Origin of the sequence: Pseudomonas silesiensis (assembly GCF_001661075.1) — a bacterium.
GTDB lineage: Bacteria > Pseudomonadota > Gammaproteobacteria > Pseudomonadales > Pseudomonadaceae > Aquipseudomonas > Aquipseudomonas silesiensis.
In genome coordinates, this window is sequence record NZ_CP014870.1 from 2,659,538 (window position 1) to 2,717,208 (window position 57,671).

Below are 57,671 nucleotides of genomic sequence, written 5' to 3' on the forward strand. Positions count from 1 at the left end.
GCGCCTTCGCCGGCAAGCCGGGCTCCTACAGGGGAGCGACGTTGTATGAAGATATTGAGTTCACCAACGATCAACTGTGGGAGCGGGCTTGCCCGCGAATGCGGTCTGGCATTCAACATTGATGCCGGCTGGTCCGACGCCTTCGCCGGCAAGCCGGGCTCCTACAGGGACCAGGGTTGAGAGGAATAATTGTGTACCGATCTTATGCACGCTGGATCCCCAGATCAGCCTCGCTGTTGCTCTGCCTCCTGTTCTGGCAACTCGCCGCCAGTGGCCACTGGAACCTTGGCCTGGTGACCTTCGCCAACGTTCCGACGCCGCTGGCGGTGGTCGAAGCCGCCTTCGGTCTCGGCGATTCCGGCAAGCTCGGCCAGCACCTGAGCAGCAGTCTCGGCCGGGTGTTCGCCGGTTACCTTGCGGCGCTGGTCATCGGCGTCGCCCTCGGCCTGGCCATCGGTCGCTCGAAATGGGCGGAAGACTTGCTGCTGCCCCCCCTGGAAGTCCTGCGCCCGATTCCGGCGGTGGCCTGGATTCCACTGGCGATCCTGATGTTCCCGTCGTCAGAGCTGTCGATGGTGTTCATCACCTTCACCGGCGCGCTGTTCCCGATCCTGCTCAATACCGTGCACGGCGTCGAAGGCGTCGACCCGCGGCTGATCGCCTCGGCGAAAAGCCTCGGGGCAGGGCGGCGGGCGATTCTTTTGGAAGTGATCCTGCCGGGCGCCGCACCGAGCATCATCACTGGCCTCGCCATCGGCATGGGCACTTCGTGGTTCTGCCTGGTGACCGCGGAAATGATCTCCGGCCAGTACGGCATCGGTTATTACACCTGGGAGTCCTACACCATCCAGAACTACGCCGACATCGTGGTCGGCATGTTGCTGATCGGTGTACTCGGGATGGGCAGCAGTCTGCTGATCAAACGGCTGGGCGGGTTGTTCACGCCCTGGCACCGACCACGAGGAAAAGCCTGATGAGCGCGGTGCAAACCCCTGAAGGGCGGATCGACATCCGCCAGTTGTCCATTGTCCTCGGCGAAGACAAACACGCCTTCGAAGCCGTGCAAGGTCTGGACTGCCAGATCGAGCCGGGGCAGTTCGTGTGCATTCTCGGACCGTCCGGTTGCGGCAAATCCACCTTGCTCGGCGCGCTGGCCGGGCATCTGCAAAGCCATACCGGCACCCTGAACGTCGACGGCGCGCCAGTCTCGGGCCCATCGCCCCAGCGCGGCATGGTCTTTCAGCACCACACGCTGTTCCCCTGGCGCACGGTGCGCGACAACGTCGCCTTCGGCCTGAAAATGCGTGGCATCGGCAAAGCCGAACGACACCGGGCCGCCGACGAAATCCTCGCTCTGGTGGGCCTCGAAGGTTTTGCCGAACGCTGGCCCGATCAGCTGTCCGGCGGCATGCAGCAGCGGGTGGAAATCGCCCGGGTGCTGATCAATCGTCCTCGGCTGTTGCTGATGGACGAGCCGTTCGGCGCCCTCGATGCCCTGACCCGGTTGAACATGCAGGAACTGCTGCTGGACATCTGGACGCGCATCCGCACCACGGTGGTGTTCGTCACCCATGACATCGACGAAGCGCTGTTCCTCGCCGATCGGCTGCTGGTGATGAGTTCGCGCCCTGGCCGGATCATCGAAGACCTGCGCCTCGACTTCCCCCGGCCACGCACCACCGAACGGGTGACGAGCCACGCGTTCTCCCGCTTGAAGCGTCATTGCCTCGAGTTGCTGCGTCACGAAGACGGTCGGCAGCTGCCGCGCCTGAACCCTCTCGGACTTCCCCCTGAAAATAAACTGCCGCGGTTTGCCCTATGACCTCTCTATTCGATGTAACCGATAACGATGACATTCTCGCCCTGCAACCGCGCCTGACCGATGAAGATCCCGGCGTGCGGCGGATAGCCCTGATCGAACTGGCGGATCTCGAGGAACCGGATGGCTTGCTGTGGCTGGTCGACCGGTTGACGCAAGACCCGACCGAAGAGGTCCGCGCCGAAGCGGCACGGCTGCTGGAAGCCTGGGAGGACGAGCCCGTGGTCGAAGCACTGTGCCAGGCATTGACCGATCCCGCTCAGGCGGTGCAGGCCGCTGCCGCGCAAAGCCTCAGCCTGCTCAAGAGCGAAGCGGCGGGCCGGGTGATTCTGCCGTGGACCGGGCATGCCGACATCAGCGTACGCATTGCCGCGTTCAGGGCCTTGCGCGAGTTGCGGTTTCCCGCTGCTGCCCAAGCGGCTGTGGAAGCGCTGAATGATGAAGACGCCAGCGTTCGCCGCGAAGCCGTCGGCGTACTCGGCTGGCTCAAGCAGCTCGATGCCTTGCCGGCGCTGGCCCGATTGGCCAGTGACGATCCGGACACCGAAGTGCGCCGCGCCGCCACCGGGGCCTTGGGCCTGGCCTGCGATGCACTGGTGCTGCCGGCCCTGCGCCAGGCCCTGCAGGACCAGGCCTGGCAAGTGCGCGAAGAGGCCGCCACCACCCTGGGCAAGGTCGGACATGCCGACGCCGCGCCGGCACTGGTCGACGCCCTGGGCGACGATTACTGGCAAGTGCGTCTGCGCGCCACCCGCAGCCTCGGCCGCTTGCGCTACGTCCCGGCTCTGGACGCGCTGATCGAAACCCTTGGCCACCGCATCAGCAACCTGCGCAAGGAAGCCGCGCTGGCCCTCGGCGAGTTGAACGACAAAGGCGCCATCGCGCCCTTGCAGGCGGCACAGGACGACGGCGATCCGGAAGTGCGCAAGGCCGTGCGCATTGCGTTGAGTCAACTGCAATGAACCCGGTTGCGATTGGCAATTCCCGAAGCCGGCAGCAACTGCGCCTGAACTGGCCGGATGGTCGTGAGCAAGTGTTGGATCATGCCGAGTTGCGCCGGCAATGCCCGTGTTCGCAGTGCCGGGCGTTTCGGTTGCAAGGGCTGGCAGTGAAAGTCGACGGGCGCATCCGTGTGATTGAGCTCAATCAACAGGGCTACGGCCTGCAACTGATCTTCAGTGACGGCCACGAACGCGGCATTTACCCCTGGCCCTACCTCTCAGGACTCACCTGAAACCCGTAGGAGCGAGGCTTGCCCGCGAAGGCGGTGTGTCAGGTGCGCAGCCTTCGCGGGCAAGCCTCGCTCCTACGGGGGGCAGATTCGCGGACTGATGGTTCTTGTCAGGGAAGCCTGGAAAGAGTACAAATGTACTCCATGACGACTCTCACTCCCCGCCGTACCGCCATCCTGACCTTTATCCGCGAGCGAATCGCCGAGCACGGCCAGTCCCCGAGCCTCGCTGAAATCAGCGAGGCGTTCGGCTTCGCCTCCCGCAGCGTGGCGCGCAAGCATGTGCTGGCGCTGACCGAAGCCGGTTTCATCGAGGTCAATGCGCATCAGGCCCGGGGCATTCGTTTGCCCGGACAACCGGCCCGGCCCGAGCTGCTGGACATTGCGGTGCTCGGTCGGGTGGCGGCGGGTGCGCCGATCGGTGCCGATGCCGAGGTGCACAGCCGCTTGCTGCTCGACCCGTCGATGTTCTCCCGGGTGCCGGACTACATGCTGCGGGTCCGGGGCGACTCGATGATCGAGGACGGCATTCTCGACGGTGACCTGGTGGGTGTGCATCGCAATCCGGAGGCCGTCAACGGCCAGATCGTCGTGGCCCGGCTGGACGGGGAAGTCACCATCAAGCGTTTCGAGCGGGTCGGCGATGCCGTGCGCCTGTTGCCGCGCAACCCGGCGTATCAGCCGATCATCGTTCGCGCGGACCAGGACCTGGCCATCGAAGGGGTGTTCTGCGGTCTGGTGAGGCAAGGGTGATGGGCGCCGTCGTTGCGTTGGATACGCTGTTCAATGGCGGCCAGGTCTGGCGCGGGCGACCTGCGCCACCGGCCGCCAGCCCGCAACCCACCGGGCATGCCGCGCTGGATGCGGCGTTGCCCACGGGCGGCTGGCCGGAAGCGGCGTTGACGGAGATCCTGCTGGCCGGGCAGGGCGTCGGCGAGTTGCGACTGGTGTGGCCAGCGCTGGCGCGGTTGTCGGCGGCGGGTGAACGCATCGTGCTGGTGGCGCCGCCCTACGTGCCGTATCCCCAGGCGTGGCAGAACGCCGGGGTCGATCTGCGCCAGTTGTCGATCATCCAGGCCAGCGAGCGCGATGCCCTGTGGGCGGCGGAACAATGTTTGCGTTCGGGCAGTTGCGGCGCGGTGTTGTGCTGGCCGCACAAGGCCGATGACCGCACCTTGCGCCGCTTGCAGGTGGCGGCGGAAACCGGCTCGACCCTGGCATTCGCCTACCGCTCGATCCATGAAGCCATCAACCCTTCGCCCGCGGCCCTGCGCATCGCCATCGACGCCAGGCCCGCGCAGTTGCGTGTGCTCAAGTGCCGGGGCGGGTTGGCGCGTTCGGCACCGATTGCCTTCCCGGTGGGGCATTGAGGTTGCCATGCGCTGGGTGTGCATTCTCTTCCCGCAATTGGCGCTGGACGCGGTCCTGCGTCAGCGCGCCGATCCCGACGAGCCGCTGGCGCTGCTGACCGGCCCGGCCCAGCGTCGGGTGTTGCAGGCGGTCAACGCTTCGGCGCGGGCACTGGGCTTGCGTCCGGGGCAGTCGATGACGGCTGCGCAGGCCCTGAGCAAGGGCTTCGTCACGGCGGAATATGACGCTGCCGAGATCGAGCACTGGCAGCAGTTTCTCGCCGCCTGGGCCTATCGGTTCAGCTCCCAGGTCAGCGTGCATTACCCGCGGGCGGTGGTGTTTGAAATCGAATCCAGCCTGGGCCTGTTCGGACCCTGGCCGCACTTCGAAGCACGCTTGCGGACCGAACTCGGCGAGCTGGGGTTTCGCCACCGCATCGTTGCCGCGCCCAACCCGGTGGCGGCGCGGGTATTGGCCAATGCCTATGACGGTCTGGTGGTGCCCGACGATCAAGCCTTGCAGTATCACCTGGGGCAGTTGCCCATTGACCGCATCGGGTTGGAGGCGGGTGTCGCCACGGCGTTATCGCGCATGGGGTTGCGCACCCTGAGCCAGGTGCAGGCGTTGCCCCGGCAGAGTCTGGCCCGGCGTTTCGAGGCCCAGGTGCTCAAGCACCTGGATGCCTTGCTGGGTACCCGTCGGCTGGCGCTGGCGTTCTACTTGCCGCCGGACCGCTTCGATGTGCGCATCGAGCTCAATTTCGATGTGCAGTCCCATCAGGCGCTGCTGTTTCCGTTACGCCGCCTGACCGGCGATCTTGCTGCTTTCCTGTGTGGCCGGGACAGCGGCGTGCAGCGCTTTGACCTGCACCTGGAGCACGCCGGGTTGCCGGACAGCGTGATCAAGGTCGGCCTGCTCAGCGCCGAGCGCGATCCGGCCATGCTCTTCGAACTGGCCCGGGGCCGGCTGGAACAGGTCCAGGTCGAGGCCCCGGTGCGCGGTTTTCGCTTGCGCGCCGAAGACTTGCCGGCCTTCGTTCCCCAGTACCAGGAACTGTTCGACGACCGCCCGCAGCAGTCCTTGCCCTGGGAGCAACTGCGCGAACGCCTGCGCGCCCGGCTCGGGGATGACGCGGTGCAAGGCTTGCGATTCCAGGCCGATCACCGGCCGGAGTGCGCGTGGCAGGCCAGTGTCGACAGCCAGCCCTGTGCGGCGTTGTCGGACGTGCAGCGCCCGGGCTGGTTGCTGACCGACCCCATGGCAGTCCACGAAAGCTCGACGCGCATCCTCATGGGGCCGGAACGCATCGAGTCCGGTTGGTGGGACGGCGCCGACGTGCGCCGGGATTACTACCTGATCGAAACCCGTTCCGGCCAGCAGGGCTGGGCCTGGCGGGCGGTGGGTGAGGACGGCCCGTTGTGGCTGCAGGGCTGGTTCGCATGACCATCGAATATGCAGAGCTGCACTGCCTGTCGAACTTCAGTTTCCAGCGCGGAGCCTCCAGTGCCCTTGAGCTCTTTCAGCGGGCGAAAAAGCAGGGCTATCAAGCCCTGGCAATCACCGACGAGTGCACCCTGTCAGGCATTGTCCGCGCCTGGCAAGCAGCCAGATCCGTGGAACTGCCGCTGATCATCGGCAACGAAATCCGCATTGAGAACGGTCCGAAACTGGTTCTGCTGGTCGAAAACCTCGAGGGCTACCAGACCCTGTGCCGACTGATTACCCGAGCCCGACGCCGCACGCAAAAAGGCCAGTATCGGGTGCTGCGGGAAGACTTCAGCGAACCGCTGCCGGGACTGCTGGTGTTGTGGGTGCCGGACGCGGTCGATGACGTTGAGCCCGGTCGCTGGCTGAAACAGACCTTCGCCGAACGGCTGTGGCTGGCGGTCCAGTTGCATCGCGGTCAGGACGATAGCCGCCGGCTGAACCGGCTGCTGACGCTGGCAAGTGAGCTGGGCATCCCGGCTGTGGCCAGCGGCGATGTACATATGCACGCGCGCGGGCGGCGCGCCTTGCAGGACACCATGACCGCGATCCGCCATCACCTGCCGGTGGCCGAGGCCGGCTTGCGCCTGCACCCCAATGGCGAGCGCCATTTGCGCAGCCTCGAGGCCTTGGGCGATCTGTATCCGCAAGCATTGCTCGACGAAACGCTGAACATCGCCCGGCGCTGCACGTTCGACCTCGGCCAGTTGCGTTATCAGTACCCTCGGGAGCTGGTGCCCGAGGGGCACACGGCCACCTCCTGGCTGCGGGTGCTGACGGAACAGGGCATCGCGTGGCGCTGGCCACAAGGCCAGGCCAAGGTGCTGCTGCAGATCGACAAGGAACTGCAGCTGATCGCCGAGCTGGGTTACGAAAGCTATTTCCTCACGGTTCACGACATTGTGCGTTTCGCCCGCGAGCAGAAGATTCTTTGCCAGGGCCGTGGGTCGGCCGCCAACTCGGCGGTGTGCTTTGCCCTGGGGATCACCGAAATCGATCCGGATCGCACCACGCTGTTGTTTGAACGCTTTCTCTCCAGGGAGCGCAACGAACCACCGGACATCGACGTCGATTTCGAACACGAGCGGCGTGAAGAAGTCCTGCAGTACGTGTTCCGGCGCTATGGCCGAGCCCGCGCGGCGCTGACCGCGGTGGTCAGCACCTATCACTCGGCCGGCGCGGTGCGCGACGTGGCCAAGGCCTTGGGGTTGCCGCCGGACCAGGTCAATGCCCTGGCCGATTGCTACGGTCACTGGAGCGATGACACACCTCCCGTGGAGCGCCTGCGCGAAGGCGGTTTCGACCCCGACAGCCCGGTGTTGCGCCGGGTGCTGAGCCTGACCGGGCAGTTGATCGGCTTTCCCCGGCACCTGTCCCAGCACCCCGGCGGCTTCGTGATTTCCGAGCAGCCCCTGGACAGCCTGGTGCCGGTGGAAAACGCCGCCATGGCCGATCGCACCATCATCCAGTGGGACAAGGACGACCTGGACGCGGTCGGGCTGCTCAAAGTCGACATTCTGGCCCTCGGCATGCTCAGCGCGATTCGCCGCTGCTTTGATCTTTTGCGTCGGCACCGCCACCTTGACCTGAGCCTGGCGACGATCCCGGCCGAGGATTCGCAGACCTACGACATGATCGGCCATGCGGACACCGTCGGCGTGTTCCAGATCGAGTCCCGGGCGCAGATGTCGATGCTGCCGAGGCTCAAGCCCCGGACCTTCTATGACCTGGTGATCGAGGTAGCGATCGTGCGGCCGGGGCCGATTCAGGGCGGCATGGTTCACCCTTATCTGCGGCGGCGAAACAAGGAAGAGCCCGAGACCTATCCCTCCCCGGAACTGGAAGCCGTGCTCAAACGCACCCTGGGCGTGCCACTGTTCCAGGAACAGGTAATGCAGATCGCTATCGTCGCCGCCGACTACAGCCCCGGCGAAGCCGATCAATTGCGCCGTTCCATGGCCGCCTGGAAGCGCCACGGCGGACTGGAGCCGCACAAGGATCGCCTGGCCGCCGGGATGAAGAAAAATGGCTATACGCCCGAGTTCGCGGCACTGATCTTCGAACAGATCAAAGGCTTTGGCAGCTACGGTTTCCCCGAGTCCCATGCCGCCAGTTTTGCCTTGCTGACCTACGCCAGTTGCTGGTTGAAATGCCACGAACCGGCGGCCTTCGCCTGTGCGCTGATCAACAGTTGGCCCATGGGTTTCTACAGCCCGGATCAGATTCTGCAGGACGCGCGCCGGCACCACTTGCAGATCCGCCCGGTGGACGTGCGGGCCAGCGACTGGGATTGCAGCCTGGAACCGATCACCGGTGCGCAGCCGGCGATTCGCATGGGATTGCGGATGATCAAGGGGTTTCGCGAGGAAGATGCCCGGCGTATCGAAGCGGCACGGTCAAAGGGGGTGTTCATCGATATCGCCGACCTTGGCGAACGGGCGCGACTCGATGCCCGTGCCCAGGAACAACTGGCCGATGCCGGGGCGCTGCGCGGGCTGGCCGGCGACCGGCATCGGGCGCGCTGGGAGGTGGCGGGGGTGCAGAAACAGCTCGGTTTGTTTGCCGGGCTGCCGCGCCAGGAGGAAGAGGCGGTGTCGTTGCCCAAACCCACCGTGGGCGAGGACCTGCTGGCCGATTACAGCAGTGTCGGCACCACCCTCGGGCCGCATCCGCTGGCGTTGCTGCGGGGTGAATTGAAAGCCCGGCGTTGTCGCAGTTCGAAAGAGCTCATGGATGTCGAGCACGGCCGACCGGTCAGCGTCGCCGGACTGGTAACCGGCCGACAACGCCCGGGCACCGCCAGTGGCGTGACCTTCGTCACCCTGGAAGACGAGTTCGGCAACGTCAATGTGGTGGTCTGGCGCGACCTGGCCGACCGGCAGCGACAGGTGCTGGTCGGCTCGCAGTTGCTCAAGGTCGACGGGCGCTGGGAAAAGGAAGGCGAGGTGCGCCACCTGATTGCCGGACGCTTGAGCGACCTGAGCCCGTTGCTCGACGGCATCAGCGTGCGCAGCCGGGATTTCCGTTGATCCCGCACATCCCCTGTAGGAGCGAGCTTGCTCGCGAAGGACTCAAGAGCGCCGCGTTTATCCTGCAACCCCGCGTTATCGTTAACGACCATCGTCGGAACGCCGCCCGGAGCAAGCTCGCTCCTACAAGGTACGTCCGAAGCTTCTTATCTGCCCTCAGGCCAGAACCGCTGCCCACCTCCCGGCGCATCCGTCCATGCCTGCAACGACCGGGTAGGCAAATCGAAATAATCCCGGGTGCGTGCATACCCATGCCCACCCATCCGGCCAATCGCATCGAGCCCCAACTGGTCGATGTACAAGGTTTTCGGATCGATCAATTCATCCCGCACATGGGCCATCAGCACTTCGCCAAAGATGATCTCCCGCGACTGCCCGATGGACAGCGCCATCATCCTGCGGCATTCCAGCGCCACGGGTGCTTCGCCGATCCTCGGGCATTTGACCGTGGTGCCCGGGATAGCGGTAAGGCCCGCGGCCGTCAGTTCGTCGAAACCCGGGGCGAAGGGCACGGCGCAGACGTTCATGGCTTCCACCAGGGCATCGCTGACGATGTTCACGGTGAATTCCTGATTGAGCTGGATGTTGCGGGTGGTGTCCTTGGGGCTCTGGTCGCCGTAGTTTTCCACGCCCAGCGCGAGGATCGGCGGGTCGGCGGAGAGGGCATTGAAGAAACTGAACGGCGCGGCGTTGATCCGGCCTTCGCCGTCGATGGTGGTGACCAGGGCAATCGGCCGTGGCACCACGCTGCCGATCAGGATCTTGTATTTGTCCCGCGCACTCAATGTGCTGAAGTCGAAGCTTTGCATGGGCAGCAATCTCTAGGGAAGTGGATCGATGGTGCTCAACGGCACCTGTGCGCTGTAGTCGTCGGCAAACGGGATGGCCGGCTGGAACAGGCTTTTCCAGTCCGGTTGGGCAAAAGCCCTTTCACTGTGGCTGCGCATCAGTTTTTCGAATTGGCGTTGCGCCTGGCGTTGCAGCGCGGGGTAGTCGACCCCTTGCACCTGGCCGTCCTGCATGACGCAGCGGCCGTCGATGTAGCTGGCGATGCAGTCGTCACCGCGCCCCGCGAGCACCAGGTTTTTCAGCGGATCGAACAGCGGTCCCAGGTGCAGGCCGCGCAGGCTGAACACCGTGATATCGGCCTTGGCGCCCGGTGCCAGCCGCCCGAGATCGTCGCGGCCCAAGGCCTTGGCACCGCCGAGGGTCGCGGCGTTGTACAGGTCCAGCGTGCCGGTCAGCGAGTTGCCGCCCTCCATCAGGCGGGCGATGTTCAGGCCCTGGCGTATGTTCTCCAGCAGGTCCGCCGGCCAGGTGTCGGTGCCCAGCGCGAAATTGATACCCTTGGCCCGATAGCGCCCGAAGGAATTCAGCGCCTCGCCATCCCGGGCAAACACCACAGGGCAATGCACCAGGCTCGCGCCGCCATCCACCACCCGCTGCAGGTCGTCGTCGCCCTGGGTGTAGAGGCCGTGGGGCAGCAGGCTGCGCGGGGTCAACAGATCCAGTTGCTGCAGCCAAGCCAGAGGCGAGACGCCGCGCAGTTGCTCGACCATCGCCACCTCGCCGAGCCCCTGGCAGCAATGCAGGCGCATCGGTGCATTGAGTTCCCGGCTCAGCGCGGCAGTGCGTTGCAGCAGCGCCGGGGTGCAGGTCTGGATGCGATCCGGCAGCAGCGCGCCGCGAATCAGGCCTCCCTGTGCGCCGTCGAAGTCATAAAAGAACCGTGCGGCGGCCTCAAGTCCGGCCATCCCCCGAGCCTCGTCCCAGTGATGCCCGAGACTGCCATCGGCGCGCCAGTAACCCATGCCGCTCATATAGCAGGGACCGAGGTATGTGCGCAGCCCGAGTTCACCGGCGATACCGGCCACCGCGGCAAATTCGTCGTAGGTCTCGGCCCACTCGCGGTAATACATCGAGGTAATCGGCATGGCGGTAGTGATGCCGTTGCGGATCAGCTGCGTGAAGGCGTAGCGGTATTTGAAAACCTCTTCATCCGCCGTGTAGCTCTCCCGCGGACCGGCCGCCAGGTAGTCCTCGGACCACATCCGGCCCATGGCCCGCTCATCGCCGTTGTCGAGTGTCAGCACCGTGGAGTCCAGGTCCCCGAGCGCATCGAGATCGATGAAGCCGGGCCCGATCAAGGCATTGCCGTAATCAATCCACTGATCCACCGGCCCCGGATAATCACGCCCGACAAACAGGATGCGCGAGCCTTCAAACACCACTTCGCCGTCGCGCCACAGTACATGTCGCTGGCCATCGAAGCCGACGACACAGCTCGCTTTCAGGCCGATGCGCTTCACAGGCGACTGTCCAATAAAGCCCCATTGGCGGCGATCAGCCTGCCTGCCCGATACACCTGGCGCACCGGTCGCGAGACCACGGCCTCGCCCAAGGTCTGCACCGGCATCAGCAGGAAGTCCGCCGCCTGGCCGATCTCCAGCCCATAACCCTTGCAGCCCAACGCCCGAGCGCCATTGACCGTGGCCGCTTCGAATGCCGCCGCCAGTTCCTCGTCCTTGTTCAAGTCGAAACGAAACGCCAGCAGCATCGCCCGTTCCAGCATGTCGCCGTTGCCCATGGGCGACCAGGCGTCGCGAATGCCGTCCGAACCCAGGCAGACATTGACCCCTGCTTCGCGCAGGGCGAGGAAGGGTGGCACCGCGCAGTCGGCGGGGGCCGAACTCATCAGCGAAATGTCCAGCACCGCCAGCCGCTCCGCCAAGGGTTTGACCTGACCCCAGGGCAACATCCCCAGGCAATACGCATGGCTGATCATCACCCGACCCTGACGCGCGAAACGCTCGGTGTAGTCGGCGATCAGCGCGATCTGCCACAGGCCCAGTTCGCCTTTGTCATGCAGGTGAATGTCCACACCGCGATCGAACTCGCTGGCCAGCTTGAAGACGAAATCGAGTTGGGCGATCGGGTCGTTGTCGATGCCGCAGGGGTCGAGGCCACCGACGTTCTCCACGCCCAGGGCCATGGCTTCACGCATCAGTTCGGCGGTGCCCGGGCGGGAGATCAGGCCGGTTTGCGGGAACACCACCAGTTGCAGGTCGATCAGGTCGCGGTAGTTGTCGCGCAGTTGCTGCATGGCTTCGACATGGCGCAGGCCGAAGTCGGGGTCGATATCGACGTGGCAGCGCAGGGTCAGCGAACCGCGGGCAATGCAGTTTTCCAGCAGGGCGCCGGCTCGTTGGGCGATGGGGGCGTCGATTTCCCGCAGTACACGGCGTTCGTTGGCGATGTAGTCCTTGAGGGTCGGGCCGGCGCTGTTCGGGCGCCAGGGTTGGCCCCAGAGGGTTTTGTCGAGGTGGACGTGGCTTTCCACCAGGGCGGGGGTGAGGAGCTGGTGTTGGCCGTCGATGTCGGTGGCGGTCAGCGGTGCATTGGTGGCCGGGCGCCGGGCTTTGAACTGGCCGTTTTCCAGAAGCAGGTCTTCGGCGGGGGCGCCGTAGGGGTGCACGTTGCGTAGCCAGCGGGGTTGGGTCATTTCATACCTCAGTTTTATGTTGTTCAGGCGGGCCTCATCGCGGGCAAGCCCGCTCACACAGGGATCTGGGTTGGCACTCCATTTTTGTTCCAACACAAAACCCTGTGGGAGCGGGCTTGCCCGCGATGGCCGCGACTCAGTTTCAAGCCAGGCCGTTAACCCACCCACCGGGTTTTGAGTTGGCACACCATTTTTGTTTCAACACAAAATCCTGTGGGAGCCGGGCTTGCCCGCGATGGACGCGCCACGGTCTCGAGCCAGGCACTTAACCCTTGAGCTTCGCCCAAATCCGGTCCTGCAGCTCCCGCGCCTTGTTGCTGCACTCTTTCTCCGGGCGCAGGCGCGAGGCGAATTCATCCGGCATGTTGATGGCGTCCATCACCCGCCATTTGGCGTCGATCAAGGTGTCGCTCTGGATGCCGTTGGCGTAGGCGATGGCATTGGACACGGCGGCGGCGTTTTCCGGTTTCATCATCCAGTCGATGAAGACCTTGGCGTTGCCAGGGTGCGGTGCGCTTTTGGGCACGGCGAAGTTATCCTGGAACATCGCCAGGCCTTCACGGGGATACACGTACTTGATCGTGCTCTTCTGCAACGTGGCCCGGGCCGTGGAGCCGTTCCAGTTCTGCATCATGATCACTTCACCGGAGGCCATGCGGTCGACGGTGTTGTCGGAGCTGTACATCTTCAGGAAGGGTTTCTGTTTTTGCAGCAGCTCCAGGATGCGCTTGGCGTCCTGCGGGTTTTCGCTGCATTCATCGACGTTCAGGTAATGGCTGGCGGCGTTGATCACACTGCTCGAGGTGTCGAGGGCGGCTAGTTGGCCTTGCAGTTCCTTGCGCGGTTCGAAGAACTCTTTCCACGAGTCGTCCAGCTTGCCACCGGGCACCCGCGCGCTGTCATAGGAAAACCCGGTGGTGCCCCACAGGTACGGCGCCGAGTACTTGCGGCCGGGGTCGAAGCTCGGGTTGCGGAACGGTGGTTTGACGTACTGGAAATTGGGCAGGCTCGAGGCGTCGAACGCCAGCAGCAAGTCCTGCTTGATCAGGGTTTGCATGATCGACTGCGACGGCACGATCACGTCATACGCCGCGCCGCCGGCCTGCAACTTGGCCAGCAGGGTTTCGTTGCTGTCGTAGCCATCCATGGTGACCTTGATCCCGGTCTCCTTTTCGAACTTGGCCAGCAATTCGACCGGGTAGTAGTCGGTCCAGTTGTAGAAGAACAATTGCTTGGGCTCGGCGGCCTGTGCGTTGAACGCGGTAAAGCAACTCAGGGCAAGACCGGCGACAGCGAAACGCATGCTTTTTGTTTTCATCGGCTTTCTTTTCATGACTGCAGGCTCCAGGCTTATTGTTGTTTGCCGCGCTGTCCCAGCCAGAAGGCCAGCACCACCAGCACGATGGAAATCACCAGCATCAGGGTCGAGATCGCGTTGATCTCCGGGGTCACACCGGCCTTGATCGCCGAGAAGATGTACACCGGCAAGGTCGTGGAACCCGGGCCGGCGACGAAGAAGGTCATGATGAAATCATCGAGACTGACCACGAACGCCAGCACCGAACCCGACAGCACCGCCGGCCACAGCAGCGGCAAGGTCACCCGGCGAAACACCTGCCACGGATTGGCGTACAGATCGTTCGCGGCCTCCAGCAGACTCTTGTCCAGGTCGTTCAGTCGTGCGCGAATCGGCAGGTAGGCGAAGGGAATGCAGAAGCCGATGTGCGCGACGATCACCGTCAGCAAACCCAGCTTGATCCCCAGCGCCATGAACAGCAGCAGGGTCGCCACGGCGGTGACGATCTCCGGCAGGATCAGGGGCAGGTTGATGCCGCCCTCGACCATTTTCTGTCCGTAGAACGGCCGGTAGGTGGCCAACGCCGCCAGCAAGGCAATGGTCGTGGCGCAGACCGTGGCGATGCTGGCGACGATGATCGAGTTCAGCGCTGCGGTCTGGATCGACGGGTTTGCCAGAATCCGCCCGTACCAGGCGAACGAGAACTCGGTCCACACCGTCGCCGAGCGGTTGGCGTTGAAGCTATAGGCAATCAACACCAGGATCGGCAGGTACAGATAGGCCAGGATCAGCAGGCTGACTTCCCGGGTCAGGGGCAGTTTTTTCAAGTGCAGGGCGATCATGCGGTGGCTCCCCGGCGAAGTGTTTTGGCGGCGCTGCGGCTATAGAGGGCGTACAACACCAGCGACAGCAGCAGAATCCCCAGCAGCAGGAACGACAGCGAACTGCCCAGCGGCCAGTTGCGCGCGGTGCCGAACTGCTGCTGGATCAGGTTGCCGATCATCAGGGTCTTGCCGCCGCCGAGAATCGCCGGGGTGATGAAGGCGCCAAGACTCGGCACGAACACCAGCAGCGCGCCAGCAATTACCCCGGGCATCGACAGCGGCAGGATGATCCGCTTCAGTGCATGCCAGCGATTGGCGCCCAGGTCGTAGGCGGCTTCCACCAGGCGCCAGTCGAGTTTTTCCAGGGTCGAGTAGATCGGCAAAATCATGAACGGCAAAAAGCTGTAGACCAGCCCGACGCTGACCGCGAAGTCGTTGTAGAGCAGGGTGATGCCACCGGCTTGAGGGAACAGCGCATTGAGACTCTGGGCGACCCAGCCATGCTCGCGCAGGATGATCAGCCAGGCGTAGTTGCGGATCAGCAGGTTGGTCCAGAACGGGATGGTGATCAGCAACACCATGAGGTTGCGCCGACGCGGGGTCAGGCTCGACATCCACAGGGCCACCGGGAAGCCGAACAGGAAGCACAACACCGTGGTGCCGCCGGCCTGGAACACCGAGCGCAACAGCGCCTGGGCATACACCCAGTTCAGCTCCAGTTCACCGTCGAAACCTTCCTGGAAAAACAGTTGCACGTAGCTGTGCAATTGCCAGTCGGCCTGCCAGTCGACACCGCCATAGACGTTGCGCGGCAGCAGGCTGATGTAGCCCATGATGCCCAGCGGAATGGCAATCAGGGCCAGCAGGGTCAAAACCACCGGGCTGAGCAACAGCGCGCGGTTGAGGGCGGGAGAAGTGCTGCTGACGCTCATCTCAGGCCTCCATCAACAGGCAGGCGTGGGGCGGCAGGTTGACCGCGACGCGATCGCCGACCACCCGGCCGCGGTTGAGGCCTTCGTTGTTCTCGCGCAGCATGACCTTGATGTCGTTGTTCAGGCGGCACTGATACAGGGTGGCGGTGCCGACGTACAGCACCGCCTCGATCACGCCGCGCAGGTGGTGCGGTTGCGCCACGTCGACCAGTTGTGAACGTTCCGGACGAAACGCCAGTTGCACCTTGGTCCCGTCGAAACCCGGGGCCGGGCAGGGGATTTCCACTGGCATGCCGCTGGGCACGAACAGGTTTTCATCGTGCTGGCCGCGCTTGATATGGCCAGGCAGGAAATTGATGTCGCCGATGAACTGAGCGACGAACCGATGCTGCGGGCGTTCGTAGATTTCATTGGGCGTACCGATCTGCAGGATCTTGCCGGCGGACATCACGGCAATGCGATCGGACAGGGTCAGGGCTTCTTCCTGATCGTGGGTGACGAAAATGAAGGTGATCCCGGCTTCCTTTTGCACGCGCTTGAGTTCGACCTGCATTTCCTTGCGCAGCTTGAGGTCGAGGGCCGACAGCGGTTCGTCGAGCAGCAACACCCTGGGTTTTGGCGCCAAAGCCCGGGCCAGCGCCACACGTTGCTGTTGACCACCGGACAACTCGGCCGGTTTGCGCTTGGCCAGGTGTTGCATTTGCACCAGCGCCAGCATCTCGTCGACACGTTGCGCAATCTGCTCGCGATCAAGACCCTGCATCTCGAGGCCGAAGGCGATATTCTGCGCGACACTCATGTGCGGAAACAGCGCGTAGCTCTGGAACACCGTGTTGACCCGACGCTTGAATGGCGGCAGGTCGTTGACCGGCTCGCCGGCGAGACGGATCTCCCCCGCGCTGACATGCTCGAAGCCGGCGATAGTGCGCAGCAGGGTAGTCTTGCCACAGCCGGAAGGACCGAGCAGGGTGAAGAACTCGTTGTCGGCGATGTCCACCGACACGTTGTCGAGGGCTGGAGCCAGCCCGGGATCGTCGGAATACCGTTTGGAGACGTTACGCACTTCAATTGCTACTGGATGACCCATAATGGTGCATTCCTCTAATTATTGTATGCAATATCTGGATGCAATCTACAAATAACCGGATTAATCTGCTCGTGCAACCCCCTTTTTCAATGGCTGCTCTTCGCCAGGGGCCGGTTGTTTCATGCAAAGGGAGTGTTCTGATGACAGAGAAAAAACTGGAGACCACGGTCGACCGCGTCTACCAAGGGGTTTACGAGGCGATCAGCAAGCGTTCGTTGCGTCCGGGGATGAAGCTGGGCGAGGCGTCGCTGGCCGAACTTTTCAATGTCAGCCGGACGTCGGTTCGTGCCGCGCTCAAGCAACTGGAAGCCGATGGACTGGTGACCACCGAACCCAACAAGGGGGCGTCGGTGTCATTGCCCAGTGACGAGGAAATCCGTTCGTTGTTCGAAACCCGGCGCCTGATCGAGATCGGCATCGTCAGCGAGCTGTGCCGTCGACGCGACACCGCAGTGACCCGGGACCTGCGCGATCATTTGTTGCTCGAGGACCAGGCGCACCAGAGCGGCGACCATGAACGGCTGATTCATCTGCTCGGCGAGTTCCACATCAAGCTCGCGCAAAGCCTGAACAACCCGGTGTTGCTGGACTGGTTCCGCAAACTGATTTCCCGTGCCTCGCTCTACGCCGCCGCACTGGATGACGACAGCCACCAGGCCTGCCGCGACGATGAACACCTGCGCCTGATCGAATACATAGAAGCCGGCAACCAGAGCGCGGCCATCGAGCTGACCTGCATGCATTTGAACGGCATCGAGAAGGCGATTCTCGACGTCGCCGCCACCTTGAAAACCGGCTACCACCCGCTCAAGCATTTGATCGAGGTCCTGTAGGAGCGAGCTTGCTCCGGCGGCGTTCCGACGATGGGCGTCAACGATGACGAGTCCTGCCTGTATAAACGCGGTGCCCTTACGTCCATCGCGAACGAGCTCGCTCCTACAGGGGTGAGTCAGTGAGTCGTGGGTGTACCAGGACGGGATGAATCAGTGTTACTTCAGTGAACCATTGGCCTCCCCAGTGCTCGAAGCAAACAGGTGCCATTCAGGGACAAAAGAGTCAGCCGATGCAGTTTCTAGACGATAGCCACGGATGTGCCGGCTGGAGCGGTGAAATGGCCGGGCGCATTCGTGCGTTCGACTGGAGCCTGACCGAGCTTGGGAAAATGGACGCCTGGCCCGCAAGCCTGTGCAGTGCGGTGCAGTTGATGCTCGCTTCACCGCTGCCGATGGTGATGCTCTGGGGCCGTCCCGGCTACATGATCTATAACGATGCGTACTCGAAATTCGCCGGTGGCCGCCATCCTTACCTGTTGGGTTCCCCGGTGGAGCTGGGCTGGCCGGAAGTGGCCGAGTTCAACCGACACGTGGTCGACACCTGCCTGGCGGGCGGCACGCTGTCCTACCGTAATAAAGAGCTGGTGCTGCTGCGGGACGGGATTCCCGAAGACGTCTGGCTGGACCTGTATTACAGCCCGGTGGCCAATGATGACGGCAAACCGGCCGGGGTCATGGCGATGGTGGTCGAGACCACGGATCACGTGATTTCCGAACGTCGCCGCCGGGCCGCCGAAGACGCCTATCGCGCCGATAATGAACGGGTGCGCCTGGCGCTCAATGCCGGCGCCTTGCTCGGCTCGTTCGTCTGGGACATCAAGGGCAATGTGCTGTCTGGTGACGAACGCTTTGCCCGCACCTTTTCCTACCCGGCCGAACAGGATCTGGCCGACCTGCCAACGGACATCGCCCAGGCACGGATCCATCCGGACGACCGCAGTTGGGTTCAGGAACAGGTCAACCGATCGGTGGAAACCGGCGAACCCTTCAACGCCGAATACCGGGTCCTGCGTGCCGATGGCAATTATCTGTGGGCGCAGGCGAGCGGTTGCTGCGAGTTCAACGAACAGGGCGAACCGTTCCGCTTCCCGGGGGTGTTGATCGACATCCACGAACGCAAGACGGCCGAGGAGTCGTTGCTCAGGTTCACCCGCAACCTGGAGCAGCGTGTCGCCGATGAAGTGGAAGCACGGCTGACGGCTGAAGAGCAACTGCGCCAATCACAGAAACTCGAAGCCATCGGCGGCCTCACCGGCGGCGTGGCCCATGACTTCAACAACCTGTTGCAGGTGATCGCCGGCAACCTGCATCTGCTGGCGCGGCATGAACCGGACAACGCCAATGTGCAGCGCCGGGTCAGCGCCTCGATTGCCGCGGTCGAGCGCGGCGCCAAGCTGTCCTCGCAACTGCTGGCGTTCGCCCGCCGTCAGCCCTTGTCGCCGGCAGTCTGCGACCCCCGACAAATTTTCGACGGCCTGGCTGAGCTGTTGCAGCGGGCCCTGGGGGAAACCATCCAGATCAGTGTGGCGGCACCTGCAGATGCCTGGCATCTGCATGTGGATCGCAATCAACTGGAAAACGCCATCCTCAACCTGGCGATCAATGCCCGTGACGCCATGCAGGGCGAAGGCACGATCGAGTTCAGTGCGAGCAATGTTGCACTCGATGCGCGGTTCTGTGCGGGCAAGGGCATTGTGCCCGGCGATTTCGTCTGCGTTGCGGTGGCGGACAGCGGCGTCGGCATGTCCCCCGACGTGCTCGGGCACGCGTTCGAACCGTTTTTCACCACCAAGGCCGATGGCCAGGGCACGGGGCTGGGCCTGAGCATGGTGTTCGGGTTCGTCAAGCAAAGCGGCGGGCATATCGAGATGTCCAGTGTCCCGGGACAGGGCACCCGGGTGCAGCTGTATTTCCCCCGCAGCCTGCGTCCGCTGCCCAGTGAATCGCCCCCGCATGATCCGCAACAGCCAGGCGGCAACGAAACCGTGCTGGTGGTCGAGGATAACGAGGCGGTGCGCAGCGCGGCGGTCGAGTTGCTGCGCGAAGAAGGCTATCAAGTCTTGACCGCCGGGAACGGCGACATGGCCATGCAGATGTTGCTGGAAGGCGTGGCGGTGGACCTGATTTTCACCGATGTGGTCATGCCGGGCCTGATCAAGAGTTCGGACCTGGCCGCCTGGGCCAAGGTGCAGACGCCGCCGGTGCCGATCCTGTTCACCTCCGGCCACACCCGTGACATTATTTCGCGCAATCACCAGCTCAGCCCCGATACGCATCTGCTGAGCAAACCTTATGGTCCCGAGGCGCTCACCCAAATGGTCCGCGCGGTGCTCAATGGCTGAACAAAGGCTGCCCCATGACTGACAAGCGCACCTCCAACCCTCCCTCCGGCATGGTCAGGGTGCGCGGCGCCCGGGAACACAACCTCAAGAACGTCGATGTCGATATTCCCCGGGATGCCCTGGTGGTATTCACCGGGGTCTCCGGATCGGGCAAGTCTTCGCTGGCGTTCTCGACCCTCTACGCCGAAGCGCAACGCCGCTATTTCGAATCCGTGGCGCCTTATGCGCGGCGCCTGATCGATCAGGTCGGGGTGCCGGACGTCGACTCGATCGACGGCTTGCCGCCCGCCGTGGCGTTGCAGCAACAGCGGGGCACGCCGAGCACGCGGTCGTCGGTGGGCAGCGTGACCACGTTGTCGAGCCTGATCCGCATGCTGTATTCCCGGGCCGGCAGCTATCCGCCGGGACAGCCGATGCTGTACGCCGAAGACTTCTCGCCCAACACGCCGCAGGGGGCGTGCGCCGAATGTCATGGACTGGGCCGGGTCTATGAAGTCACCGAAGCCTTGATGGTCCCGGACCCGAGCCTGACCATCCGCCAGCGCGCCGTCGCCTCCTGGCCCATGGCCTGGCAGGGGCAGAACCTGCGGGACATCCTGGTGACCCTGGGCTACGACGTCGATATACCCTGGCGCGATCTGCCGAAAAAACAGCGCGACTGGATTCTGTTCACCGAAGAAACACCGACCGTGCCGGTGTATGCCGGGCTGACTCCGGCAGAAACGAAAGTTGCGCTCAAACGCAAAATGGAACCCAGTTACCAGGGCACGTTTACCGGCGCCCGGCGCTACATCCTGCACACCTTTACCCATTCCCAGAGTGCACTGATGAAGAAGCGCGTTTCACGCTACATGCTCGGCAGTCCTTGCCCGGTGTGTGACGGCAAACGGCTCAAGCAAGAAGCGTTGTCGGTGACCTTCGCCGGTTACGACATCGGCGAGCTGTCGCAGATGCCGTTGCTGCAAGTGGCTGAAGTCTTGAAGCCGGTGGCGGCTCACAGTTACCTCGAACTGGCCGATGAAGCGGGCGAGGTGTTGACGCATCTGCAGACCCGCGAAGCCCGTGAGCAGCGAGTGGCCCATGGCGCCAGCGGTCACGCCAACGCGCCGGACGTGCGCCACACGCCCAACCTGTCGGTGGAAAAACGCCTGGCCGCGCAACGGATCGCCCAGGACTTGCTGGAGCGGGTCAGCACCTTGACCGACCTGGGCCTCGGTTACCTCGCCCTGGAACGCAGCACGCCGACCTTGTCCTCCGGCGAGTTGCAGCGTCTGCGCCTGGCGACGCAATTGGGTTCGCAGTTGTTCGGCGTGATCTACGTGCTGGACGAGCCGTCGGCCGGTCTGCACCCGGCGGATGGCGAGGCACTGTTCGAATCCCTGCAACGGCTTAAGGCCGCCGGCAATACCTTGTTCGTGGTCGAGCATGACCTGGAAACCATGCGCCGTGCCGACTGGCTGATCGACGTTGGCCCGGAAGCGGGCGAGCATGGCGGCCGGATCCTCTACAGCGGACCGCCGCCAGGGTTGGCCGACGTCACTCACTCCCAGACTCGCGCCTACCTGTTCGCCGAGCAGGTCGCCCAGCCCCGGGTTGGCCGCCAGGCGACCGACTGGCTGCGGCTGGAAGGCATCACCCGCAATAACCTGAACAACCTCGGCGTCGAGTTTCCGCTGGGCTGTTTCACGGCGGTGACCGGTGTATCGGGGTCCGGCAAATCGAGCCTGGTCAGTCAGGCGCTGCTGGAACTGGTGGGCGCACATCTGGGGCGCGCCGCCAGTGACAGCGAGGCTGAAGAGTTGAGCCTGGAGGACGATGCGCCACAGGTCAGCGGCGGCCAGGTCACCAGTGGCCTGGCGTCGATCAAGCGTCTGGTGCAGGTCGATCAGAAACCCATCGGCCGCACACCCCGTTCGAACCTGGCGACCTACACCGGGCTGTTCGACAACGTGCGCAAGCTCTACGCCGCCACGCCCCAAGCCCGGGACAACGGCTATGACGCCGGCCAGTTTTCTTTCAACGTGGCCAAGGGACGGTGTGCGACCTGCGAAGGCGAAGGCTTTGTCAGCGTCGAATTGCTGTTCATGCCCAGCGTCTACGCCCCGTGCCCGACCTGCCACGGTGCGCGCTACAACCCCGAGACCCTGTCGATCACTTGGCAGGGTTTGAATATCGCCCAAGTGTTGCAGTTGACGGTGGACGAAGCGGTCGAGGTGTTCGCCGGGCAGCCGGGGATCCGCCGCTCGCTGGAGGTCCTGCGCGATATCGGCCTGGGCTATCTGCGTCTCGGCCAGCCGGCGACCGAATTGTCGGGTGGCGAGGCCCAGCGGATCAAACTGGCCACCGAACTGCAACGCAACCAGCGTGGGGCGACCTTGTATGTACTCGATGAGCCGACTACCGGCTTGCATCCACGGGATGTCGATCGCTTGCTCGAACAGTTGAATACGCTGGTGGCGGCGGGGCATACGGTGATCGTCGTCGAACATGAAATGCGCGTGGTGGCGCAGAGCGACTGGGTGATCGATATCGGCCCGGGGGCGGGGGATCAGGGCGGGAAGATCGTGGTGGCGGGGACGCCGCAGAAAGTGGCTAAAAGCAGGAAGAGCAAAACGGCACCGTTTCTGGCCAGGACCCTTGGTATGGCTTGAATGGGGGGTGTTTCTGCTGACGCCATCGCGAGCAAGCTCGCTCCCACAGGGATCTGAGTCGTACACAAATGATGTGAGCAACTGGTCCACTGTGGGAGCGAGCTTGCTCGCGAAGGCGATCTATCGGGCGCCGTCCAAAGTGCGCCTAACCTTGTCCAGCAATTCATTGATCTGGAACGGCTTGACCAGCATCTCCATGCCATCCCCCAGAAACACCTGGCGGTTGATCGCGGTTTCGGCGTAACCGGTCATGAACAGGATCGGCAACTTGTCCCGCCAGCCCCGCGCCACATCGGCCAGTTCGCGACCGCTCATGCGCGGCAGGCCGACGTCGGTCAGCAGCAGATCGATGGACTCGTCGTTCTGCAACCGCTCCAGAGCGCCTTCGATGTCGCCCACTTGCGTGCAGCGGTAGCCGGCATCCACCAGCACTTCGGCGACGAACATCCGCACCGATGGCATGTCCTCGACAATCAGCACATGTTCACCGCAACCCTGCGGATCCACGCTGGACGGCTGGTTTTCGCTGGCCAGGAGGTCGGCACTGGCGGGCAACATGATGGTGACTTCGGTGCCGCGCCGGGCCACGCTGCGGATGTGCGCGTCGCCGCCCGATTGCCGGGCGAAACCGTAGATGGTCGACAACCCGAGGCCGGTGCCCTGACCCAGCGGCTTGGTGGTGAAGAACGGATCGAACACCTTGCCGATCACACTGTGATCGATACCGGTGCCGTCATCGCGTACCGCCAGGGCCACATACGCACCATCGGCCAGATTGGGATCGCCGTGAGAATAGGCGGCATAGGTGCTGATCCATACATTGCCGCCCTGGGGCAACGCATCGCGGGCGTTGATCACCAGGTTGAGCACGGCGCTTTCGAGCTGGATCGGGTCGACCAGGGCGATCGCGGGCTTGGTGGTCAATTCCAGTTTCAGGGCGATGCGCTCGCCGATGGTACGCACCAACAGTTCCTCGAGCGAACGCACGTGCTCGTTGATGTCCACGGGGCGGGTGTCGAGGGGTTGCTGGCGCGCGAACGCGAGCAGGCGATGAGTCAGGGACGCGGCGCTCATGGCCGAATTCAAGGCCGCTTCGGCGTAGAACTGAACCTTGTCGGTGCGCGAGGCGGCGACCCGCTTCTGGATCAGCTCCAGGCTGGTGATGATGCCGGTGAGCAAGTTGTTGAAGTCATGGGCGATGCCGCCAGTCAGCTTGCCCAACGCATCCATCTTCTGCACTTGCAGCAGCTGGGCTTCGGTGCGTGCGCGTTCGGCGACTTCCTTGGCCAATTGGGTGGTGGCGTCGTCCAGCCGGGCCAGGTGCGAGCGTTCGCGGTGCCGGTGTTCGGTGACATCCTCGACGAACACCAGGCTCAGTTCCGGCGTGCGGTAGGGCGAAATCTGCCACTCGGTATCGCGCACTTTGCCCTGGACCCGCATGGTCAGGGTGCCTTTCCAGCGCTCGCCATAGGCCAGGCGCAGGCGCAGTTCGTCGATGATCGCGTCCTGGTCTTCGGCAAAGCATTCGCGCAGGGCGTCCGGATTGCGGTTGTCCTGGATCATCTGCGCGAAAGCATGGTTGCATTCGTGAATTTTCAGCTCGGCGTCCAGCACGGCGATGGGGGCCGACACGTTGACAAAAATTTCCCTGAACCGCGCCTCGCTGTCACGCAGGGCATTTTCGGTTTCCCGCACGCGCAGCAAGGTGCGCAGGGTGGCCAGCAACACATCCGGGTCCACCGGGTGAATCAGGTAGGCATCGGCACCGGCGTTCAGGCCAGTGATGATGTCGCCGGTCTGGATCGAGGCCGCCGACACGTGAATCACCGGCAGCAGGGCGGTCACCGCCTCGGCGCGCAGTTTGCGCACGATGTCGAAACCGCTCATGTCCGGCAGATTGACGTCGAGGATCAAGGCGTCGATGTTGACGCTGTCGATCAGCTCCAGGCCTTCGCCGCCGGTGCCGGCTTCCAGCACTTCATAGCCGTGGCTTTCCAGGCGCCGTCGCAGGGCGTAGCGGGTCGCTACGTTGTCGTCGACGATCAACAGGCGAATGTCACGTTTCATCGGCGGGCTCCATGGCGATGGCCAGCGGGATGATCACGAAAAAGGTCGAGCCCTTGCCCGGCGTACTCTGAACCCCGACTTCGCCACCGAGCAACGCTGCGAAGCGTTTGCACAGAGACAGTCCAAGTCCGGTTCCGCGAAGGCGTTTCTGCAAGGGTGAGTCGACCTGAGAGAAGTCTTCGAACAATGCGCCATGTAGCGCCGGGGCGATACCTATTCCGGTGTCGCTGACGGCAAAGCGCACGCGGTCGCTGCCTTCCAGCCGGGCCGAGACGCGGACTTCGCCGCGGGTGGTGAACTTCAATGAATTGGCAATGAAGTTGCGCAGGATTTGCCCGAGCTTCTTGTCATCGGTGTAGAGCCTTGGCAAGCCCACCGGCTCTTCGAAAATCAGGTCCACCGCACTGGCGTCGACAATGGGCCGGAACATGCCGCGCAGGGCGGCGAACAGGTCGAACATGTCGAACCAGGCCGGGGAAATGGTGATGCGCCCGGCTTCGATCTTGGCCAGGTCCAGCAAGTCGTCGACCATGTCGCTCAGCTCGCGGGCAGCGACGCTGACGAAGGCCACTTGCTTGTGTTGCTCGGGGCTCAGGGGGCCGTCGAGTTCGTCGCTCAGCAGACCGGTGATGCTCAGGATCGAGCCCAGTGGCGTGCGGAACTCATGGCTCATGTACGACAGGAAACGGCTCTTGAGGTCCGAGGCCTGGCGCAACTGATCGGCCTGGGTGTCCAGTTCGGCGTACAACGCCAGCACCCCCTGGTTGGTTTCATCCAGCTCCTCGCGCAAGGCATTGGCTTCACCCTGTAATTGCGCGATCAGGGCGGCTTGTTCGTCAACCTGACTCATCGGAATCTCAGCCATGGGTTGCCTCCAGAGCAATGACCAACACCGTCACATCGTCCCGTCCACGGCAGAAGTCGCGGTGCAGGATGGCGGCAATCACGGCCGGATGGCGGTGCACCAGGCCGGGGTAATCCTGCAGGTTCCATCGGGACTGCAGGCCGTCGCTGTACAGGATCAAAAGCTGACCGTTCACCTGAGCATAGTCAAAGGGTTGGGCCTTCCGATACTGGCCACCGACGATGCCGGGGTGGGAGGCCAGGCCGCGGGATTTGTCCGGTGCGATCAGGCTGCCGCCGATGTTGCCGATACCGACGAATCGCAGGGCATCGGTGTTGCCGTCGAACTGGGCAATGGCCAAGGCGCCGCCGCGGGTGCCGATCATGGCGTGGTGGATGTCCTCGAGCAGCAACAGCGGCGAAGCGAACGGCGACAGGGCGAATACGCGCTCGCCGGCGCGGGCGGCGCGCTCGGCTTCTTCGCCGTGACCGAGGCCGTCGATCACCAGGGCGCTGATGCGCGGGCCGTCAAATGCCAGGTGCCAGACATCGCCACAGGCTGGATCGTGGTGCAACGCATGCTGGCTGATGCCGAAGCGTCGATCCGGTGTCTTGTCGCTGCGCGGATACAACCGCGTCAGCAGCACAGCGCCCCGGGCGTCGGCATAGGCATCGAACACTTCGGCCTGGCGCGACACCGCCCCAAGACCGATGCCCTGGGTGCCGCCGGTGGAGAACCCGTCGGTCAGGCACGCGTGCAGATCGAAGCCCTGAGCGCGATCGACGGCGAGTATTTCGATCCCGGCACCTGAAGCGCGCGGCAGGACCCTCAGTTGCAGTTCGCCCCGGGTGGCATGCTTGAGAATGTTGCTGGCCAGCTCTGTGGTCACCAGCGCCACACGGCCGGCATCGGTGGCGTCGAAACCGTGTTTTTCCGCCAGTTGCTGCGCGGTGCGTCGCGCGTGGCCGATCTGGCTGCTGTCTTCGATTGGCAACACTTGGGTCATTGACCCGCCCATGTTCACGTCCATCGTGTGATCGTTATGCGAGTGCCTTTGCCGGGCGTGGTTTCCAGTTCGAATTCTTCCACCAGGCGCTTGGCGCCGGTCAGGCCCAGCCCCAGGCCGCTGCCGGAAGTCCAGCCATCGGTCATTGCCAGTTTGATGTCGGGGATGCCCGGACCTTCGTCGCGGAAGACCAGGCGCAAGCCGGTGCGTGCATTCTCGTCGAGAATTTGCCAGTCCATGTCGCCACCGCCGCCATAGACCATGGTGTTGCGCGCCAGCTCGCTGACAGCGGTTACCAGTTTGGTCAGGTCGATCAGGCGCATGCCGCACTCCTGGGCGAGCTTGCGCGCCAGTTGCCGGGCCAGCACCACGTCTTGCTCGATGTGAATCGGGTGAGTGCCGCTGCTACGCGCGGTCATTGCTCGCGTACTCGCGCCTGCAGCAGTTTCATCCCGCGCTCGACGTTCAGCGCCGTGCTGACGCCGGGCAGCGTCAGGCCGAGCTCGACCAGGGTGATGGCCACCGCCGGCTGCATGCCGACCAGCACGGTCTGGGCGTCCATGATTTTCGACAGCCCGGAGATAGTGCCGATCATTCGGCCGATGAACGAGTCGACCATGTCCAGCGCCGAGATATCGATCAGCACGCCGCGGGCCGAGGTCCGGCTGATGCGCTCGGAGAGATCGTCCTGAAGGGTCAGGGCCAACTGGTCATGCATGTCGACCTGGATGGTCACCAGCAGGAAGTCGCCCATTTGCAAGATCGGAATGCGCTCCATCGGCTCAGTCCGCCTTGCTGACAGTGATTCCCAAACGGGTCAGGGCCAGTTTCAGGGCGTCGGCCAGGTTGGCCTTGGTGACCACGCCTTGCAGGTCCAGCCCCAGGTGGACGATGGTCTGGGCGATCTGCGGCCGTACGCCACTGATGATGCAATCGGCACCCATCAGGCGAATCGCGGTGACGGTCTTGAGCAGGTGTTGGGCCACCAGGGTGTCGACGGTCGGCACGCCGGTGATGTCGATGATGGCGATTTCCGAGCCGGTATCGACGATGCGCTGCAACAGCGATTCCATCACCACCTGGGTACGTTGCGAGTCGAGGGTGCCGATCATCGGCAGCGCCAGCACGCCGTCCCAGAGCTTCACCACCGGAGTCGACAATTCCAGCAGCTCTTCCTGCTGGCGCTTGATCACCGCCTCGCGGGATTTCTGGAAGGTGCGGATGGTATGCATGCCCAGGGCGTCGAGCAGTTCGGACACCTCCCAGAGCTGCTCGGCCAGCAGCGCAGGACTGTCCTGGTAATGGTTTTGCAGCATCGCAAACATCGGGCCCTTGAGGGCGAAGATGAAGCTGGCGGTCTGGTGCGAATCCTGGCCGAGGAGGGCACGGCTATGGGAGAGTTTTTCGAGAAACTGGCGAATATCGTCCCAGCCGGAGGATGCGACGTTCTGGTCGTTGCCCCGTTCGAGGCCGGCAATGACCAGGTGCAGGAAATCCGACGTTTCCTGTTTCAGGTCCTGTTCCTTGAGATTGCGGGAGGCGCCTTTGGTTTCGAGGTTTTTCGACCAGTCGCCCAGTAGTTGGGTCCGGTTCGTTTTCATCGCATCGAGTGTGCTGGTTTGCAGTGCCGCCATGGGACTTTGACTCCTTGGAAAGTGTGGCCGATTCTCCAAATATTGATCGGCACAAATCAGTGACATTTGCCGCACGCAATAGTTTTCGATCCTGACAGGTTTTTGCGATTGGCTGCATCTGAGGCCAAGGCTGGTTGAGCGAAGGCGGCCTTGAGCCTGGCAGTGCCCATGCAAACAAGGGGTGGCGTTGACCGAAATCCATCGGTACACCGGTGCGGTGCTCCATCCGATTGAACGTTGCAGGCTGGAACGCCTCGAAACTACAGGGCCGACTGTTTAAACCGCACTTGCAGTGACGAACGAGGTACTTATGAAAGACGACGCGATGACACAGGAACAGGATCAAACGGGGGCACCGGTCAACCGTAATGATCCGGCGATTGACCCGCAGACGCCGATCGAACCGGGTGGGCAGCACCAGGGGCAGACCCCGAAACCGGAAAGCGCCGACCAGGCGGTCGACCAGAAGAACCGCCATACCGATAACGACAATGAATTCAGCCCCGGTTTCAAGCCGAATCCGGACCGGCCGAAGCCCAGTGATGACACCGATGCGGATATCGATACCGACGGCGGCTAGATCGAAACGAGCACACAAAAAAGGCCCCATCCACGGATCGTTAATGTAGGAGCGAGCTTGCTCGCGATGGTCGTCAACGATAACGCGTGATTACTGATTAAACGCGTCGCTCTTGAGTCCATCGCGAGCAAGCTCGCTCCTACATACAATTGGCGTTACTTGCTTGGATGAGCCGCCTGCAGTTTTTTCGCCATGCCCAGATGCTTCTCCAGCGCCGGCAGCATTTTTTGCGCAAACGCTTTCAGCTCGGTTCCACCTTTGACTTTGTCGTCCGTCACTGTGTTGGCTTCTTTCTTGAACAGCTCAATGGTGTCTTCATGCGCCTTGACCTGATTGTTGGCATAGGCCGCGTCGAAGGATTCATCGCGCACTTCAAGGATTTTTTCCTTGGCCTGTTTCACCAGTGTCGTGGTGTCCGGCACCTCGATGTCATTCTTTTTCGCCAGTGCCGCCAATTCATCGTTCGCCTTGCCATGATCGGTGATCATCATGTTGGCAAATGCCTTGATATCGGCCGATTTGCTTTTTTCCAGGGCCAGCCGGCTGGTTTCGATCTCAGCAATGCCGCCCGCGGCCGCGCTGTCGACGAAGTCATTGGAGGTGGCAGCAAAGGCCATGCCCATGCTGGTGCTCAAGGCAACGGCCAGAGTGAGGTGGCGCAGGGTAAATCCGTCCATTGGTTATTCTCCACACAGGTTTTCATGGGCGATCGACTGATCGTTAAGCAATGGAGGGCGACGGGCGGACAAAGGTTTTATCGCTTTCTCGAAAGGACGACGAACGGACACCGCTGGTCTGATAAGCGGTCGACAGAACCGGTCAACCAAGGCCATTCTGATAGTTGGTGAACGCAATCGATCGCGTTTGCCACCGATCAACAAACGGAGGTGTTCCATGCCGGTGACCCATGACCTTTATCAGGACCTGAAACTTACAAAGGAAGAGATCCAGCAAAAACGCACCAAGGATCCGTTACTGGATTCACTGATCAACAAGTATTCCCAGACCGACGCCGAGGTCGTGAAGGCCGAGTCCGCCCAATCGGACGCACCCAGCGATGAAGCTCTGAAGAAGCTCAAGGCAAAGCGTGTGGAGGTCAAGAACAAGATTGTCGAGCGACTTCAAACGCCATCCTGATCCTCCGTATGCCGCCACCGACGACCGGTGACTGAAAAATTGGAACGGGGATAAATACCGGCACCTCGAATGATCAGAGCCCGAATCGACGGCTCCATGCGAGGTGCCCCAATGACCGATCTCACGGGTCACTGCAACGCCGTGCTGAGCGGCAAACGCGCCATATGCTTCGCTTTCAACGACCCGAAATACAACCACTCCCCATACTCGCGAACCGTCGTGATCGGCGAGTAATTGCCGCTGCTCCCGTCCTGCAGATTGGCAATCACCTTGCCTTCCACATCCAGGCCCAGCGCAAACGCACGTTTCTCCACCGGTTTGGGCAACAGGGTCATCGCTCGCACGATCATCTTGCGGGCGAAAGGATGTGCAGCCATGGCATCGAGCAGGGCATTGCGCGGGGCGTACAGTGCCACCCAGAAGCGATCCCGGCCATTGAACGCCAGGTTGTCCGGCAAGCCCGGCAAGTTGTCGATGAACAAGTCGCGGGTGCCGGCTTTCGGTCCGCTCAGCCAGTAACGACTGATGCGATAGGCGCCGGTTTCATTGACCAGCACATAGCGTTCGTCCGGCCCCAGGGTCACGCCGTTGGCAAACTCCAGCTTGTCCATCAGCACAACGGTCTTGCCGGTCTGGAAGTCATAACGCAGTAAACGGCCGTCGCCGCCGTGCTCGATGATCGCCTCGCCGTCCCGGCCATAGCCGAAGCGGCTGGAAGCATCGCTGAAGTAGGCGTAATGCCCGGACTTGTCGATGGTCACGTCGTCGGTGAAGCCAAAAGGCACGTCGTTGGCCTCAGTGGTCAAGGCAATCAGGCGTCCCTGGGCGTCCAGGGACAGCAAGCCCTTGACGCCGTCGGCGATCACCAGCAAGCCGTTGGGGTGGCGGGCCAGGCCCAATGGTCGGCCGCCGGTATCGGCCAGGACTTTGGTGATTTTGCCGTCAAGGCTGGTGCTGATCAAACGACCGTCATGCAGGCCGGTGATGAGCACGTCATCCTCCAGCAGCAAGGCTTCCGGCCCGTCGATGTCAGCGGCGCCGACCCGCTCCACGCCTTTGAGACGCTGATTGTCGGCGTATACCCCGCTGGTCAGCGAAGGCGCAGGCGGCGGAGTCCAGGCTACGGGTTCGACCTGGGTAGGCATCAGCAGCAGAAAGGCACCGATGGCAAGGACCACCAGCAACACGACATGGCGCAACTTGAAGGTTCCACTCACGCGGCGGCTCCTGTCGAAGCCAGGTCTTTCAGCGCCATTTCCCGCAAGGCCTGCAACGACGCTGCCGACTCGCGATCGATGCGACGCCTGAGCAGCAGGCGATTGGCAATGCGCATCCACAGGCCGCTGAATTGATAGTCCAGGGTGCGGACGAATCGCGTGCCGTCACCCTCGGCCTCGCATTCGTACGTCAAGACCAGCGACAAACCGTTATCGCCCTGCGCCCGGGCGCTCCAGCGGCGTCCCGGCAAATACTCCTCCACCACCCAGTGCAAATGCCCCTCGCGTCCCCCCGCTCGAATGTCTTCCTCGAACCGCGACCCCGCATGCAACGCCCCGTCCCGGGCATCGACCTTGAGGGAGGAGGGGTGCCATTGCGGCCAATGGGTCACGGTGCCGGCATAGGCGAGCACGGCAATCGGATTGGCGGCAATATCTATCTGATGCCGCATGCGGGTCATAGGGTGGCTCGTCGAATGCAAGGGCGTTGGCTCCGGTTCCCAATAGAGGGTGCCGAACAGGTAGTCCATCAGCGGGAACACGATGTTGAAGTTGCGCTCCTGCATCAGCTCGCGGCGGTGATGCAGTTCATGCAGGCGGCGCATCTGGCGGATCCACGGCAGGCGGGTGACCGGATTGCCCGGCGGCAGGTGTTCGCAGGCATGGAACACTTCATAGGCCAGGTAACCGAGGACCAGGCAGCCAGCGGACAACCCGCCGACGTTGGCGTCGACTTGTGAAAGCAGCCACCAGAGGGGCAGGGCGATGACGACCGTGTGCACCACGATCAGCCAGGCCGGAAACAGAATCACGCGCCAGTCGCGGGGGCTGTCATAGGTCATGTAGCCGGGAGCAAAGAAATTGTGATGGTCGCCGGCATGCCGGGCGTAGAACATCCGCGCGAAGCTTTTTTTGTGATGGCCGAGGTGGCGATGCACCCGGTACACGGCAAAGTTGAAGAACAACAAGGTCAGCGGCACCGCCAGCCACTGCAGCGGCTGTACCTGATGCACGGTGCTCCAGAATGCAGCGATGGCCAATAAGCCGAACAGCAGCACAAAGGCGCCATGCAGCCACGGGTTATAGAACGGATGGATTTCGGCGCGGTAACGGCTGCGGAATGTTTCGGTGGTTTGCCTCACTGCGTTCACCTGTGGTTATTTTTATAACCAGCAGATTAGCCGATCCCGCTGTTTCAGCCGGGCGAACCTTGAGGCCACAAGCGCCATGCTCCGGTGCAAACGGGACTCAGGCCAGCGGGTTCCAGCGTTGCGACCAGTCATCGTCGGACTGGATGACCTCGCGCAACAGATCGAAAGCCCGCTGCAGGGTCGCCGAGTCGCGGTCGCGGGAGTAGACCAGGTAGGTCGGGTAACTGAACTCCGGGGCTTTTGGCACTTTTTCCAGGACGCCGCTTTCCAGGTAACTCTGGACGACCCGGGTTCGGAAATAACCGCTGCCGCCGTTTTCCAGGATGTACTGCAAGCCCAGTGGGCCGAGGTTGAAGCTCAAGGCGGCCCGGGCCTTTTCCGGCAGCGCGGCATCGTGCTGGCGACGGAAGTCCGGGCCCCAGTCGATGTACACATAGGGATCGGGTCTTGCGACCAGTCGTACCAGGACCAGTTTTTCTTCCAGGACCTGCTCGACTTGCAGGCGCGGCCAATACTCGGGCTGGTAGACCAGCGCCGCATCCAGGACCCCCAGTTCCAGTTGGCGCAGCAGGTTTTCGCCGTCGCGGATTTCCATGCGCAGGGCATGCCCGGGAATCCTCTCCCGCAGTTCCCCGGCCCAGCTGAGCATCAGCGGGTTGCACAGGCTGACTTCGCCACCGATATGCAGCACGTCGTGGTAACCCTCGGGCAATGGCAGGTCCCGGCGCGCGGCCTCCCAGGTCTCTACCAGCTGATTGGCATAGACCACAAAGGCCTCGCCGTTTGCGGTCAGGCGAGCGCCGGCGCGGTTGCGCACGAACAGCGTGCTGCCCAACTGGCTTTCGAGCTTCTGCACCCGCGCGGTAATCGCGGTCTGGGTGACGTGAAGTTTTTCGGCTGCCGCGGCAAGGCTGCCGTGGCGGACGATTTCCAGAAAGGTGCGGGCGAGGTCGATGTCCATGGGCAGGCCGTTGCGGGAGGTGCGCCATTGTAAGTGCAGGCGCACCTCCTGCAAGGTTTAACGATCAACCCGACCCTTTAGGAGCCGGCCTGGCGAACGGCGCCACGGGGTGCGTCAAATTCACCTGCATTCAAAACGCAAAACACGAACAACCAAACGCCCCCCAGAACCCGGCGAAATCGCTGACCGGTGCCGACGACAAACGCGCCCGCTCATGGCTGTGGGCATGCACCGCACAAGCCCCCACGCATTGGTGAACCTGCGCCGTCAGCGGCGCCAGCGGTTTCCAGTGGCCGGGCACGTTAACCACCGGCGACCACTCGGGCACCACAGGCACCGGCGGCGGCCCGAGTTTTTCGAACTCGACGCTACCGTAGACAATCTTGCCGTCGACAATGGTCAGCACCGACTCGATCCATTTCACGGCTTCGTCTTCGATGTGGAAATAGTCCGCCGACAGCGCGATCAGGTCCGCCAGTTGCCCGACCTTGATCTGGCCTTTCTTGCCCTGCTCGGAGGAGAACCAGGCGCTGCCATGGGTGAAGAGTTCCAGTGCGGTGTCGCGGCTCAAGCCTTGCGGGTAGAGCTCCAGCCCGCCGACGGTGCGACCGCTGACCAGCCAATAGAGCGAAGTCCAGGGGTTGTAGCTGGACACCCGCGTAGCGTCCGTACCGGCGCCAACCGGAATGCCTTCGGCGAGCATGCGCGCAATGGGCGGCGTGGCTTCGGCGGCCTTGGCGCCGTAGCGGTCGACAAAATATTCACCCTGAAACGCCATGCGATCCTGGATGGCAATGCCGCCACCCAAGGCTTTGACGCGTTCGATGTTCTGCGGGGTGATGGTTTCGGCGTGGTCGAAAAACCACGGCAAGCCGTCGAACGGGATGTCGCGATTGACCTTCTCGAACACGTCGAGCATGCGGCTGATGGATTCGTTGTAGGTGGCGTGCAGGCGGAACGGCCAGCGCTGTTCTACCAGATGCCGCACCACCGGTTCCAGTTCCTGCTCCATGGTCTGTGGCAGGTCGGGGCGTGGTTCGAGAAAGTCCTCGAAATCCGCCGCCGAGAACACCAGCATTTCCCCGGCGCCATTGTGGCGCAGAAAGTCGTCACCCTGGCCGTAGCGGGAGGTGCCGGTCCAGTTCTTGAAGTCGGTCAGTTCTTCCTTGGGTTTTTGGGTAAACAGGTTGTAGGCGATGCGCACCGTGAGCTGCCGGTCTTTGGCCAGTTGCTGGATGACCTGATAGTCGTCCGGGTAATTCTGATAACCGCCGCCGGCATCGATGGCGCTGGTGACGCCGAGGCGATTGAGTTCGCGCATGAACTGGCGGGTCGAGTTGACCTGGTATTCCAGCGGCAGCTTCGGCCCCTTGGCCAGGGTCGAGTAGAGAATCATCGCGTTGGGACGGGCGATCAACATGCCGGTCGGGTCGCCATTGGCGTCGCGCTGGATTTCACCGCCCGGCGGATTCGGCGTGTCACGGGTGTAGCCAACCACCTTCAAGGCGGCGCGGTTGAGCAAGGCCCGGTCGTAGAGGTGCAGCACGAACACCGGGGTGTCCGGCGCGGCCTTGTTCAATTCATCGATGGTCGGCAGGCGCTTTTCGGCGAACTGGAACTCGTTCCAGCCACCCACCACGCGCACCCATTGCGGCGTCGGCGTGCGGTCGGCCTGGTCCTTGAGCATGCGCAACGCATCGACCAGCGACGGCACGCCTTCCCAGCGCAATTCGAGGTTGTAGTTCAAGCCGCCGCGGATCAGGTGCAGGTGGGAGTCGTTGAGGCCGGGAATCACCGTGCGCCCGTGCAGGTCGACGATTTGCGTGCCGGGACCTTGCAGGGCCATGGCCTGGGCATCGCTGCCGACCACCACGAAGCGGCCGTCCTTGATCGCGACGGCGCTGGCCTGGGGCTTCTTGCGGTCAACCGTGTGCAGGCGTCCGTTGTACAGAATGAGGTCGGCCGGGGCATCGGGCATGGTTTTACTCCCTGCTAGCAAAGGGCTGATCCAGGCACCGACGGCACCTGCCGAAAGGCCTTGCAGTACACGTCGGCGATTGAAGCCGTCGTGGTCGTCAGGTGGGCTCATGGCAATGCTCCGCGCAAAGGCTTTTCAAAAAAAAGCGAGGGCAAACGGCCGATGTCTGACGCATGCGGCCAGAAGGAATATAGACCGCAAATCCACAAGTAGCCGTTTTCCAAGAGCGCAGAACGACGAATCCCGCCTCGAGGGGCGGGATTCGTTTGCAGCCAGGCGTGCCCCCGAAGGACGGGAACGACGTGCTTAGGCCGGGAACAGCTCGGACAGTTTCATGGCCAGCATCATGTCGCCTTCGGCGCGCAGTTTGCCGCCCATGAAGGCTTGCATGCCGTCGGTTTCGCCGCTGACGATGCCTTCCAGGGTTTCGCCGTCCATCACCAGGGTCACCTGGGCGTCCGGGTTTTCGCCTTCTTGCAGCTCGCAGGTGCTGTCCTTGACGATCAGCGAGAAGTTCTTGGTGTCGTCGATGCGGAAACCGAATACCAGGTCCAGACCGGCAGCGGCGGCTGGGTTGAACTTGGCTTTCATTGCTTGTACGGCATCAGCTACGGAGGTCATGGTTCGATCCTTTCTTGGGTATTAGAGCTGGGTGGTTACAGCCAGGGTCACAATAGTCCGGACTCAGCGAAACGTGATGAGTTCCGGGGCCTTCAACAGTTGCAGGTGCGCCTGACTGTTGAAAGAAGACAGTGCCACCTCGCGCCCACGAAACTTCAGCAGGTTGAGCGAGGTGTTGACGATTTGCCAGTTCAGTTCGAATGCCTGGCGGGCCGGCATTTGTGTAATGAGGTGGAGCAGGGCAGTGATGGTGCCGCCCGAGGTGAACACGGCGATCTTCTGGGTGTTGTCGGCCTGTTCGAGAATACGCTGCAGACCGGCTTGTACCCGCTCGACAAACCCCAGCCAGCTTTCCAGCCCGGGTGTGTCAAAAGTCCCGGCCAGCCAGCGCTCGATGATCAGCGCAAAGATGCGCTGGAATTCGGCGCGGTTTTGCGTGGCATTGCGCAGGATGTCCAGCGCTTCGGGTTCGTCTTCCAGCATGGCTGGCAGCAGCGCGCGGATCACCGCGTCGGCGTCGAATTCGTTGAAGGCGCAATCGGTTTCGACAATCGGCACCGGCAGGCCCACGGCGACGAACTGTTCCAGCGCGCTGTTGGCCGTGTGTTGCTGCCGGCGCAGGTCGCCCGAGAGACAGCGATCGAAGCGGATGCCCAGCCCGGCCAGGTGTTGGCCGAGGACTTCTGCCTGGCGTATACCGGTCGGCGACAGGACGTCATAGTCGTCTGCACCAAAGGAGGCCTGGCCATGTCGAATCAGGTAGATACTGCCCACGTCCGCGTCATCCCGGTACGTTGAAGTTCCGGCGAGGTTATGAGGATGGCGGTGAGCTGTCAATGAAAAAACATACGCTTGTTTGAAATGCCTGTTCCAGCCTTGTTGCTAGAGTTTTCACGACTGGTCGCCGGGACCGCGCATGGGTATGCTGAGGGTATCGCGCGCGCGTTTATGCAGCGCATCGTATTGAAGGAGTCATTGTGGAGTTTTTTGCCGAGTTCGCCATTTTCCTGGCCAAGACCGTGACACTGGTGGTCGCCATCCTGGTGGTGCTGGCCAGTTTTGCGGCGTTGCGCAGCAAAGGTCGACGCAAGACCGCCGGCCAGCTGCAGGTCAGTAAACTCAATGATTTTTACAAAGGGCTGCGCGAGCGCCTGGAGCAGACCCTGCTTGACAAAGACCAGCTCAAGGCCCTGCGCAAGGTCGAAGCCAAGACCGAGAAAAAGCAAAAGAAAAAGCCCGAGGTCAAGTCCCGGGTGTTCGTGCTCGATTTCGACGGCGACATCAAGGCTTCGGCCACGGAAAGCCTGCGCCATGAAATCACCGCGCTGCTGACCCTGGCCACGCCCAAGGATGAAGTGGTGCTGCGTCTGGAAAGCGGTGGCGGCATGGTCCACAGCTATGGCCTGGCGTCCTCGCAACTGGCGCGCATTCGCGACGCCGGTGTGCCGTTGACCGTGTGTATCGACAAGGTGGCCGCCAGCGGCGGTTACATGATGGCGTGCATCGGCGAGAAGATCATCAGTGCACCCTTTGCCATTCTCGGCTCGATCGGCGTGGTGGCGCAGCTGCCGAACGTCAACCGCCTGCTGAAAAAGCACGACATCGATTTCGAAGTCCTGACTGCCGGCGAATACAAACGCACCCTGACCGTATTTGGCGAAAACACCGAGAAGGGCCGGGAGAAGTTTCAGGAAGACCTGGACATCACTCATCAGCTGTTCAAGAACTTCGTGTCGCGGTACCGCCCGCAACTGGACATCGACAAGGTCGCCACCGGTGAAATCTGGCTGGGCATCGCGGCAATGGACAAGCAGCTGGTGGACGAACTCAAGACCAGCGATGAGTACCTCGCCGAGCGGGCGAAGAAGTCCGAGCTGTATCACCTGCATTATGCGGAACGTAAAAGCCTGCAGGAGCGCATCGGCATGGCGGCCAGCGGGTCGGTAGACCGTGTCTTGCTGTCCTGGTGGAGCCGTTTGACTCAACAACGCTTCTGGTAAAGAACCTCATGAACGCCTTGTTGCCGGTTTTCGGCAACAAGGCGCTTGGCATTCATGAATGGAATCCGGTGCGGTATATATATATTTTAAAGCATTGGAATGTTGTTTGTTTGTTCTTGTTGTTCATCGGTTATTCGAACTTTTATCAGAAAATGCTCAACGTTAATCTGGTTGTCCAAATCAGATTCAAGGTTGTTCAACATGACGGTAAAAACGAATAACACAGCGTTGGATAGCATGACGCCAGAACAACAAGGCGCCTTCTTCTCGCATATAAAAAAACAGGCTCCCTCCTGGCTGCTTGAGTCGCCCTCCGATGTCCGCGCAGCCCTGCGCAAGAGTCTTTTGGCAAGTTACCGCACCCGACGTGCGGTGGCCGATGCCTTGGGCGAATTGAAATCCCCTGAAAGCTTTTGTACACCCTTGTTGGCCAAAGCCATGTCAGACAAGTTGGGCGAGCCGCTTGATATAGCAGGCGTGGTATTTCAGCATGTGCGCTCGACGTCGAGCTTGCTGGGGTTGAAGAAAAAGCTGATCACGCCGATTGACCGCGATCTGTTGATGGCTGCCTGCGAAAATTTCGAATCCAGCGAGACGGTGTCGGGAAATTATAACGACAACTCGTTGCTTTATATTCCGGAACGTATCAATGGGCGGTCCAGCAAGATCCTGTCAATCAAGCCCCATGAGTTTGCGCAACTGTGTCGAACGCTGGACTTGGGTAAGCAGTACCAAGCCCACGTCAAAGCCGTGTTGGAGGCGGAGCAGTTGCGTATTAAACATCAAGCCTATGCAAAAGACCGGTTTGAAGTCGATATGCATATCGCGTTCATGCGGAAACATATCAGTAAAGATGTTTATGACATGCTGAAGCTGGTCAAGGACAGCGCTTCATCGATCAAGTTGGGTAATAACACGCTAGGTTATCAAGGGTTGGAGTTGCTGGAGGTAAAGCTGCATGGTGCAATCTTTGTTGGCCCTGTCAGTGAACATGCAGACGATGATTACCGATGCGTGGTTTACCTGCCGGGTGACCCTTTGCACCCTCTGAAGGAATATACGTCGTTCAAGGATTTTGAGACGCAATTGAGCAGGCGCCTTAGAGACGCCGATTTTCGCCAGTTCTTCATGCGTTTCATTCTGCTGAGGGACCGATCTGGTTTTCACACGGCGCTGGATAAGCGGCTGTTAAATGTCAATACAACACCTTTGCCGAAGGACAGTGTTTTCGTACCGGTTGAAGGGTTTGATCTGGACGATGATGTGTTCCTGACCCTGTTTCACCAACGCTCGGCCCATATGATCGCCGATGCGCGATTGCGGGTGGTGCCAACGGATGACGAGGATGAAAAAACCCGCCTGGCCAGGTTGGAGACGTATAAAACCATCGGCCTCAACACGCTGCTGTTCTTCAGTTCCTTCATACCGGTGGTGGGTGAAGTCATGTTTGCCGTCGCCGGGCTTCAATTGCTGGCAGAGGTCTACGAAGGCATCGACAGTTGGTCCCGGGGGGAGCAGGAAGAAGCCACCGACTACTTATTCGATGTCATCGAAAACCTGATTCTGATGGCGGCAACGGCCGCCGCCGGCAAGTTGGTGGGCAAAGGGTACAAGGCCGTCAAATCTTCGGATTTTCTCAGTCGATTGAGGGCCGTCCCGGTTGGCTCCGGTTCCGTTCGCTTATGGAAACCCGACTTGAAAGCTTATCGCCAGCACTCAGTCGTGCCGGGCAAACTCCCTGCCGATAAACAAGGGCTCGTGAAGTGGCGTGAGCGTCAGTACTTGCGAAAAGGGACGGATACTTATGCCGTGCGTCCCGTTCAAGGCACCGACCTGTGGGAAATCGAGCAGCCGGGAGCATCAGGACGCTACTCCCCGGTGATGGAGACCAACGGCGCAGGTGCGTGGCTACACGACTCCGAACTGCCGCAGAAATGGAATCTGCTCACGTTGTTTCGACGCCTGGGCTATCGCGAGGAGGATATCCCGGACACCGAGGGATTACAGATTCTTGCCGCCAGTGGCCTCGACGAACCGCTGTTGCGCCAGCTGTATCCGGACCGCAGCAAGCCCATGGCGACGCTGGTCGACACCGTTCGACGCTTTCGCGCGGATAAAGCCATCAACGGTTTCATGGAGCACATGCGTCTATCGACCACCGCGCCGCAGGCTGACGCCGACCTGCAGTTGTATCTGCTGACATCCGCAGGTCAATGGCCTCGGGGAACAAAGGTGAGCATTACCGATATTACCGGTGGGGAAATCAAGCAATACGGGCAGGCTTCGGCGTCTCGACAAATCAAGATCTCAGAAGATCTTTTCAACAAAGGGCAGTTTTACCCAGCGTTGCTGAAGGGGCTGGACACGGCGCAGCGTACGACCCTGATTGGCTCGGCGACGGGCGAAACGCTTCAGGCCCAATCGCTGGCCAACGTGATCTCGGCGCGAGCAGAGGGCCAGCGGTTGTCGCTGTTCGACCGCTTCTATCAGCGCTCCAATGTGATCGCCGAGACGAAGGCCGCGCCTGTCCTGGAGCAGTTTGCCGAACTGCCGGCCAGTGTCGCCGACGAGCTGGTACAGAATGCCGACACCACGGAATGGCAGCAGCTCGAAGACGCCAAAATGCCGCTACGGCTGGCCGAAGAAGCCCGGCGGTATGCGCAGATAGTGCGCCTGAACCGGGCTTATGAAGGGCTGTATCTGGACGCGGTCAGCGGGCTGGACACGGACCGATTGGTGCTCAACACCCTCAAACATTTACCGGGCTGGCCAAACGATGTGTTTGTCGAGATCGTTGAATGTGCGATGCACGCTGATGAACGGGCCAGCATTGGATCAAAAGACGCTACACACAAGCTCTTTATCGAAGCTCACGCTGACCGTTTTGAAGCGTCCGATGCCAGTGGGAAAAAGCTGCTCACGCAGCCGAACCGCACCCGCGCGCATTTTTTTCAAGCGCTTTGGGAAGGCTTGCCCGTCACTACGCGCAAAGCGCTGGGGGTCGAAGCGTCAGACGCCGGCGTGGCGTTAAGGGAAAAAATCACGGCACTGGCCTTGCAGCGTCGTGATGTCATCGCGGGGGCCATCGGTATCGAGCCGATACGCACCGGTTACAGATCGCCTATGGGCCTGGCTGACCGGTTGGTCGCAAAAGCGATTTTATTGGGACTCCCGCCGGCGGGCGAGCCCTTGCCGCGTTCACCGGCCCTGCTGCAGCGGGCCGAAGAGCTCTATACCACTCACTCGCCAACGCAGATCGAACATTTTCTGAGAACATTAGGCTCCGACGAAGTGGTGGCCATCCAGAAACTTGAGGCGCTGCGCCAGGAACATCAGGCTATCCTCGATGCGCTGCAGCGCTGGGTCAATCGCGACACCCACTATCAGGATGACGACGGGCCACGGCTCAGGGTTCCTCAACACAGCAAGGTACGAGCCGCGCAGTCGATTTTGCGCGCCTGGCGCAAAGAGGGCAGTGTCGTGCCTGACACCCCGGAAATGCTTTACACACTGAGTTTCGATGCGCAGGCACTGGGGGATATCCCGACGATGATCGGTAACTTCAATCATATTGGCGCCCTGGAGATGGATGGAGTAGGGGCCAGCGCCGGATTGAATGCATTTCTGCGCAACTTCACCAATCTGCGCACACTGAGCCTGACCGGCAATCAATTGACCCGAATCCCTCAGGCTATCGCGGCCATGCCCAAGCTTGAGCACCTGGACTTGAGCGATAACCGGATTCAACTGACGTCCGAATCGATCCCGTTGCTCAATGGCCTGGAGCGTCTGCAGACCCTCAACTTGAGCTTCAACCCGGCGCTCGGGCAAACGCCGACGGTCACGGCCCTCAAGCAACTGCGGCACCTTGGCTTGCGTGGTACGAAGATTGTCGATTGGCCGGTCGGGGTCAATGATCTTTCGGAACTGCAGACACTGGATCTGCGCGACAACCTCATCGCACACATCCCGGAAACCGTTTACCAGGCTCGGTCCGCCTTGAACTTCGGCACAAACGTCGATGGCAACCCACTTTCAGCGTCGAGCCTGAAGGCGCTCGCCGCCTATCAGCAATCCAACCGCATCAGCCTGGGGATTCTGGCCGCCGATTACCTCCAGATCGCCGCCGTGCAACCGGATGTCGCAAGGCGCGGTTCGATCTGGATGAGCGGACTGGCCGGCGCTGAATTGGCCCGTAAAGAATCACTTTGGAGCTCATTGTCGTTGTACCCAAGGTCCAGGGATTTCTTCCATATGCTTGCCCGGCTACACGACACCGCAGATTACGACCTGATGCAAGTCGATTTGACTGAACGGGTATGGAACGTGCTGGAAGCGGCCGGCGAAGATGACGCGTTGCGACGCACCTTGTTTCAAGCGGCTCGCATCGGCCGGGTGAGCGCCGTAAACGCCGCGGCGTTGTTCAACGATATGGTGGTGAGGGTCTTGTGTTATCGAGCCGTGGTTTCGGCTCGCACTGGAAATCGTACGTTGGAGGGGGAGCTGGTGCGGCTGTTGAGAGGCCTGTTTCGACTGCAACAGGTGGAACGGCAGGCCATGATCGAGATCGGTCGCCGCACGTTGTCCGGACCCTTCAGTCGCGCCCAGGCGCGGGAGCTCGAGCTGATTTACCGCGTGAGGCTGGCGGAACGCCTTGAGCTGCCTGCCCAGCCCAGGGAAATGAATTTCGTTCGGGACGTCGACGTATCCCCCGAGGCGCTCGAGAGCGCTTATCAAGAGGTCGCCAAAGCCGAAAACTCCGCGGAGCTGCTGGCCTCGATCAATGCCCGAACGTTCTGGTACGAATACCTTCTGGAAACTCATCAGGAGGCGTTCGACACCCTGTCCCAGCGCAGTGCCCAGGCCTTTGCCCAACTGGAAGCGCAAGTCGCCTTGACGCATGACACCGCGACCCAGCGCCTGAACGCAATCGTCGAAAACTTTAAAAACGACACCGTGCAATTTTTCGAACGCTTGACCGTCGCCGCCTTGGAGAGACATCCGGGACTGCCGCTGCCCGCCGAGGAGCTGCCCGCCGAGGAGGTGTCTGATGAATGAGCGCCCTCATGATCAAGTAGCCGCCCCCCATCCGACACCGACCTGGCAAATGCGCAACGATCTGAAAGGCATCGTCGACCTCGCGCTGCCACAAACCCCCGACCAGTTCGGCGAACACCAAATCAAGCAAAAATGGGGGCAGGGTATCGACCCGCAGACCACTCTTTTGGTGACGCTCGATTACGACTATAACGGGCATCCCGCACAGGGGGGCATCCACCAGGGGCAAGTGGCAAGTTCCCGATCTCTGCTGCAAGCGCTGCTGTTCAACGAGCAGACTGTCGGTGACGGGCAATGGGGTGAAACCGCATTCGGCTTGTACACCCCGCCTGACATTGGCCCGGATGTTCGCCTCGTGGCGCAGGTCGACGAGTTCGCCTACCAGGGTATCGGTAATCACCAGACCTATGAAGGCATCTATCGACAGACCGTTCCGCAAATCTACGGACCCTCGACGCAGATCGCCCTGAGGCCGGCTGATTTCAAGAAGTGGGTCTGGGAGCTGGATCTGCAGGATCGGTACAAGGATTATCTCGATCAAGCGTGGCCCTCGGACGAGGTGCTCATGGCTGCGGCGCCTTATGCCTTGAGAACGTCGGTCAAGGCGGCCTTTGTGATGAGCGCCTGGTTGCAGCTGCATGAACAACGACTGACTCAAAAAGGCCTGGAACTCGCTTTGGAGGCCGCAGGACTGCCGCCGGATCAAACATGGGAATCGCTGACGATCAACCCGCTTCAAGCACCGACCCCGATCCTTTCCACGGTCCAGGCGAGCCGCTTGAAACTGTATCGTTATACCGCGACCGACATCTGGATCTTCCGTCGTTCATCCTGCCCCCGGGTATTGATGTACATCCCCGGCAATTCATCACCGCTGCATGACTTCACCGATGTCGGGCAACTGCATCAATGGGTTGTCGCGCAGGGACGCGTCGACGAAATGAAGCAAGCACTGGCTGCTCACTTTGCCGAGGAAGATCGCGCAGACGGCACCTTCCACGCCGGTGTACTGACCGCGCTGGCGGGCATGGCGATCTATCCTGGAATGCACCGGCTCACCCGGGAGGCTGGTTTTTTCAACAACGATGGCTATTGGGATCCTGCCGAGTACATCGGCTTTGATGACGCGCCAGCAGGTACCGACCCTTTTGCGCAGCTGGTGCTGACGATGAAGCAGGCCGCGTTGGCCAGCGTCAAAATCATACGGGACGATGCCCAGGTCAACCGCGACAATCTGAGCGCGGTGGTCGAACCTGTCGTGCAATGGGTCAACCGGTTCGGTCCGCTGGCTTTGTTCATTCCTGGTGGCGATGGATTGCTCGCGTTAGCGGGGCTTATCGATGCCGGTTACGGACTGGACCAGGCAATCAACGGCACAACGGCCAGCCAGCGTTCGCAGGGTGTGACGCGCACGGTGTTTGGCTTGCTCAACGCACTGCCCATCGTCGGCATCGCAGGCGCGGCGGAGCGCGACGCGATTGATGTCGCACCGCTGAAGGATCACCGGGCCAGCGATCCTTCAGCGGCACCGGATAGTGCGCCCGCACTTGAGCCATCCCTGACAACGCCCATCCTTCCCGTACCGACCCGGCTGGATCTGCTACGCGGAATCGGGCCGTCGGTGGCTACCTTCAGCGATGAAATACTTGCCCGCATCGGCAAGGTCTGTGCGGTCGATGACGACATGCTGCGCCTGATGAACACCGGGCGCCCGCCGACGCCGTTGCTGGCCGATACGATCAGCCGATTCCGGATCGATCAGGATCTCGAGTCGGCAGGGCGCCCGGAGCTGTTCAACAGCCGGTATGAAGCCCTTCAACAGTCGGAGCATGAATGGGTCCGGATGTTCCAGCGTGAATACCCGGGCCTGCCGAAAAGCGCCATCGAACAAATGCTCGACCGCTATGGCGTGGACATCCGGATACCACCCGATGCCGGCGAGGCCGTGCACCTGTTCAAGCGCCTGGACAGCAAGGCTCGCCAATATCAACAGCATGTGTGGCTCAACCGGGCTTATGAGGGCTTGTACCTGCGGTCGGTACGCCATCCGCAGGCAGACACACTGGCCTTGCACTCGCTGAAAAACCTGCCCGGCTGGCCTGCAAATGTGTGCATTGAGGTGCGGGATCAGTCGGCCATCGGGCGTGTGCTGGACCGTACCGGGCCGCTCGATGCTCCGCACGTTCGGCGACTGGTCAAGACGGGCGATCACTATCTGCACCAGGATCTGCAAACGGACTTCTACGGTGCAGTTCTCGGGTTATTAACCGACGATGAGCGTTCAGCGTTGCAGCTGATGTCGCTTGATCCCGCCAGTGAGTTGCGGCTGAAAATCGGCGACCGGGAGTTATCCAGGTCTGAATTCATGCTCGGATCGGCAAGGAAAGACAGCGGATTGCCCTTCGAACGCCAGGGCCTCAGAGGCGGCTGGTTTCCGGACCCGCCGCCGCCCGGGGCGTTAAGGCACCAATTGATGAGGGCGCAGGTCAGGGACCTTTACCCCGAATACTCCGATGCCGATGCCGATGAATGGCTACAGCGGGCGGGGGCGAGCGCCCAGGCACATCTCGACGCTTTGCAGGACCAGCTCCAGCAACTGAACACGGATTTGAACAGTTGGATCGATCAGACGACCGACGACGTCGAAGACATGGACCTGCTTTTTCTCGATGCCGCTGACATTGAAGCGCAGGGGTTGAGTGAGGAGGAGATCGAGGCGCGCAATGTGACCTTGCTGCATGACACGATTCAGGTCGAACGCGATATGAGAGCTGAATTGGCCGATGAAATGATCGCCATCTGGCAAAGACGTGCCCCGCAGGAAAAGAGTCATTATTCAGGTAGTTACCTGAACGGATTCACGATGAACATGGATTTTGAAGATTACCACCGATTACCCGGGCTGAATGTTCGTCTCGACGCCGTGACCGAGTTGTCGATGCGGGGTTTTCACTTGTTCGAGCGCGAAACCCTGAATGATTTCCTCGAGAATTTTCCAAAGCTGCGCACCCTGAATCTGGAAAATGTCGACCTCCGTCTTCACGATGACGGCGGCAATCTGGTCAGTTCCATTCCGCCTGCCATGCTTGAGCTGCGACATCTGACGTCGTTGAACCTGCGGTCCACTGAAATGGCGTTCACGGAGCCGATGGCCTCGCGACTCAAAGAACTGACTCAGCTCCAGAGACTGGATTTGAGCGACAACCCGCTGGTCATTCCTCCCTTGCTATTGGGCATGAATGACTTGCGTTGGTTGAACCTGAGAAATACGCGCATCAGCAAATGCCCGATCATCATGCTGGGCCAACCGTACATGGACCTGCTGGACCTGCGACATAATCAGATCACGCGGGTGCCACCGCCCATCATGAACCAGGCCATCACCCGTGAGCGGGTCCTGCTGCAGGGCAATCCGTTGACCGACGAAGATACCCTGTTGCGCCTGGTGGAACATCGGCAGCGAACAGGCATCAACCTCTGGTTAAGCGAACCCGGGCCTGACTACGGCAGCGTCAACGAATGGGTACGTGTGGCCGACGAGGCCGACGAAGCACAACGACATGCCAGGATTCTGATCTGGCTTCGGTTAGCCGACAAACGCTTTGGCGAGCGCTTCCTGAGGATTATTGACAGACTGACTCTGACGGCGGATTTTCGCGTGGACTATCTGACGCTTCAAGCGAGGGTCTGGCGACTGCTGGGCGAAGCGGATGCGTCAGAGGAGTTGTGGAGGCTTCTGGCGCAGGATGTCGAAGTGGCCGAGGTGGATGCCGATAATCCGTTGGCGATTTTCAGCGTGCTGGAAGACCGGGCGAAGCTGTTCCGGGATTGGGTGGCGATGCGGCGACCGTTTCCGTTAGACGCGAACTAAGGGGGGGCCTTGAACCCCGGGCGGGGTTCAAGGCTTGACAATCAGCGGCGACGGAACAGCGGCAGCGGTTCGTCGGTGGCGGCCTGATAGGTCACCGAAAAGTCCTTGAGGCTTTCCAGCGCTTCGTACGGGTCTTTGTCGGCGCGCAGTGCAAAGGCATCGAACCCGCAGCGACGCAGGTAGAACAGCTGATCGCGCAACACATCGCCGATCGCCCGCAGTTCGCCCTTGAAGCCATAACGGTCACGCAGCAAACGGGCGTTGGAGTAGTTACGACCATCGGTGAAGGCCGGGAAGTTCAGGGCGATGACCTGGAACTGATCCACGTCCTCACCGATTTCCTCGGCTTCTTCATCGGCATCCAGCCACACGCCCAGGCCGCCATCGCGGGCCTTGAGCATACGGCTGTGTTCGCGCCACAGCTGCAGCGGGACGATGTAGTCGTCGCAGTTGCTGATCTCGTCGATGTTGAAGTCCTTGGGCAGCAAGTGCCAGGTTTCGTCGACGACCTCGTTGTTCTTAATTATTCGCTGCATAGACGCGCTCCTTGAAGAGGTCGATGCCAATACGCTGATAAGTGTCAATGAAACGCTCGTCTTCGGTACGTTGTTCGATGTACACGTCGATCAGCTTCTCGATCACATCAGGCATGACGTCCTGGGCGAAGGACGGGCCGAGGATCTTGCCCAGGCTCGCATCGCGGGTGCCGCTGCCACCCAGGGACACCTGGTAGAACTCTTCGCCTTTCTTGTCCACCCCGAGGATGCCGATGTGGCCGACGTGGTGGTGGCCACAGGCGTTCATGCAACCGGAGATGTTCAGGTCCAGTTCGCCGATGTCGAACAGATAGTCCAGGTCGTCGAAACGGCGCTGGATCGATTCGGCGATCGGGATCGACTTGGCATTGGCCAGGGAGCAGAAATCGCCGCCCGGGCAGCAGATGATGTCGGTCAGCAAGCCGATGTTCGGCGTGGCGAAGCCTTGCTCGCGCAGTTCACCCCACATCTCGAACAACCGGCCCTGTTCCACGTCGGCCAGAATGATGTTCTGCTCGTGGGAAGTGCGCAGCTGACCGAAGCTGTAACGCTCGGCCAGGTCGGCCACGGCGTCGAGCTGTTTGTCGGTGATGTCGCCCGGGGCAACGCCGGTCGGCTTCAGCGACAGCGTCACTGCCACATAGCCCGGTTTTTTGTGGGCCAGGGTATTGCGGGTGCGCCAGCGCGCAAAGCCCGGGTGCTGCTTGTCGAGCTTGGCGAGTTCGGCGCTCTGGTTGTCCAGCGCCTTGTACTCGGGGTCGACGAAGTGTTTGGCGACGCGATGCACTTCGGCCTCGGTCAATGTGGTCTGGCCACCGCGCAGGTGTTCCATTTCCGCTTCGACTTTTTGCGCAAAGACTTCAGGCGTCAAGGCCTTGACCAGAATCTTGATCCGCGCCTTGTACTTGTTGTCACGACGGCCGTAGCGGTTGTAGACCCGCAGGATGGCGTCGAGGTAGCTCAACAGGTCCTGCCACGGCAGGAACTCGTTGATGAACGCGCCCACTACCGGTGTACGGCCCAGGCCGCCACCGACCAGCACGCGGAAGCCGATTTCGCCAGCGGCATTGCGCACCGCTTCCAGACCGATGTCATGGACTTCGATGGCGGCACGGTCCGAGGTGGAACCGTTGATGGCGATCTTGAACTTGCGCGGCAGGTAGGCGAATTCCGGGTGGAACGTCGTCCACTGGCGGACGATCTCGCACCATGGGCGCGGATCGATCAACTCGTCCGCGGCGACACCGGCGAACTGGTCGGTGGTGACGTTGCGCAGGCAGTTGCCGCTGGTCTGGATCGCGTGCATCTGCACGGTCGCCAGTTCAGCGAGGATGTCCGGGATGTCTTCCAGCGCCGGCCAGTTGAACTGCACGTTCTGCCGGGTACTGATGTGGGCATAGCCCTTGTCATAGTCGCGGGCAATTTTGGCCATCATTCGCGTCTGGCGCGAAGTCAGCTGGCCGTAAGGCACCGCCACCCGCAACATCGGCGCGAAACGCTGGATATAAAGCCCGTTTTGCAGGCGCAAAGGGCGGAATTCTTCTTCGCTCAGCTCGCCTGCCAGATAGCGTCGGGTCTGATCACGGAACTGCTTGACGCGGTCCTCGATGATCCGCTGATCGTACTCGTCGTATACGTACATATAAGTCCTGTTCTCAGGCTTGGGCCGGTCGGATCCAGCTGCGTTGTTCGCCTGCTGAAGTCTCCGATACTGCCTCGGCAATTCTGCGCGCACGGCCGCGCACTCCCAACGGAGCCGGGGCAAGATACCAGTTTGTAGTTATGCGCAAAAGTGATGTTTGAGTATATGTAAAGAACCAAAAGGACTAATGAGATTCGTTGTTGCAAAACCCCCGGTTGTGGTGGGGGCAATCATCGTCTTAACTGTGGTCGAGTCTTTATGCAATCACCGATAAAACCGACAAGAGGCGATGCAATGAGCAACCCTACCAAAGTCACAAAACCCGATAGCACGGCGGATGCCTGGGCGATTCTGTTCCTGATCATCCTGGTCGTGGGCACCGCGGTATTTTGGGTCAGTCATCAATAAAAGACCTCGTCCGGGCTCGCTCCGACAATGGTCGGACTATAAGCGGTGTAAACGCCGTTGTGCGGGAGGTCGCTGGCTAAAATGTGCGGCGAATTGTCGGGGCTCGGACGATCAATGTTGAAGTTCTTCTGCGGCGTATTGCTGGCGCTGGGCACGATGGTGGCACCTTGTACCCAGGCCGCGTCGGTGCTGTTCCTGAATCCGGGAACCACCGGGGAAGCTTTTTGGCTCAGTTATTCGCAGTTCATGCAGGCCGCGGCGAGGGACCTGGCCATGGATTTGCGTATTCAATATGCCGACCATCTCGCTGAAACCACCCTCGCGCAGGCTCGCGAGGCCTTGCAAGGCCCAGGCCGGCCGGACTATCTGGTGTTCGTCAACGAGCAGTACGTTGCCCCCGAAATCCTGCGCCTGGCGCAAGGCAGTGGCGTGAAGCTGTTCATGGTCAATAACGCGCTGACCCCGGACCAGATGAGCCTGCTCGGCTCGCAACCTGAAAAATACCCCGATTGGCTGGGCAGCCTGGTGCCCAACGACGAGGAGGGCGGCTACCTGATGCTCAAGGAGCTGATTCGCCTGCATCCCCCGGCCGCCCCCGGTCAAGTCATCGAGCTGCTGGCGTTTTCCGGTCTGAAGGTCACGCCAGCGGCGCAGCTGCGGGAGAAGGGCATGATGCGCGCCCTGGCCGAGCACCCTGAAGTGCGGTTGCGCCAGTTGGTGTATGGCGGCTGGACCCGGGAGCGCGCCTATGAGCAGGCCGGGTTGCTGTTCAAACGCTATCCGAGGGCCTCGTTGGTCTGGACAGCCAATGACGAAATGGCCTTTGGGGTCATGCAAGCCTATGTCGAAGCCGGTGGCGAACCTGGAAAGGACGCACTGTTCGGCACCATCAATCATTCACCCGCTGCCTTGCGCGCACTGCTGGACGGCCGGCTGAGCGTGCTGCTGGGTGGGCATTTCAGCCTGGGCGGCTGGGCCCTCGTGCAGTTGCATGATTATGATCAAGGCGTGGATTTCGGTCAGTACGGCGGCCGTGACCGGCAGATTCCCTTGCTGCAACTGATCGATCGGGCACAGGCCGAGCGACTGTTGACGCTGGGTGTGAGGCAGGATTACGGCGTGGATTTCCAAAAGCTCTCGGCCAAGGGGCAACCGGCGTCGTATCGCTACCCGTTCAGCCTGCAGACCCTGCTGCACTGAGTCATTGGCCTGGCGTCAGGCATCAGATCCCGGCCAGGTGCAGCACCAGTTTGACAATGCCGAACAGGGTCAGGGCGAACACCGCCGTGAACACAATCCCCAGGATCACGAAATGGCTGGGTTTGCCGTGAGTGAAGTCCCGGGCCCGGTTCTTCCCGCTCTGCACCCCGAACGCCGCGGCCATGACGCTGTGCAGCATCTGCCAGAAGCTCGGAGGCTTGTTGTCGACTGGATCGTCCATAAACCCCTCTTCACTTATGTGTGAGAGCTAAGCATAGACAATCCACGGCATGCACAACCCAAATGTGGGAGCGGGTTTGCTCCGGGCGAGCACAACCCAAATGTGGGAGCGGGTTTGCTCCGGGCGGCGTTCCGACGAAGAGGCCATGACATTCAACATCTTCGTTGACTGTTAAACCGCTTTCGCGAGCAAGCCCGCTCCCACAGGGGTTCTCTGTTGGCCACAGTAATGTGGCCAGGCGACTGACTTAGTTGTCGTAACCCAGGTTCGGCGCCAGCCACCGCTCGGTCACGCTCAATTCCTGACCTTTGCGCGAGGTGTAGCTCTGTACCTGATCCTTGTCGATCTTGCCCACGGCGAAGTACTGCGCCTGCGGGTGAGCGAAGTACCACCCGCTGACCGCTGCCGCCGGGAACATCGCGTAATGCTCGGTGAGGAACACACCGCTGCGGCCCGCCTGCATTTCGCTGGCTTGGGGGTCGAGCAGTGCGAACAAGGTGCCTTTCTCGGTGTGATCCGGGCAGGCCGGGTAACCCGGAGCAGGGCGGATGCCGGTGTATTGCTCTTTGATCAACGCCTCGTTGTCCAGCGTCTCGTCCTTGGCGTAACCCCAGTAATTCTTACGCACCTGCTGGTGCAGCCATTCGGCGCAGGCCTCGGCCAGACGGTCGGCCAGGGCCTTGACCATGATCGAGTTGTAATCGTCGCCAGCATCCTGGTAGGCCTTGGCCACTTCTTCGGCGCCGATCCCGGCGGTGGTAATGAACCCCCCCACGTAGTCGGTGACTTCGCTGTCCTTCGGGGCCACGAAGTCGGCCAGGGAGAAGTTCGGCTTGCCATCGGTCTTGATGATCTGCTGGCGCAGGTGATGCAGCTTGGCCAGTGGCTTGCCGTCGTCGCCGTAGAGCTCGATGTCATCGTCGCGCACCTGGTTGGCCGGCCAGAAGCCGAACACCGCACGGGCGCTGATGAGTTTTTCGTCGATCAGCTTGGCGAGCATTTCCTGGGCATCGGCGTACAGCGAAGTGGCGGCTTCACCGACCACTTCGTCGGTGAGGATGCGCGGGAACTTGCCGGCCAGGTCCCAGGAGATGAAGAACGGCGTCCAGTCGATGTATTCGGCCAACACCTTGAGGTCGATGTTGTCCAGCACTTTGGCGCCGGTGAAGGTCGGTTTGACCGGGGTGTAGGTGCTCCAGTCGAACTGCGGCTTCTTGGCGATCGCCGCCGGGTAGCTCAGGCGTTCGGTGCGGGCGCTGCGGTTGGCGGTGCGCTCGCGGACTTCGATGTATTCCAGGCGGGTCTTCTCGACGAACGCCGGCTTCAACTCCTTGGACAGCAACTGGGTGGCCACGCCCACGGCGCGGGAGGCGTCGGTCACGTAAATGACCGCGTCGTTGCTGTACTTGGGTTCGATCTTCACCGCCGTGTGCGCCTTGGAGGTGGTCGCGCCGCCGATCATCAACGGCAGGTGGAAGTCCTGGCGCTGCATCTCACGGGCCACGTGGACCATTTCATCCAGCGAAGGCGTGATCAGGCCGGACAGGCCGATGATGTCGCACTTCTGCTCCTTGGCCACTTGCAGGATCTTCTCGGCCGGCACCATCACGCCGAGGTCGACGATGTCGTAGCCGTTACAGCCCAGCACCACGCCGACGATGTTCTTGCCGATGTCGTGCACGTCGCCTTTTACCGTGGCCATGAGGATCTTGCCCTTGGCTTCCGGCTTGTCGCCTTTTTCCAGTTCGATGAACGGGATCAGGTGGGCCACGGCCTGCTTCATCACGCGGGCGGATTTGACCACCTGCGGCAGGAACATTTTGCCGGCGCCGAACAGATCGCCGACGATGTTCATGCCGGACATCAGCGGGCCTTCGATGACCTCGATCGGCCGGGCGAAGGACTGGCGCGACTCTTCGGTGTCCTCGACGATGTGGGTGGTGATGCCTTTGACCAGTGCGTGTTCCAGGCGCTTGTTGACGTCCCAGTTGCGCCACTCTTCGGTCTCGGCTTCCTTGACGCTGCCGTCGCCCTTGTACTTGTCGGCGATGGCGAGGAGGGCGTCGGTGCCTTCCGGGGTGCGGTTGAGGATCACGTCTTCCACGGCATCGCGCAGCTCGGCCGGGATCTGGTCGTAGATCTCCAGCTGGCCGGCGTTGACGATACCCATGGTCAGGCCGTTGCGGATCGCATACAGCAGGAACACCGAGTGAATCGCCTCGCGGACCGGGTTGTTGCCGCGGAACGAGAACGACACGTTGGACACGCCGCCGGACGTCAGGGCATACGGCAGTTCGTCACGGATGTAGGCACAGGCATTGATGAAGTCCACAGCGTAGTTGTTGTGCTCTTCGATGCCGGTGGCCACGGCGAAGATGTTCGGGTCGAAAATGATGTCTTCCGGCGGGAAGCCGACTTCGTTGACCAGGATGTCGTAGGAGCGTTTGCAGATCTCTTTCTTGCGCGCTTCGGTGTCGGCCTGGCCGGCTTCGTCGAAGGCCATCACCACCACGGCGGCGCCGTAGCGCTTGCACAGCTTGGCGTGCTGAATGAACTGCTCGACGCCTTCCTTCATGCTGATCGAGTTGACGATGCCCTTGCCCTGGATGCATTTCAGGCCGGCTTCGATCACCTCCCACTTGGAGGAGTCGATCATGATCGGCACGCGGGAGATGTCCGGCTCGCCGGCAATCAGATTGAGGAAGGTCACCATGGCCTTCTTCGAATCGAGCATCCCTTCGTCCATGTTGATGTCGATCACCTGGGCGCCGGCTTCGACCTGCTGCAGGGCGACTTCCAGGGCTTCGGTGTAGTTGTCGTCACGGATCAGCCGCGCGAACTTGGCGGAACCGGTGATGTTCGTGCGTTCGCCGACGTTGACGAACAATGAGCTGCGATCGATGGTAAAGGGTTCCAGGCCCGACAGGCGGCAGGCCTTGGGGATCTCCGGGATCTCCCGCGGTGCGTAGCCGGCCACGGCCTTGGCGATGGCCTCGATGTGGCCTGGCGTGGTGCCGCAGCAGCCGCCGACAATGTTGAGGAAGCCGCTTTGGGCGAATTCCTCGATGACCTTGGCGGTTTCCGCCGGCAGTTCGTCGTACTCGCCGAATTCGTTCGGCAGGCCGGCGTTAGGGTGTGCGGAGACATAGGTGCCGGCCTTGTTCGACAGCTCTTCCAGGTACGGACGCAATTCGCTGGCACCGAGGGCGCAGTTCAGGCCGACCGAAATCGGCTTGGCGTGGGCCACGGAGTTCCAGAAGGCTTCGGTGGTCTGGCCGGACAGGGTACGGCCGGAGGCATCGGTGATGGTGCCGGAAATCATGATCGGCAACTCGACGCCCAGTTCTTCGTAGACCCCCTGCACGGCAAAGATCGCGGCTTTGGCGTTCAGGGTGTCGAAGATGGTTTCGATCAGGATCAGGTCGGCACCGCCTTCGATCAGGCCCTTGGTGGCCTCGGTGTAGTTTTCCACCAGCTCATCGAAAGTCACGTTGCGATAGCCGGGATTGTTCACGTCCGGCGACAGCGAGCAGGTTCGACTGGTAGGGCCGAGCACGCCGGCGACGAAACGTGGCTTGTCCGGTGTTTCCAGGGTCTTGGCGTCCGCCACCTGGCGTGCCAGGCGGGCGCCTTCTACGTTCAACTCATACGCCAGGCCTTGCATGCCATAGTCGGCCTGGGACACCTGGGTGGCGTTGAAGGTGTTGGTTTCCAGAATGTCGGCGCCGGCATCCAGGTAGGCCTTTTCGATCGAGCCGATCACGTCCGGGCGGGTCAGGATCAACAGGTCGTTGTTGCCCTTGACGTCACTCGGCCAGTCGGCGAAACGCTTGCCGCGGTAATCCTGCTCCTCGAGCTTGTAGCTCTGGATCATCGTGCCCATGCCGCCATCGAGTATCAGGATGCGCTCTTTGAGGGCGTGCTTGAGAGCTTGAAGGCGAACGCTGCGATCGGACATTGGGACTACTCGAAAAGACCATGACGAAGGGCCGGGATGATAGCAAACCTGTGCGGTTTTGGAGCATGTTGCGGTTTTGCATGAATCTGGCTCATGTTGGCGCGCTACCAACCGCAGTACTGTAAGAGCGAGGCTTGCCCGCGAAGAACGATAACGCGGTATGGCAGATACACCGCAGCGTCTGGTTCGCCGGCAAGCCTGGCTCCTACGGGCGGCGTTTGGATGTTGTTGCCATGCCTACACTTTCCCGACAAAAATACTAGGACTTTGTCCGGCGCCTCGATTGGCGTAAACTGCGCCCAAGCCTGCGAGGAGTTTCCATGACCGCTATTACCATTACCGACGCCGCCCACGACTATCTGGCCGATCTGCTCTCCAAGCAGAACACCCCGGGTATCGGCATTCGCGTCTTTATCACCCAGCCTGGCACCCAGTACGCCGAAACCTGCATTGCCTACTGCAAGCCGGGCGAAGAAAAACCTGAAGACACGGCGCTGGGGCTGAAAAGCTTCACTGCCTACATCGATTCGTTCAGCGAAGCCTTCCTGGACGACGCGGTAGTCGACTACGCCACCGACCGCATGGGCGGCCAGCTGACCATCAAGGCGCCAAACGCCAAAGTACCGATGGTGAATGCCGACAGCCCGATCAACGAGCGCATCAACTATTACCTGCAGACCGAGATCAACCCGGGGCTCGCGAGCCACGGCGGTCAGGTCAGCCTGATCGATGTGGTCGACGATGGCATCGCCGTGCTGAAATTCGGCGGCGGCTGCCAGGGATGCGGCCAGGCAGACGTTACCTTGCGCGAAGGCATCGAGCGTACTCTGCTTGAGCGAGTTCCCGAGCTCAAGGGCGTTCGCGACGTGACTGACCACACGCAGAAAGAAAACGCCTACTACTAAGGTGTTCGCTGCGACATGAAAAACGGCGCCCCGTGAGCGCCGTTTTTTATGGGTGAAATTCCCTATGGCCGATACAAATGCGCATGCCCGGCGCGATACAGCGATGATTCACTGAAATGATCGCTCCCCAACACCCGACCCACCAGAATCAACGCCGTCCTTCGAAACCCCTTCGCCTCGACTTTCCCGGCAATATCCTCAAGCGTCCCAACCACCCAATCCTGGTCCGGCCAGGTCGCCCGGTGTATCACTGCGATCGGACAGTCCGCACCGTAATGGGGCAGCAATTCGACCAGGATCTTCTGCAGGTGATTGACCCCCAGATGGACCGCCATGGTCGCTCCATGCTGCGCCAGGCTGCCGAGCTCTTCACCGGCGGGCATGCTTGTCTTGTCGGCGTAACGGGTCAGAATCACGCTCTGCGACACATCCGGCAAGGTCAGCTCTGCACCCAGAAGCGCCGCGCAGGCCGCTGTCGCGGTCACGCCGGGAATGATTTCAAAGGCAATGTCGAGCTCGCGCAGGTAGCGAATCTGCTCGCCAATGGCGCCATACAGGCTCGGATCGCCGGAGTGCACCCGCGCCACATCCTGGCCCTTGGCATGGGCGCTCTTGATCAGCTCGATGATCTGTTCCAGGTGCAGTTCGGCGCTGTTCACGAGCTGTTCGGCCTGATGGCCTTCGAGCACGGCGGCGGGCACCAGGGAGCCGGCATAGATGATCACCGGGCAGCTGCGAATCAGCCGTTGGCCTTTGACGGTGATCAGTTCCGGGTCGCCGGGACCTGCGCCAATGAAGTAGACAGTCATCGTCGGTTCCTGTGAAAAAGGGCCAGGGCAAGGCTTCAGATGAAGATTGCTCATGATCGAAAGCGGGGATTATCGGGGTTTTTACGCCGCGCCAGCCAACGCGAGGGTGGCCTGGGCATATTTCTGTCGCGAAATCAGCAGTTTTGCCGGCGCCTGGGCCAGTTGTTCGGCCAGGGCCAGGGCGGCGCTTTCGGCGACGCCGTAACAGCCGGTGCGTTCGAACGCGATGTCCGAACGGTGGCTGAGTTGCGGCTGATAACCGGCCAGCTGTTCGCTGCTGAAATACATCAGCGGCAACTCGAGCTGCGCGGCCAGTTCGATGAGGCCCGGTTCTTCGCGCTTCAGGTCGATGCTGGCCAGGGCCTTGACCTGGCTCAGCTCGATTCGATGAGCCTGCAGCGCCTGGTCGAGCAATGCGCGCAACGTGCTGACGGGGCAGCCGCGCTGGCAGCCCAGGCCGACCACCAGGGTCGGCACGGCGCTGTTATCGGTCATGCTTGGTATTGGCCATCGCTTTTGCGGCGGAACAACCAGGCGCTGACCAGGCCCAGGGCCAGCCAGAACGCGACGTTGGTCAGCTGCGAAGCGATTTTGAATTGCGACTCGAGGGCTTGCGGCGCGAGCATCGAGTGCACTTCCGGTTGTGGCGCGCCTATCACGTGGGGAACAGCGAGGATCGCGGCGCCCAGGACCTTCATCAGCCAGTGACGGCTGAACACGATCAGGGCGATGCCGGCCGCGGTGGAGGCCGCTGTGCCGATCCACCAGATCTGTCGTTGCGCCAGATCGGCCGCGGCAGTTCCCGGCAGCTCAGGCGGCAGGCCCAGGGTCGGGGCGAGTACGAAGGTCGCATAGCCGGCCAGGCCCCAGAGCAGGCCCTGGGAGGTTTTGGTCGGGGCGCGCAAGGTATAGAGACCGGCCAGCATCAACGCGAAACCGACTGCGACCACCAGGTTGCCGCCGGTGGTCGACAGCACGCGCTGCCAGCCGTCTTCCGGCTCCCAGGCCTCGGCATCGTGGGTATGAGCGACGACAGCGCCCGCGGCGTGTTCATGGATTTCAACAGCCGCCGGTTCGGATTTTTCGTAGGTCTCGGCCTGCATAATCAGCGGCGAAACCCAGAAACTTTGCAGCAGGGTCAGCAACAGGGCAGCCAGCAGCCCGCTGAAACCCGCGGTTTGCGCGATACGCTTGATCATGTCGGCAGGTCTCAATGGCACGGGAAGGCGGCGCTGTGACGGGTATCGTGCGCGGCATTGTGCACCGACTCGATGTGCGAGAAACCGGCGAAATACACAAGGCACGCGCCAAGGATCGACGCACACGCGGCGGCGGTCAGGCGTTGAGTCAGGGTCGTGGTGCTGCTGGCGGTGCTCTTGTCTGTGTTGCTGCCGGTGCTGCTGATGATCGACATGGCGCTTCCCTCTGGTCTGTCAGCGGGTGAATAGAGCGCATGGAAAATCCC

At 61.7% G+C, this 57,671-nt stretch carries 46 protein-coding genes; 18 read left to right on the plus strand and 28 right to left on the minus strand.

All coding sequences use genetic code 11. The features are described 5' to 3' along the window. Nucleotides 1–191 precede the first annotated feature (191 nt). The 8 genes from PMA3_RS12035 (at nucleotide 192) to PMA3_RS12070 (ending at nucleotide 8,914) form a co-directional block, all read left to right on the plus strand. Nucleotides 192–974 carry an ABC transporter permease gene (locus PMA3_RS12035; RefSeq protein ID WP_064677358.1) on the plus strand — a complete coding sequence of 261 codons (783 nt, stop codon included), beginning with the start codon at nucleotides 192–194 and terminating at the stop codon, nucleotides 972–974. Beyond that, complete coding sequence (locus tag PMA3_RS12040) at nucleotides 974–1,822, plus strand: ABC transporter ATP-binding protein (protein ID WP_064677359.1); 849 nt, start codon at nucleotides 974–976, stop codon at nucleotides 1,820–1,822. Before PMA3_RS12035 ends, PMA3_RS12040 begins: the two co-directional genes overlap by 1 nt. Then, nucleotides 1,819–2,781: a HEAT repeat domain-containing protein gene (locus tag PMA3_RS12045; protein WP_064677360.1), complete on the plus strand. Its 963-nt coding sequence runs from the start codon at nucleotides 1,819–1,821 to the stop codon at nucleotides 2,779–2,781. Before PMA3_RS12040 ends, PMA3_RS12045 begins: the two co-directional genes overlap by 4 nt. Next, entirely contained in the window at nucleotides 2,778–3,053 is a 276-nt protein-coding gene (locus tag PMA3_RS12050; RefSeq protein WP_064677361.1) for a DUF971 domain-containing protein, read from the plus strand. Before PMA3_RS12045 ends, PMA3_RS12050 begins: the two co-directional genes overlap by 4 nt. Nucleotides 3,054–3,185: 132 nt before the next feature. Next, the gene (gene lexA / locus PMA3_RS12055; RefSeq protein ID WP_064677362.1) at nucleotides 3,186–3,803 is read left to right on the plus strand and encodes a transcriptional repressor LexA; all 618 of its coding nucleotides are present in this window, start codon (nucleotides 3,186–3,188) and stop codon (nucleotides 3,801–3,803) included. Further along, nucleotides 3,803–4,420 (plus strand): translesion DNA synthesis-associated protein ImuA, encoded by a 618-nt coding sequence (imuA, locus tag PMA3_RS12060; RefSeq protein WP_064677363.1) that lies wholly within the window; start codon nucleotides 3,803–3,805, stop codon nucleotides 4,418–4,420. Before lexA ends, imuA begins: the two co-directional genes overlap by 1 nt. Before the next feature lie 7 nt (nucleotides 4,421–4,427). Then, nucleotides 4,428–5,843 (plus strand): Y-family DNA polymerase, encoded by a 1,416-nt coding sequence (locus tag PMA3_RS12065; protein WP_064677364.1) that lies wholly within the window; start codon nucleotides 4,428–4,430, stop codon nucleotides 5,841–5,843. Beyond that, a complete protein-coding gene (locus PMA3_RS12070) occupies nucleotides 5,819–8,914 on the plus strand; it encodes an error-prone DNA polymerase (RefSeq protein WP_162493645.1) in 3,096 nt (1,031 codons plus the stop codon). The genes PMA3_RS12065 and PMA3_RS12070 overlap by 25 nt, the downstream gene beginning before the upstream one ends. A gap of 146 nt (nucleotides 8,915–9,060) precedes the next feature. Here PMA3_RS12070 and PMA3_RS12075 read toward each other — a convergent pair whose 3' ends face one another. The 7 genes from PMA3_RS12075 to PMA3_RS12105 all read right to left on the minus strand — a co-directional run bounded on the left by PMA3_RS12075 (nucleotide 9,061) and on the right by PMA3_RS12105 (nucleotide 16,556). Beyond that, complete coding sequence (locus PMA3_RS12075) at nucleotides 9,061–9,723, minus strand: flavin reductase family protein (RefSeq protein WP_064677366.1); 663 nt, start codon at nucleotides 9,721–9,723, stop codon at nucleotides 9,061–9,063. Nucleotides 9,724–9,735: 12 nt separating this feature from the next. Then, entirely contained in the window at nucleotides 9,736–11,223 is a 1,488-nt protein-coding gene (locus tag PMA3_RS12080) for an amidohydrolase family protein (protein WP_064677367.1), read from the minus strand. Further along, nucleotides 11,220–12,416, minus strand: a complete 1,197-nt coding sequence (locus tag PMA3_RS12085) for an amidohydrolase family protein (protein ID WP_064677368.1) — start codon at nucleotides 12,414–12,416, stop codon at nucleotides 11,220–11,222. The genes PMA3_RS12080 and PMA3_RS12085 overlap by 4 nt, the downstream gene beginning before the upstream one ends. A 265-nt stretch (nucleotides 12,417–12,681) precedes the next feature. Next, complete coding sequence (locus PMA3_RS12090; protein ID WP_064680682.1) at nucleotides 12,682–13,734, minus strand: extracellular solute-binding protein; 1,053 nt, start codon at nucleotides 13,732–13,734, stop codon at nucleotides 12,682–12,684. A gap of 32 nt (nucleotides 13,735–13,766) precedes the next feature. After that, on the minus strand, nucleotides 13,767–14,555 hold the full coding sequence (locus PMA3_RS12095; RefSeq protein WP_064677369.1) for an ABC transporter permease: 789 nt from the start codon (nucleotides 14,553–14,555) through the stop codon (nucleotides 13,767–13,769). After that, nucleotides 14,552–15,469, minus strand: coding sequence for an ABC transporter permease (locus PMA3_RS12100; RefSeq protein ID WP_064677370.1), 918 nt, complete (start codon nucleotides 15,467–15,469; stop codon nucleotides 14,552–14,554). Before PMA3_RS12100 ends, PMA3_RS12095 begins: the two co-directional genes overlap by 4 nt. A gap of 1 nt (nucleotide 15,470) precedes the next feature. Then, a complete protein-coding gene (locus tag PMA3_RS12105) occupies nucleotides 15,471–16,556 on the minus strand; it encodes an ABC transporter ATP-binding protein (RefSeq protein ID WP_064677371.1) in 1,086 nt (361 codons plus the stop codon). Between the two features lie 140 nt (nucleotides 16,557–16,696). On the opposite strand from PMA3_RS12105, the gene PMA3_RS12110 reads away from it, so the two are divergent. The 3 genes from PMA3_RS12110 to PMA3_RS12120 all read left to right on the plus strand — a co-directional run bounded on the left by PMA3_RS12110 (nucleotide 16,697) and on the right by PMA3_RS12120 (nucleotide 22,382). Further along, the gene (locus PMA3_RS12110; protein ID WP_064677372.1) at nucleotides 16,697–17,389 is read left to right on the plus strand and encodes a GntR family transcriptional regulator; all 693 of its coding nucleotides are present in this window, start codon (nucleotides 16,697–16,699) and stop codon (nucleotides 17,387–17,389) included. Between the two features lie 230 nt (nucleotides 17,390–17,619). Further along, nucleotides 17,620–19,731: a hybrid sensor histidine kinase/response regulator gene (locus PMA3_RS12115; protein ID WP_064677373.1), complete on the plus strand. Its 2,112-nt coding sequence runs from the start codon at nucleotides 17,620–17,622 to the stop codon at nucleotides 19,729–19,731. Nucleotides 19,732–19,745: 14 nt separating this feature from the next. Beyond that, nucleotides 19,746–22,382, plus strand: coding sequence for an excinuclease ABC subunit UvrA (locus PMA3_RS12120; protein WP_064677374.1), 2,637 nt, complete (start codon nucleotides 19,746–19,748; stop codon nucleotides 22,380–22,382). A 120-nt stretch (nucleotides 22,383–22,502) separates the two neighbouring features. On the opposite strand, the gene PMA3_RS12125 is transcribed toward PMA3_RS12120, so the two are convergent. The 6 genes from PMA3_RS12125 to PMA3_RS12150 are packed head-to-tail and all read right to left on the minus strand — an operon-like array spanning nucleotide 22,503 to nucleotide 27,933. Next, a complete protein-coding gene (locus PMA3_RS12125; RefSeq protein WP_064677375.1) occupies nucleotides 22,503–24,449 on the minus strand; it encodes a response regulator in 1,947 nt (648 codons plus the stop codon). After that, a complete protein-coding gene (locus tag PMA3_RS12130; protein ID WP_064677376.1) occupies nucleotides 24,439–25,314 on the minus strand; it encodes a sensor histidine kinase in 876 nt (291 codons plus the stop codon). The genes PMA3_RS12125 and PMA3_RS12130 overlap by 11 nt, the downstream gene beginning before the upstream one ends. Continuing rightward, the gene (locus PMA3_RS12135) at nucleotides 25,307–26,323 is read right to left on the minus strand and encodes an ATP-binding protein (RefSeq protein WP_420848674.1); all 1,017 of its coding nucleotides are present in this window, start codon (nucleotides 26,321–26,323) and stop codon (nucleotides 25,307–25,309) included. The genes PMA3_RS12130 and PMA3_RS12135 overlap by 8 nt, the downstream gene beginning before the upstream one ends. Beyond that, nucleotides 26,314–26,718 (minus strand): anti-sigma regulatory factor, encoded by a 405-nt coding sequence (locus tag PMA3_RS12140; RefSeq protein WP_064677377.1) that lies wholly within the window; start codon nucleotides 26,716–26,718, stop codon nucleotides 26,314–26,316. Before PMA3_RS12140 ends, PMA3_RS12135 begins: the two co-directional genes overlap by 10 nt. Beyond that, nucleotides 26,715–27,077 (minus strand): STAS domain-containing protein, encoded by a 363-nt coding sequence (locus PMA3_RS12145; protein WP_059405963.1) that lies wholly within the window; start codon nucleotides 27,075–27,077, stop codon nucleotides 26,715–26,717. Before PMA3_RS12145 ends, PMA3_RS12140 begins: the two co-directional genes overlap by 4 nt. Before the next feature lie 4 nt (nucleotides 27,078–27,081). Next, nucleotides 27,082–27,933, minus strand: coding sequence for an STAS domain-containing protein (locus tag PMA3_RS12150; RefSeq protein ID WP_064677378.1), 852 nt, complete (start codon nucleotides 27,931–27,933; stop codon nucleotides 27,082–27,084). A 310-nt stretch (nucleotides 27,934–28,243) separates the two neighbouring features. On the opposite strand from PMA3_RS12150, the gene PMA3_RS12155 reads away from it, so the two are divergent. Beyond that, nucleotides 28,244–28,513, plus strand: a complete 270-nt coding sequence (locus tag PMA3_RS12155) for a hypothetical protein (RefSeq protein WP_064677379.1) — start codon at nucleotides 28,244–28,246, stop codon at nucleotides 28,511–28,513. A 155-nt stretch (nucleotides 28,514–28,668) separates the two neighbouring features. On the opposite strand, the gene PMA3_RS12160 is transcribed toward PMA3_RS12155, so the two are convergent. Continuing rightward, complete coding sequence (locus tag PMA3_RS12160; protein WP_064677380.1) at nucleotides 28,669–29,190, minus strand: DUF4142 domain-containing protein; 522 nt, start codon at nucleotides 29,188–29,190, stop codon at nucleotides 28,669–28,671. Nucleotides 29,191–29,407: 217 nt separating this feature from the next. Between PMA3_RS12160 and PMA3_RS12165 the strand changes: the two genes are divergently transcribed. Next, nucleotides 29,408–29,650, plus strand: a complete 243-nt coding sequence (locus tag PMA3_RS12165) for a DUF465 domain-containing protein (RefSeq protein WP_064677381.1) — start codon at nucleotides 29,408–29,410, stop codon at nucleotides 29,648–29,650. A 128-nt stretch (nucleotides 29,651–29,778) separates the two neighbouring features. On the opposite strand, the gene PMA3_RS12170 is transcribed toward PMA3_RS12165, so the two are convergent. The 6 genes from PMA3_RS12170 to PMA3_RS12195 form a co-directional block, all read right to left on the minus strand. Continuing rightward, nucleotides 29,779–30,867, minus strand: a complete 1,089-nt coding sequence (locus PMA3_RS12170; RefSeq protein WP_064677382.1) for an SMP-30/gluconolactonase/LRE family protein — start codon at nucleotides 30,865–30,867, stop codon at nucleotides 29,779–29,781. Continuing rightward, a complete protein-coding gene (locus tag PMA3_RS12175; RefSeq protein ID WP_064677383.1) occupies nucleotides 30,864–32,009 on the minus strand; it encodes a sterol desaturase/SRPBCC family protein in 1,146 nt (381 codons plus the stop codon). Before PMA3_RS12175 ends, PMA3_RS12170 begins: the two co-directional genes overlap by 4 nt. Nucleotides 32,010–32,115: 106 nt before the next feature. Next, the gene (locus tag PMA3_RS12180; RefSeq protein ID WP_064680684.1) at nucleotides 32,116–32,979 is read right to left on the minus strand and encodes a LysR family transcriptional regulator; all 864 of its coding nucleotides are present in this window, start codon (nucleotides 32,977–32,979) and stop codon (nucleotides 32,116–32,118) included. Nucleotides 32,980–33,109: 130 nt separating this feature from the next. Next, nucleotides 33,110–34,957 (minus strand): amidohydrolase, encoded by a 1,848-nt coding sequence (locus PMA3_RS12185; protein WP_064680685.1) that lies wholly within the window; start codon nucleotides 34,955–34,957, stop codon nucleotides 33,110–33,112. 306 nt (nucleotides 34,958–35,263) lie between these two features. Beyond that, a complete protein-coding gene (locus tag PMA3_RS12190) occupies nucleotides 35,264–35,578 on the minus strand; it encodes an SCP2 sterol-binding domain-containing protein (protein ID WP_008154977.1) in 315 nt (104 codons plus the stop codon). 63 nt (nucleotides 35,579–35,641) lie between these two features. Further along, the gene (locus PMA3_RS12195; RefSeq protein ID WP_064677384.1) at nucleotides 35,642–36,352 is read right to left on the minus strand and encodes a histidine phosphatase family protein; all 711 of its coding nucleotides are present in this window, start codon (nucleotides 36,350–36,352) and stop codon (nucleotides 35,642–35,644) included. Between the two features lie 203 nt (nucleotides 36,353–36,555). On the opposite strand from PMA3_RS12195, the gene sohB reads away from it, so the two are divergent. The 3 genes from sohB to PMA3_RS12215 all read left to right on the plus strand — a co-directional run bounded on the left by sohB (nucleotide 36,556) and on the right by PMA3_RS12215 (nucleotide 46,507). Next, complete coding sequence (sohB, locus tag PMA3_RS12200; protein ID WP_064677385.1) at nucleotides 36,556–37,578, plus strand: protease SohB; 1,023 nt, start codon at nucleotides 36,556–36,558, stop codon at nucleotides 37,576–37,578. Between the two features lie 201 nt (nucleotides 37,579–37,779). Beyond that, entirely contained in the window at nucleotides 37,780–42,636 is a 4,857-nt protein-coding gene (locus PMA3_RS12210) for an NEL-type E3 ubiquitin ligase domain-containing protein (RefSeq protein WP_064677387.1), read from the plus strand. Beyond that, complete coding sequence (locus PMA3_RS12215; protein WP_064677388.1) at nucleotides 42,629–46,507, plus strand: dermonecrotic toxin domain-containing protein; 3,879 nt, start codon at nucleotides 42,629–42,631, stop codon at nucleotides 46,505–46,507. The genes PMA3_RS12210 and PMA3_RS12215 overlap by 8 nt, the downstream gene beginning before the upstream one ends. Nucleotides 46,508–46,548: 41 nt before the next feature. Here PMA3_RS12215 and PMA3_RS12220 read toward each other — a convergent pair whose 3' ends face one another. Both PMA3_RS12220 and PMA3_RS12225 read right to left on the minus strand, forming a co-directional pair. Then, nucleotides 46,549–47,043, minus strand: a complete 495-nt coding sequence (locus PMA3_RS12220; RefSeq protein WP_064677389.1) for a DUF934 domain-containing protein — start codon at nucleotides 47,041–47,043, stop codon at nucleotides 46,549–46,551. Continuing rightward, nucleotides 47,027–48,685, minus strand: a complete 1,659-nt coding sequence (locus PMA3_RS12225) for a nitrite/sulfite reductase (protein WP_064677390.1) — start codon at nucleotides 48,683–48,685, stop codon at nucleotides 47,027–47,029. The genes PMA3_RS12220 and PMA3_RS12225 overlap by 17 nt, the downstream gene beginning before the upstream one ends. 522 nt (nucleotides 48,686–49,207) lie before the next feature. On the opposite strand from PMA3_RS12225, the gene PMA3_RS12230 reads away from it, so the two are divergent. Next, nucleotides 49,208–50,293 (plus strand): ABC transporter substrate-binding protein, encoded by a 1,086-nt coding sequence (locus PMA3_RS12230; RefSeq protein ID WP_064677391.1) that lies wholly within the window; start codon nucleotides 49,208–49,210, stop codon nucleotides 50,291–50,293. 22 nt (nucleotides 50,294–50,315) lie between these two features. On the opposite strand, the gene PMA3_RS12235 is transcribed toward PMA3_RS12230, so the two are convergent. Together PMA3_RS12235 and metH are read right to left on the minus strand one after the other, a co-directional pair. Continuing rightward, nucleotides 50,316–50,534, minus strand: coding sequence for a DUF2970 domain-containing protein (locus tag PMA3_RS12235; RefSeq protein ID WP_064677392.1), 219 nt, complete (start codon nucleotides 50,532–50,534; stop codon nucleotides 50,316–50,318). A 247-nt stretch (nucleotides 50,535–50,781) separates the two neighbouring features. Further along, the gene (gene metH, locus PMA3_RS12240) at nucleotides 50,782–54,492 is read right to left on the minus strand and encodes a methionine synthase (RefSeq protein ID WP_064677393.1); all 3,711 of its coding nucleotides are present in this window, start codon (nucleotides 54,490–54,492) and stop codon (nucleotides 50,782–50,784) included. Between the two features lie 320 nt (nucleotides 54,493–54,812). Here metH and nfuA point away from each other — a divergent pair, with 320 nt between their 5' ends. After that, complete coding sequence (gene nfuA / locus PMA3_RS12245) at nucleotides 54,813–55,397, plus strand: Fe-S biogenesis protein NfuA (protein WP_045057579.1); 585 nt, start codon at nucleotides 54,813–54,815, stop codon at nucleotides 55,395–55,397. Between the two features lie 62 nt (nucleotides 55,398–55,459). Here nfuA and cobM read toward each other — a convergent pair whose 3' ends face one another. The 4 genes from cobM to PMA3_RS12265 form a co-directional block, all read right to left on the minus strand. Beyond that, nucleotides 55,460–56,206, minus strand: coding sequence for a precorrin-4 C(11)-methyltransferase (gene cobM, locus PMA3_RS12250; protein ID WP_064677394.1), 747 nt, complete (start codon nucleotides 56,204–56,206; stop codon nucleotides 55,460–55,462). Between the two features lie 81 nt (nucleotides 56,207–56,287). Then, the gene (locus tag PMA3_RS12255; protein ID WP_064677395.1) at nucleotides 56,288–56,701 is read right to left on the minus strand and encodes a cobalamin biosynthesis protein; all 414 of its coding nucleotides are present in this window, start codon (nucleotides 56,699–56,701) and stop codon (nucleotides 56,288–56,290) included. Next, entirely contained in the window at nucleotides 56,698–57,405 is a 708-nt protein-coding gene (locus tag PMA3_RS12260) for a CbtA family protein (protein WP_064677396.1), read from the minus strand. The genes PMA3_RS12255 and PMA3_RS12260 overlap by 4 nt, the downstream gene beginning before the upstream one ends. An 11-nt stretch (nucleotides 57,406–57,416) precedes the next feature. Further along, nucleotides 57,417–57,620, minus strand: coding sequence for a CbtB domain-containing protein (locus PMA3_RS12265; protein ID WP_064677397.1), 204 nt, complete (start codon nucleotides 57,618–57,620; stop codon nucleotides 57,417–57,419). Nucleotides 57,621–57,671: the final 51 nt, after the last annotated feature.

What these genes read in the sequence shown, in the direction of transcription:
- PMA3_RS12220 (WP_064677389.1), bottom strand. Translation starts at nt 47,043, where the DNA reads ATGCAGCGAATAATTAAGAACAACGAGGTCGTCGACGAAACCTGGCAC.
- PMA3_RS12125 (WP_064677375.1), bottom strand. Translation starts at nt 24,449, where the DNA reads ATGAAACGTGACATTCGCCTGTTGATCGTCGACGACAACGTAGCGACC.
- PMA3_RS12150 (WP_064677378.1), bottom strand. Translation starts at nt 27,933, where the DNA reads ATGGCGGCACTGCAAACCAGCACACTCGATGCGATGAAAACGAACCGG.
- PMA3_RS12095 (WP_064677369.1), bottom strand. Translation starts at nt 14,555, where the DNA reads ATGATCGCCCTGCACTTGAAAAAACTGCCCCTGACCCGGGAAGTCAGC.
- PMA3_RS12140 (WP_064677377.1), bottom strand. Translation starts at nt 26,718, where the DNA reads ATGACCGCGCGTAGCAGCGGCACTCACCCGATTCACATCGAGCAAGAC.
- PMA3_RS12230 (WP_064677391.1), top strand. Translation starts at nt 49,208, where the DNA reads ATGTTGAAGTTCTTCTGCGGCGTATTGCTGGCGCTGGGCACGATGGTG.
- nfuA (WP_045057579.1), top strand. Translation starts at nt 54,813, where the DNA reads ATGACCGCTATTACCATTACCGACGCCGCCCACGACTATCTGGCCGAT.
- PMA3_RS12050 (WP_064677361.1), top strand. Translation starts at nt 2,778, where the DNA reads ATGAACCCGGTTGCGATTGGCAATTCCCGAAGCCGGCAGCAACTGCGC.
- PMA3_RS12160 (WP_064677380.1), bottom strand. Translation starts at nt 29,190, where the DNA reads ATGGACGGATTTACCCTGCGCCACCTCACTCTGGCCGTTGCCTTGAGC.
- PMA3_RS12235 (WP_064677392.1), bottom strand. Translation starts at nt 50,534, where the DNA reads ATGGACGATCCAGTCGACAACAAGCCTCCGAGCTTCTGGCAGATGCTG.
- PMA3_RS12115 (WP_064677373.1), top strand. Translation starts at nt 17,620, where the DNA reads ATGCAGTTTCTAGACGATAGCCACGGATGTGCCGGCTGGAGCGGTGAA.
- PMA3_RS12090 (WP_064680682.1), bottom strand. Translation starts at nt 13,734, where the DNA reads ATGAAAACAAAAAGCATGCGTTTCGCTGTCGCCGGTCTTGCCCTGAGT.
- PMA3_RS12260 (WP_064677396.1), bottom strand. Translation starts at nt 57,405, where the DNA reads ATGATCAAGCGTATCGCGCAAACCGCGGGTTTCAGCGGGCTGCTGGCT.
- PMA3_RS12225 (WP_064677390.1), bottom strand. Translation starts at nt 48,685, where the DNA reads ATGTACGTATACGACGAGTACGATCAGCGGATCATCGAGGACCGCGTC.
- PMA3_RS12165 (WP_064677381.1), top strand. Translation starts at nt 29,408, where the DNA reads ATGCCGGTGACCCATGACCTTTATCAGGACCTGAAACTTACAAAGGAA.
- metH (WP_064677393.1), bottom strand. Translation starts at nt 54,492, where the DNA reads ATGTCCGATCGCAGCGTTCGCCTTCAAGCTCTCAAGCACGCCCTCAAA.
- PMA3_RS12190 (WP_008154977.1), bottom strand. Translation starts at nt 35,578, where the DNA reads ATGACCTCCGTAGCTGATGCCGTACAAGCAATGAAAGCCAAGTTCAAC.
- PMA3_RS12135 (WP_420848674.1), bottom strand. Translation starts at nt 26,323, where the DNA reads ATGGACGTGAACATGGGCGGGTCAATGACCCAAGTGTTGCCAATCGAA.
- PMA3_RS12155 (WP_064677379.1), top strand. Translation starts at nt 28,244, where the DNA reads ATGAAAGACGACGCGATGACACAGGAACAGGATCAAACGGGGGCACCG.
- PMA3_RS12185 (WP_064680685.1), bottom strand. Translation starts at nt 34,957, where the DNA reads ATGCCCGATGCCCCGGCCGACCTCATTCTGTACAACGGACGCCTGCAC.
- PMA3_RS12180 (WP_064680684.1), bottom strand. Translation starts at nt 32,979, where the DNA reads ATGGACATCGACCTCGCCCGCACCTTTCTGGAAATCGTCCGCCACGGC.
- cobM (WP_064677394.1), bottom strand. Translation starts at nt 56,206, where the DNA reads ATGACTGTCTACTTCATTGGCGCAGGTCCCGGCGACCCGGAACTGATC.
- PMA3_RS12100 (WP_064677370.1), bottom strand. Translation starts at nt 15,469, where the DNA reads ATGAGCGTCAGCAGCACTTCTCCCGCCCTCAACCGCGCGCTGTTGCTC.
- imuA (WP_064677363.1), top strand. Translation starts at nt 3,803, where the DNA reads ATGGGCGCCGTCGTTGCGTTGGATACGCTGTTCAATGGCGGCCAGGTC.
- PMA3_RS12255 (WP_064677395.1), bottom strand. Translation starts at nt 56,701, where the DNA reads ATGACCGATAACAGCGCCGTGCCGACCCTGGTGGTCGGCCTGGGCTGC.
- PMA3_RS12065 (WP_064677364.1), top strand. Translation starts at nt 4,428, where the DNA reads ATGCGCTGGGTGTGCATTCTCTTCCCGCAATTGGCGCTGGACGCGGTC.
- PMA3_RS12045 (WP_064677360.1), top strand. Translation starts at nt 1,819, where the DNA reads ATGACCTCTCTATTCGATGTAACCGATAACGATGACATTCTCGCCCTG.
- PMA3_RS12040 (WP_064677359.1), top strand. Translation starts at nt 974, where the DNA reads ATGAGCGCGGTGCAAACCCCTGAAGGGCGGATCGACATCCGCCAGTTG.
- lexA (WP_064677362.1), top strand. Translation starts at nt 3,186, where the DNA reads ATGTACTCCATGACGACTCTCACTCCCCGCCGTACCGCCATCCTGACC.
- PMA3_RS12265 (WP_064677397.1), bottom strand. Translation starts at nt 57,620, where the DNA reads ATGTCGATCATCAGCAGCACCGGCAGCAACACAGACAAGAGCACCGCC.
- PMA3_RS12105 (WP_064677371.1), bottom strand. Translation starts at nt 16,556, where the DNA reads ATGGGTCATCCAGTAGCAATTGAAGTGCGTAACGTCTCCAAACGGTAT.
- PMA3_RS12210 (WP_064677387.1), top strand. Translation starts at nt 37,780, where the DNA reads ATGACGGTAAAAACGAATAACACAGCGTTGGATAGCATGACGCCAGAA.
- PMA3_RS12110 (WP_064677372.1), top strand. Translation starts at nt 16,697, where the DNA reads ATGACAGAGAAAAAACTGGAGACCACGGTCGACCGCGTCTACCAAGGG.
- PMA3_RS12120 (WP_064677374.1), top strand. Translation starts at nt 19,746, where the DNA reads ATGACTGACAAGCGCACCTCCAACCCTCCCTCCGGCATGGTCAGGGTG.
- PMA3_RS12145 (WP_059405963.1), bottom strand. Translation starts at nt 27,077, where the DNA reads ATGGAGCGCATTCCGATCTTGCAAATGGGCGACTTCCTGCTGGTGACC.
- PMA3_RS12215 (WP_064677388.1), top strand. Translation starts at nt 42,629, where the DNA reads ATGAATGAGCGCCCTCATGATCAAGTAGCCGCCCCCCATCCGACACCG.
- PMA3_RS12130 (WP_064677376.1), bottom strand. Translation starts at nt 25,314, where the DNA reads ATGGCTGAGATTCCGATGAGTCAGGTTGACGAACAAGCCGCCCTGATC.
- PMA3_RS12075 (WP_064677366.1), bottom strand. Translation starts at nt 9,723, where the DNA reads ATGCAAAGCTTCGACTTCAGCACATTGAGTGCGCGGGACAAATACAAG.
- PMA3_RS12085 (WP_064677368.1), bottom strand. Translation starts at nt 12,416, where the DNA reads ATGACCCAACCCCGCTGGCTACGCAACGTGCACCCCTACGGCGCCCCC.